Origin of the sequence: Paenibacillus sp. FSL K6-1318, from assembly GCF_037976905.1 — a bacterium.
Classification (GTDB): domain Bacteria; phylum Bacillota; class Bacilli; order Paenibacillales; family Paenibacillaceae; genus Paenibacillus; species Paenibacillus amylolyticus_A.
In genome coordinates, this window is sequence record NZ_CP150270.1 from 4,640,801 (window position 1) to 4,698,471 (window position 57,671).

A 57,671-nucleotide genomic window follows, 5' to 3' on the forward strand; every position below is an offset into this window, starting at 1 on the left:
CTCTTCCCTTGTCAAAGGCGGCGGAAGTGCCTCACTTCCCCCAATATAATAGATCTCTTCGCTTTTGAGTCCCAACAAAAATAACAGACGGTAATATTGCAGCTGCGCCACCAGTTTCCATTTCACAAGCATGTACGTTCCTCCTATACCACATTCAGCGGCTTTTCTGTTGCTCCCGTAGAGAGAGCCGTAGACTGCGCAGAAGCAGCGTCTTGCACAAGTTCAGGATGAATCACGGCCTGGTATTTCCCATCCGACGACAAAACACCTCCATCCAGCCCAATTAATACCCTTGTCGTCTCATAACATGTTTCCTCCATCGTTACCTTCACCCGGTCCGGCTTCATCGCCAGCATAAACGCAGTCCCTTTGTTAATGCCCCGATAGGGCACAAGCCGCAGTCGATCCTGCCACTGAAAACTTTCCTGATCAAGCTCCATAATAAGGTTGTCCGGCGCCTCATCCTTGAGTCTGCCCTTCCATGAAGCCGGCAGCATGTCTTGCCATAACGAAACCTCCATCACCATAACCGGCATGCGCGATAAGGGATCTGTGAGTTGATTGCCCGTATCCAGAAGGCCTGTACAAGAAATGACTACCTCATCAATGCAGACCTCAACTTTGCCCAAATAGGTCGTCATGCGATCCGTTTTCCGTTTCGAGCTTTGCACAGCTTTGAATAATAACAGGACAGCGAAAAATACGATAAACGTGAACCAGAAGGCAATCTTCAGATCAAATGACATGCCGCCTGAAGCTGTGAACCAAATGCCGTTAAACAGCTCTCCGGAGCTCTGAAGCATGTAATGCACACCCAGAATACCTCCGGCAGCGACAAAATTAATCACATAGAAGGTACCGAGCGTCCTCGCAAAAGCCTGCAGACCCTTAAAACCAAAAGCAATCGTAAGCATGACCAGCGAGAACCCGAACTTGATCAAAAAGGTGAACATAAAGTCAAACTCCGGTACAAACATCATGACCACGTATAATGCGCCCACAATGGCTGATAGCAACCATCTCCACCAGACCAGCTTTGTTTTGCGCATCCAGGCGGTCAGTCCGATGAGTGCACCGTCAATACACAGGTTTGTCAAAAAAATAAGATCCACATACACAACCAAACTCTTCACCTGCCTGCGCGCAACATATCGAAATATCAGTATCCCGGTATTCCGATATTCCTGAGCATATTCACAAGTATACGGAGCCCCCTGTTCAAAGTCTGTCTAATCATGGGGGTGTGTTTCCAACTTTTTTTGTCGGAATTGCTCAGGCCTGTTGTTCAGAATTTGTTCAATGCTGTATGCTATGATATCTAAAAAAACAGAAAAAACCCGGTCACTCCATCAGGAGAACCGGGTTTTCGATAAATCGATATGTGTATTAATCGTTGTTATTATTGCGTGAACGATTGCGTAAAAATGTCGGAATATCCAGCTGATCATTGCTCGGCTGATTTCCGAACGGACGCAGGTTCGGCGAACGCGTATCCGTTGTCTCCGCTGTTGCTGGAGCTGGCTTACGTCCTGGTGGTGGTGGAGCAGGTTTATCTTCAAAACCGGTTGCAATAACCGTAACCTTAATCTCCTCTTTAAGGTCTTCGTCAATGATGGCACCAAAGATCATATTCACTTCCGGGTCGGAAGCAGACGTTACGATCTCTGCCGCTTCGTTCACTTCATACAGGGACAGATTAACGCCACCCGTAATGTTCATGATTACGCCGCGAGCACCTTCAATAGAAGTTTCAAGCAAAGGACTCATAATGGCTTTCCGTGCTGCTTCTGCGGCACGATTCTCACCAGTTGATTCACCAATGCCCATAAGCGCAGAACCACGCTCATGCATAATCGTTTTGACGTCAGCAAAGTCAAGGTTGATCAGACCCGGTACAGCGATCAAATCAGAGATACCTTGTACAGCTTGACGCAGTACGTTATCCGCTTGACGGAATGCTTCAAGCATTGGAGTCTTTTTGTCTACGATTTCGAGCAAACGATCATTAGGAATCACGATCAGTGTGTCGACTTTTTCTTTGAGAGCTTCAATACCTTGCTCTGCATGGCTGGAACGCTTGCGTCCTTCGAATGTAAATGGACGAGTTACGACACCAACGGTAAGTGCACCACACTCTTTAGCGATTTCGGCAATAACGGGAGCCGCACCTGTACCTGTACCGCCGCCCATACCGGCTGTAACAAATACCATGTCTGCACCTTTCAACGTGTTCATGATCAGATCGCGAGACTCTTCCGCTGCTTTTTTACCTACATCCGGGTTGGCACCCGCACCAAGACCACGAGTCAATTTATCACCGATTTGCAATTTATGCTCGGATTTCGCCAGGTGTAACGCCTGAGCATCCGTATTCACCGTAATAAATTCAACACCTTGTACACCATTTTCAATCATACGGTTGACTGCATTGCTTCCGCCGCCGCCTACACCGATGACTTTAATTTGAGCCAAGCTCTCCATCTCGAAATCAAATTCCAACATATTATTCCATCTCCCCCTCAATGTGCATGGATGGCCCGTCCAATTTTTGATTTGAACCGAATCAATTTCATATATCGACGAACGAAAGCGTTTATTTTAGTACCGGCGCATTCAGACGGCTTCAAGAATGTATGAAATGGATCCAACCTGTTATATAAATTCACTGAACATATTCTTCAGCCGTTCGAACAGACCGGGTTTTTGCTCCGATTCCTGTGCCGCATTCGGCTTCGGACGGTTGGTCGGTTTCTTGTTGTTATTATTATTGTTGTTATTTCCACCGCCGTTATTGATCGAGGGACGAATACGCAAACTGCGAATTACACTGTGCAGTATGCCGACTCCGCTTGTGAAACCAGGGTCACGCACACCAATATAATCCGGAACTGCAACTCGTACCGAAGCAGCAAGCTCATGCTGAGCGACCTGCAGAACTCCCGGCATAGAGACCGTACCTCCCGTTAGTATATAACCTCCGGGAAGCTCGTTGTAACCAAGGCGTTTCACTTCTTGAGAGATCATCTGGAATATTTCCTGAACCCGAGGTTCAATAATAGCCGCCAGATCCTCCTGTGAAAACTCCTTGTCTACATTACTGCCGATTCGGGTTACTTTGAACATAACATCCGCAGCAGCATCATCCAACCAGGCGCAGCCATATTTCAGTTTCACTTTCTCCGCTTGATCCGTTAACGTGCGTAGGCCATAGGCGATATCATTCGTTACAAACTCCCCGCCAATCGGCAACGTTGATGTTGCGACAAGACTGTCTTCTTCAAAAATGGCGATGGTTGTTGCACCTGCTCCAATATCAACAAGCACGGAACCCATCGTTTTTTCATCTTTGGACAAAGCCAGTTGACCCGCTCCAAGCGACATGAGAACCAGATCGCTTACTTTCAGACCCGCTTTTTCCACGCAGCGCAAAAGATTATGTATCGCGGTTTTTGCACCCGTAATGATCGTTGCTTCAACTTCCAGACGAACACCAATCATACCACGGGGGTCCTGTATGCCCTCCAAGCCATCTACAACATATTGCTTGGCGACAACATCAATAATTTCCCGTTCCGGCGGAACTGCAATCACTTCGGCTGCTTTCAACACCCGCTCCATGTCTTCTTCTCCGATCTCACGATCCTCGTTAGACACAGCCACGACGCCGTGACTGCTCATCAGTCCGATATGATTTCCTGAGATTCCAACATACACTTCGGATATTTGAATACCTACCATACGTTCTGCATGATCCACTGCGTTGCGAATCGACTGCACCGTCTGATCGATATCTACGATTACACCTTTGCGAATTCCCTCCGAGTCGGCAGATCCAACTCCTATAATATTAAAGGTTCCATTATTAATTTCCCCAATAATAGCGCGAATTTTGGATGTACCGATGTCCAAACTAACAATGATGTCATTGTTGCTCAAGTCTGTGGCACCTCCTGACTCCAATAGTAAGATACGTTCGGGTTTAAACACTCTTAAAACATATTCAACACACTTCAGGCTTTCCCTCTTTTTTCTACAATGTTTTTGGGTGTCAAAATCTGGTTGCGAGACATAAAACCTTGAAGAAAAAAGAAGGAGGCAACTCATGTGCCATAAGTTCAAGTGTATCATTTTTTCTTCATCTCAGAAAGAACAAGTTTCATTGCTCTGAAGGGGCGAAACCCCGACCCGCCTAGGCTTTCATATTCAGTTCAGCCTCAATGATGGCAAAGATCATGGGGTTGCTCCCGGTTCAGCATCATCTTCCGGGTCATCCGGGATGAAAGGAACATAAGTATCTGCTTCAAGCATGGTGATTTTCCCAGGGCGTTCGGTCTCAATCACTTGATTCAGATACTCCACTTTATCCGATAAAAGAGAGACGGTTGTGATCACTTCAAACTGTGATTTGGTATACATCCGAATCTGATCCGGAAATGAAGGCGTAGGATTCGGAATAATCTCCGAAATATCCGTCGTCAATTCGTTTGGAATTTTAGCCAACGTCTCGCTCAGTTCGGCTTTGAGCGGATCATCCGCCTTCCATTGGGTCAATATCGGCTTCTCTACAGCAACACCGATCGTTGCCGGAACTGTCAAGCTTGTCCCGCTGGCCAATATCGCTTTTAACGTACCATCCGTCCCAAGTTCATACGCAACCGTGGCATATTCCTGAACTTTGATATGAATTATGCCTGGGAATTGCTTGTCCACGGTAACGGTTGAGATCGCCTTGATACTCTTAAGACGCTCGATAACCTCCGCAGCACTTGTCCCAAAAAATTGATCGCCTTCTTTCAGACCGCTTTTCTCCAGCAGTTCTGAAGTCGCTGTGTATACATTACCCGTAATTTCAACTGCCGAAATCCGACTCATGGAAGAACGAAAGAATAATACAGCGAGCAATACAATAAATAGTAATAAAAGAATAATTACAATTTTGCGGCTTGTGTTTCCTTTTGGCCGATTCTTCTTCAGAACCGGAATTTGACTTTTAGGCATAAGTAGCGCTCCACAAAGCCTCAGGTCCCCTCCCATCAAAGAAGGGGACGCCAAGGACGTTAATTGGCAAAATCCAACTCTTTCGAAACGGGCGACTGTCGCTCAACCGATGCTCCAAGACTCTGGAATAACTTCTCGATCTGATCGTATCCCCGGTCAATATGATGCACTTGCTCCACAACCGTTTTGCCTTGAGCAGCCAGACCTGCAATAACCAGAGCTGCACCTGCACGAAGATCGGTTGCTTCTACTGTAGCCCCGTACAGACGGGGAACACCACGGATAAATGCTGCGTTCAGATCGACTGAAATATCAGCCCCCATCACATTCAGCTCATCCACATGTTTGAATCGACCCTCGAATACCGTTTCCTTCATCACACTGAATCCGTCTGCCAGACTGAGCAACACCATGATTTGTGATTGCAGATCTGTCGGAAACGAAGGATACGGAGAAGTCACAATACGGTCTACTGATTTTGGACGGCTCATACAGCTCACCGTCATTATATCATTGCAGACTGTGATTTGAACACCAGTGCGCTTCAACACATGTATAAGTGAAGTAAGATGAGCAGGATTGCAATGTGTAAGCGTAACATTGCCACGCGTTGCTGCAGCTGCGATCATCACGGTCCCAGCAACGATTCGATCCGGTATAATCTCATACGAACAAGGCTTCAATTTCTCAACGCCATTAATCGTAATCGTATCCGTTCCTGCACCAATGATGCTTGCACCCATAGCATTCAGGAAGTGCTGCAGATCTTGTATTTCAGGTTCTCTTGCGGCGTTGCAAATGGTTGTCGTGCCTTTAGCCATAACGGCTGCCATCATGATATTCTCGGTCGCTCCCACACTCGGGAAATCCAAATGAATATCTGTACCCACCAGATTCTTCCCATGACAGATAATCTGTTGGTCCTGCTCCTCAATCAAAGCTCCGAGCGCTTCCAGGCCCCGGAGGTGAAGATCAATTTTGCGTTCTCCAATGGCACAGCCCCCTGGCTGGTACACTGACACTTGCCCAAACTTAGCCAGCAATGGTCCCATCAAAAAAATGGAAGAGCGCATCTGCTTCATTAGATCTTCTGGCACATCATATGACCGGATCGACGAGGTATTAATCGTCACTGTTCCCTGTTCATGCCGACACGTGCATCCAAGCCGTTCCAGGATATACAGCATCACTTCAATGTCCAGCAAGTGTGGAACGTTATGCAGTGTAACTTCTCCATCTGCCAACAAACTTGCGGCCATAATCGGTAAAGCGGCATTTTTTGCTCCATGGATGCGTATGGATCCTGAGAGGGGTTTCCCGCCTTCAATCACCAATTTGTCCAATGTATCACCTCCGGGGTTTACCGCTCACCCACTACGAAGACTTCCGGTACCAGGTTAATACCGTTTTGAGATGATATAGTGCTCTGAATCTGCTGCATTAGGGTGATAACGTCCTCTGCTGTTGCTTGCCCTGTATTGACAATGAAATTGGCATGCATGGTGGATACCTGTGCGCCTCCCTGAGTCAACCCTTTCAGCCCTGCTGCTTCAATCAGACGGGCTGCATGATTACCCGGGGGATTTCGGAACACACTGCCTGCACATGCCATCTGAAGTGGCTGTGTGCGGCGCCGGCGATCTTTATAAGCCGCCATGGCTTCCGAAATGACTTTGCGCTCTCCCTGCTGAAGTTCAAATGCAGCTTCCAGCACGATGCCTCTCCGGTCATGCAGAACAGAGTGGCGGTAGGCAAAATCCATGTCCTCCTTGCTGTAACGTACCAATTCTCCTGTCTCCAGTACAACCTCAGCGAATTTGAATATCCGTGACACATCCGATCCATGGGCACCCGCGTTCATGTATACGGCTCCACCGACAGTGCCGGGGATACCGCTGCCGAATTCCAGACCGGTCCATTCCTTTTTCGCAGCAACCACACTGAGTTTAACAAAAGAATGCGCTGCTCCGGCGGTTACGCCGCCTTCGTGAAACTCGGCATAATCAAAGCCTTCGCCCGGTTTCACAACAACACCACGTATTCCTTTGTCTGACACCAGCATGTTTGAACCCCGTCCAAGTTGCATCCACGGAACCTGATTCTTGTGAAGCAATTGAACGAGATGTATCATCTGCTCTTTATTCTCCGGAATGACCAGTGCATCCGCAGGACCGCCGATCTTCCATGTGGTGTATTTGGCTAGCGATTCGTTTTCAAGAACTCTGCCCACATTGTGCTGGGACAGTATCGATATCCACTGGTGCATGTGTGCATCCTCCTTTGCTTCAAAGCCGATGAACATGGTATGTTCTGTTGCTACAGACCGTGTTCTGGCGCCATGGAACGATGGTCACGATTTATACGGTATCTTATGTCAGTCCCGTCTTGTGTGTGACAATCGCCCACAAACACCCTTTATCGGCGTGCAGCAAGACGCTGAATTTCACGCACAAGCACTTCGGCTGCATCCGGTTTCCCCAGTTTCCGAGAGGCTTCAGCCATTCGTTTACGCCCGAGTTCATCATTCATAATCCCGGCGATGGCTTCATACAGCACTTTACCTGTAAGATCCTTCTCCAGCATCGTGAGCGACGCACCTCCACCTTCAAGCTTGCGTGCATTGGCTTCCTGATGATTGTTGGTCACGTTGGGTGATGGAATGAGGATCGAAGGAATGCCCAGTGATGTAATCTCCGCAAGGAATGATGCCCCGGCGCGATTTACAATCAAGGATGTACAAGCAAGTACCTCAGGCATATTGTGCACGTAAGGCAGAACATGCAGGTGGTTTGGCATTGTACCCAATGAACTGCGAATGGCTTCACGCGTTTCATCAAAATAGATATCCCCTGTCACGTAAACCACATGAACATCATCCAGTTGCTCCAGCATAGGAGCCATGTCCACCATCGCTTTATTGATTGCTTTCGCTCCACGACTGCCACCAACCACAAGAACAACACGGCTGTTCATTGGGACACCTAATGTGGCAAAACCACGATCACGGCTAGCCTGAGCTACCGTAGTCGCTCGCGGATTACCGGTGTAGATCACATTTTTCGCACCGGTAAACGATTTTTCAAGACCTTCAAAGCTAACGGCAACCGTGTCCACATAACGCATCAGAAATTTGTTAGTCAGACCCGGAATCGCGTTCTGTTCATGAATTATACTCGGAATCCCCAGTTTTGTTGCTGCATACACCACAGGTCCACACACATATCCACCCGTACCAATTACAACATCCGGTTTGAATTCCTTCAGCATTTTTTTGGACTTGCGTACACCTTGAATGAAACGCATGACCGTTTTCAGGTTGTCGATAGACAATTTACGTCGAAAACCGGTAATATCAATCGATTTAAAAGGAATATTTTCCTGGGGGACCAGTTTGCTTTCCAGCCCTCTGGTTCCGCCAATATATAGAAATGTCGAGTCCGGGTTCTCCGCCTCACATTGTCTTGCTATGGCAACAGCAGGATAGATATGTCCACCCGTACCGCCGCCGCTTAGAACGACTCGCATCGCATAGTCACCTCGCATAACGGGATAAGTTCACTAAAATGCCCAGTGCTGTGAGCATGAGGGTCAATGATGATCCGCCGTAACTGATCAGAGGTAAGGTAATACCCGTAACTGGCATCATTCCAATGACAACACCAATGTTAATAATGACCTGTACGGCGACCATACCTACGATACCAACACCAAGCAGGCTGCCGAAGGCATCCGGGACGGTCATCGCTACACGCATTCCTCTCCACACCAGCACCAGAAACAACAATAATACAATCATTCCACCTATAAAGCCGAGTTCTTCGGCCAAAATACTAAAAATAAAGTCCGTTTGCGGTTCAGGTACATAACTGTACTTCTGCCGGCTCATGCCCAGTCCCAATCCTGCCAGTCCACCAGGACCAATCGCGTATAACGATTGAATGATCTGATAACCGGCACCCAGTGGATCGGACCACGGGTCCAAAAACGCTGTGATACGCTGCAACCGATAGGGAGCTGCTGCGATCAACGCTGCAAATCCGACTACGCCGCCAAGAGCAAGCAAGCTTAGATGTTTCATTCGTGCTCCGGCTGTGAAAATAATAAGCATGGATGCTCCCATCATCACGGTGCCTGTCCCCAAATCAGGTTGCAGCATAATAATACCAAAAGCCAAACCGATCAATCCCAGCGGTGGCAGAAGCCCCGTTGTGAAGGTCTTGATTTTGCCTGGCTCCTTGCTCAGCCAGTGAGCGAGAAACAAAATCATGCCCAGCTTCATGAATTCTGAGGGCTGGATACCGAACGAACCTATACCCAGCCAACTTCGTGCGCCCCCGCGAACCACTCCAATTCCAGGAATGAGCACCGCAATAAGCATAATAAAACAAGCAATCAATATTGGCTTGGCATATTTCCTCCACACCCGGTAGTCTACATTAGCAGTTACGAACATGGCCACAAGCCCAAGCACCGCAAACAAGGCCTGTCTTTTTACAAAATAAAATGAATCGCCATAATCATGAAAGGCAAGCACCGAGCCTGCGCTATATACCATTATGATGCCGATGGCAAGCAATGCCAAAATACAAATCAGCAACCAAATATCTGGTGCCGGTCGCGTCTGTTTCATCAGGAGGCCACCCCTTGCATGGAAGTAGGGGCTTTTCCACCCCCCTACTTACAAGTTATGCGCCGCCTCTTTAAAAATGCGTCCCCGCTCTTCATAGGAAGCAAACATATCCCAACTTGCACATGCCGGGGATAACAAAACGACATCACCGGCAGTAGCAAGCTTCGATGCTTCCTGCACAGCAACGGTTAACGTCCGGGCAGCGTCCTCCTCATTATCGACGACCTTAATTTGCTTTAATCCGGCAAGTTCCGCGACCTTGGCAATTTTTGTCCGTGTCTCTCCAATTGCAACGACAGCTTTCACTCGTTCCTGGAACAAAGGTAACAACTCCATCATGTCTGATCCACGATCCAGCCCTCCGGCAATTAACACGACCGGTTCCTTGAACGAATTCAGGGCCATGACGGTAGCCTTCGAATTGGTCGCTTTGGAGTTATTGTAGTATGCAGAGCCATTATGCTCCAGAACATATTCAAGTCGGTGTTCAACCCCCTTGAAGTCTGCAAGCGGAGCTGCCAGCACCGCAGGATCAGCTCCTGCCGCAACGGCAATGGCCACAGCAGCCAGTGCATTTTCCACGTTGAATCGTCCAGGGAGGCCAATGTCCTCAACGTCGATTATGATGTGGTGGTCTCCGTTTTCATCCGCATAGATCACCTGACGCTTCACATCATCTTCTTCCCCATCCACATAAGGAGGATCTGCATACACACCTGTATCCAATTTCTCTGTCACTGAGAAGGGGAGCAATCTGCCTTTGATGTAAGGAACCAGACCACGACATACCGCATCATCCCAATTCAGGATAGCTACGTCGTCAGGCTGCTGATTGGCGAACAATTTGGCTTTGGAAGCCACATAATCATCCATGCCCCCATGATAGTCCAGATGCGTCTCTGCGACGTTAAGCAAGCTGGCAATACGCGGTCGGAAATCAGCCGTTCCTTTGAGCTGGAAACTACTAAGCTCGACAACCATCCAGTGATCTGGAGAAGCCTGCTCTGCGGCTTCACAGAGAGGTGTTCCAATATTACCGGCAACAATCGGCTTGAGGCCGGCATGTTCCAACATTTTACCCACCCAAGTGGTCGTTGTTGTTTTTCCATTGGAGCCGGTAATACCGATCATGGGTGCAGCACATAGATGATAAGCGACCTCTACCTCTGTCACCACTTCAATGCCTAACGCCAGAGCTTGCTGCACTGGAGCAGCATGGTATGGGATGCCGGGATTTTTGACGACCAGCTTCACATCACTGTGAATCAGATCATCCGGATGTCCTCCGCATACAACAGAAATTCCCAAAGCCTCCAATTCGGAAGCTTCGGGACACTGTTCTCTCTCTTTTTTATCATTTACTGTAACCTTCGCTCCGGCACGATCCAGCACTTTGGCGACTTGTACGCCGCTTTTGGCCAATCCGAGCACAACTACTTGTTGTCCGCGATATGATTCAGGATGGTTCATGATCTACAACCCCTTGTTGAGATAAAGTCCAAGAGCGGCCAAAATTGCGCCTACCGCCCAAAAGGTAATAACAACCCGCCATTCCGACCAGCCACTTAATTCAAAGTGATGGTGAATAGGGCTCATTTTGAATACACGCTTGCCGCGAGTCTTGAATGATACCACTTGAATGATGACAGACAGGATCTCGATGACAAAAATACCGCCAATGATGACAAATAGAAGCTCTGTTTTGGTTACAATCGCTACCGCACCAATTGCACCGCCAATCCCCAGAGAACCTGTGTCTCCCATAAACACTTTGGCCGGATGTGCGTTATATACCAGAAAACCAAGCACGGCTCCGATCATCGCTGCTGCACACACTGCAGCCGGCATCGACGTGGCTTGCATCGCTACAATGGCAAATGCCCCAAACGCAATTGCACTTACCCCGGACAGTAAACCATCCAAACCATCGGTAAAGTTAACCGCATTGGTAATGGCAAGCATCATGAATACGACGAACGGATAATAGAACCATCCGGTCCAGTCGAACGAGAATGACGTACCCGGAATAGAAATGGCTGTGCTATGTCCATTCTGGATCAGCAAGAAACACATCACTGCACTGAAGAACAATTGGCCCAGCATTTTTTGTCTGGCCGTCAGTCCGAGCGAACGTTTGAACACAATTTTGATGTAATCATCCAGGAAGCCAATCAGCCCGAATCCCAGCGTAGCCACGAGCAAGACATAAAAGTCTGTATTCTTGACTGCCGAAAATTTCAAAAAGGCCAATGTGAACGCAACTAAAATAACGACTCCACCCATTGTAGGTGTTCCGCTTTTTTTCAAATGGCTCTGAGGCCCATCTTCCCTAACCTGCTGTCCGAATTTCATGCGCCGTAACAGCGGAATCAGGAGCGGTGCGGCAATCACCGCCAGAATAAATGAAACGCCGATTGTTAACAGTAATACCTGAAAATCCATGGGTTCACCCCTCTAGTCTACTCGATTCTGTAATGGTGCTATTTGTAGTGCTTCGACCACGTCCTCCAGCTTCATGCCCCTTGAGGCTTTGAACAAGACAACGTCTCTGGGATGTAGTTTCTCCAGTAGATAACGGGTCATTTCTTCTTTATCTATAAAAGCATGCACAGCCTCTGCCGGCATTTGCTTTCTTGCTCCTTCAGCAATATTAGCTGATAGCGGACCATATACCAGAACCATGTCCATTTTGGCAGATGTGATATACTCTCCGATTCCATAATGCAGATCCTGCTCCTGAGGACCAAGTTCAAGCATATCACCAAGCACAGCCACTTTCATATGGTATCCTTTCAGACCTTCCAATACATCGATTGCGGCCTTCATGGAGGTTGGACTTGCATTGTATGCATCATTCAGCAGGGTCAGACCACTAACGCCTTGCGTAACCTCAATGCGCATGCCTGTCAGTTTCAAGCGGGACAATCCCGCAGCAATCTGTTCCGTAGTCACTCCAAAATGACGGGCTACAGCGAGGGCAGCCAGACAGTTAACGACATTATGCGTTCCCAGCAGGGGGAGCGTAAATGCATGATCTCCATACTGTTTGGTAGTGAAAACAACCCCGTTCTGCGCATTCATGAGTCCGGTAGGATAGTCATCATTATCGGTTTCCAGACCAAATGTAAACCGCTGCAATCCCTTTGGTTGTTTCGTTGCGGGTTCTTCAAGGACTTGTGCAATTAAAGGCTCGTCTCCGTTGTAGATCAGTAACCCGTCCGCTTTCATTCCCGCTGCAATCTCGGCTTTGGCTCTGGCAATCTCCAATCTCGACCCCAATTGCAGCAGATGAGATTCACCAATATTGGTGATGACCGCTACATCAGGCTGCGCAATAACCGACAAATCGTTAATTTCCCCGCGACCACTCATGCCCATCTCCAAAATGATAATCTCTGTATCCGGGGCCATGCTTAGTACAGTCAGTGGTAAACCAATATGGTTGTTGAAGTTTCCTTGTGTCTTATGCACTTTGAACGTCGTTGAGAGAATGGCATCCACGATGTCCTTCGTTGTCGTCTTGCCGTTGCTGCCTGTAATGCCAACAATAGCAGCTTTATTCTCTGTTAGATAAGCAGATGCGAGTGCTTGCAGTGCGACAAGTGTGTCGTCAACAACAATGACAGCGCCTTGTGGCGGAATACCATGATCCTTTTGCCAGATCGCCCCTGCAGCACCCTTCTCTAGACAGGCTTGCACAAATTCATGTCCGTCAAACCTTTCACCCACTAGCGGGATAAACAAACTGCCTTCCAGGGGTTTACGCGAATCGGTAAACACCCCTTCGACCATTACATTGCCATGAGCAGCAACGTCACTTACTGTTCCTCCACACATCTCGGCCAATTGTGCCAATGTTCTTTTTATCAATTGGATTTGCCCCTTATCGCTTCTTTGGCTATGATTCGGTCATCAAAATCGGTTTTGGTTGTGCCGATAATCTGATAGGTCTCGTGACCCTTGCCCGCAATCAATACTACATCGGCTGGGCTTGCCATTTCAATAGCTTCATGAATCGCCTGGCGCCGATCCACAATCATCGTATAACGTTCAGCAGGAACGGATTCTTCAATCAGGCCCTGTTCAATGTCTTTGAGAATCAGATCCGGATCTTCTGTCCGTGGATTATCAGAAGTGACGAGTACAAAATCGCTATACTTCGCAGCAATCTTACCCATGAGAGGTCGTTTGGTACGATCTCTGTCACCACCACAGCCAAACACACAGATCACACGTCCTTCAGCAAATTCCTTCACCGTCCGCAGTACATTCTCCAGTCCATCCGGTGTATGAGCATAGTCGACAATAACAGCAAATGGCTGCCCTTCGTCAACGCCTTCAACACGTCCATCCACACCCGGAACTGTCTCCAGACTGCGTTTGATCTCTTCCAATGGAACGCCTTCCACCAGCGCTGCAGAGATTGCTGCCATCGCATTGTACACATTGAATTTACCTACCATGCGCAAGCGAATATCCGTGCTGCCTGCAAATGTATCCACGTGGAAAGAAGTCCCTTGAGAGGTAATTGAGATTTGGGATGCGCGCACATCCGCCTCTTCACCCATGCCATATGTAATCACTTCAGCTGCAGTCACAGAGATGAAATAAGCCGCAGCCGGATCATCTGCATTGATGACAGCGAATTTGCGCTGTGAAGCATCTTCCGTATATCCGTTACCCAGTCGTGCAAAGAACAACCCTTTGGCCCCGCGATATTCCTCCATGGAATGGTGGTAGTCCAGATGATCCTGCGTCAGGTTAGTGAATACCGCAGTACGGAAATTCGTTCCCTTTACACGCCCTTGTTCCAATGCGTGAGAAGAAACTTCCATAACACAGCAGTCCGTCCCCTTCTGAACCATATCATGCAGACTACGCTGCAGATCAAGCGCCTCTGGTGTCGTTCCTGACATCGGGTAGGTACGACCGTCATACCGCATTTGAATGGTACCGATCAATCCCGTCTTACGTCCGTAATCGCTCATGATTTTTTCAATCAAATAGGTAGTGGTCGTTTTTCCGTTCGTGCCCGTTACACCAATCATATTCATCTTCTGGCTTGGCGAGTCAAAAAAGAAATCTGCCAGAACAGCCATCGCAAACCGGCTGTCCTTCACCAGCAATTGTGGTACAGGCAGATCCAGCTGACGTTCAACCACCAATGCGACTGCACCGGCATGGACAGCTTTTTCTGCATAATCATGACCATCTACCGTATGTCCTGGAAGACAGATAAACAGATCACCCGGTTTTACCTGCCGGGAATCTGTCTGAAGGTTTTGGCATTCTGTATTCGATTCGCCCACGAGGCGAGCGGTGGTCAGCATCGATGCAAATTGTTTTAAAAGCACATGAATAACCTCACTTTTCCAATTATACTTCTGTTTTAGCATATGTCTGTATTTATTAATATCGTCAATACAACCAAATAATGAAACGCGCTTGGATGAATTTTGTTGCGCTTGAAGCCGAAACTACCCCAAAGCTCCAGTTATTCATCCTTCGTATGATCATGCGCATCGTTCAGTACATCCCCCATGTAAATACGGATGGTAGAACCCTGATCTACCCTTGCCCCAGGCTTAGGTGCCTGATTAATCACGTATTTACCACTGCCGGACTTCGCCAGCATAAAATTCATGTTCAGGTCTTCGTACAGATCTTCGACTGTAGCACCTGTCAGATCTGGAACCGTCACGATTTTGGTCTCACCATATTTGTATTCTTTGGCAACCTGTTCCTTCCGAACAGGGACATTCATGTAATGCAGCGCATCTTCAAGGATGTTCTGTACAATCGGGGCGGCAACCACACCTCCGAACTGAATTCCTTTGGGATTATCCACTGCGGTATAGACCACAATCTGAGGGTCATCAGCGGGTGCAAATCCGATAAAGGATACGATATGCTCGGTAGAGGAATAACGTCCGTTGATGACTTTCTGGGCTGTACCTGTTTTGCCACCGACCCGGTATCCATCAATGAACGCTGGACGTCCGGTTCCTTTCGCAACAACACTCTCGAGTGCTTCACGTACTTGCTTGGATGTATTCTCCGAGATCACCTGACGAACCAGCTCCGGCTTGGCTTCTTCCATGACTTCTCCCGTTACTGGATGGACCCACGCTTTCGTAACATATGGCTTGTAAAGTTTACCCCCATTGATGGCCGCTGACACAGCCGCTACTTGCTGAATAGGTGTAACCGATACACCTTGACCAAAAGCAGTCGTTGCAAGCTCGACAGGTCCTACTCTGGACAGTTTGAACAGAATTCCACTGGCTTCTCCACTGAGGTCAATTCCCGTTTTGGTACCAAAGCCAAAGTCTTTAATATAGGAGAAGAGCGATTCTTTTCCAAGTCTCTGCCCCAGTGCCACAAATCCCGGGTTGCATGAGTTCTCCACCACTTGCAGGAAAGTCTGACTTCCGTGACCACCCTTTTTCCAGCAACGCAGACGGGCTCCACCCACCTCAACATATCCGGGATCAAAAAATTGATCCTGTTGCAGATTGACTTTTTTCTCTTCAAGCGCTGCTGCCAAGGTAATGATCTTGAACGTAGAACCCGGTTCGTACGTCATCCAGATCGGTAAATTCCGATTGTATATCTCCGCGGGATATTGTTGATAATCGGCCGGTTCGTATCCCGGTCTGCTCGACATACCCAAAATTTCACCCGTTTTGGGATTCATCGCTATAGCCAGTGCTGAGTTCGCCTGGAACTTCACCATGGCCTGATCGAGTTCCCTCTCCATGATGGACTGAATCGATTTATCAATGGTCAGCTTGAGGTTAAGGCCGTCCTTCGGTTCCACATACTTCTCGGATGAGCCCGGCATTAGCCTTCCGGCCGCATCGGACAAGTAGGACACACTGCCATTCAAACCATTCAGCTTATCATCATATTTCTTCTCGACGCCCGTTAAGCCCTGATTATCAATCCCCGTAAATCCGAGAATATGGGCAGCCAGATCATCATAGGGATAAAAACGTTTATTGTCCTCAGCAACAACGATACCCGGAAGCTTCAAATCACGGATGCGCTGAGCTTTCTCCATCGTAATTTTGCGGCCGCCGGGTTGTAATCGTACAATGAGTTCACGTTTCTTGATGGTTGCCAGCACTTTCTCTTCCGTCATCCCCAGTAATGGGGCGAGCGCTCTGGCTGTCGTTTCAGCTTCCTTGACTTGTGCCGGGATAGCCATAATGGTCGGTGTGGTCACATTATAGGCCAGAGAGGTTCCATTTCGATCCAGGATCTCCCCTCGCTTGGCAGAGTAAGGAATATTACGACGCCAGGATTCTTCTGCTTTTGCTGACAATTCAGGGCCTTGCCCGAGCTGTACATAAGCAAGCCTGATTACCAAGGCCGAAAATAACAAAACTAAAATCACTAAACTCCATAGCAACCTGCGACGCAGATTTACGCTTGATCCCTTCACGAAAAGATCCCCCCACTCGTCCCAAAATCATGATCTCGTTCCATTCATGAATATTCAGGACAACCGGGGGTTAGAACAAGCTGTCAGAGCTCCCTATGGTAGTGAAGCCCCGTTTGTTGCTGGATCATCAGAGGATTCGGATTCATTGGCAGGAGCCTTATTGTTATCCGTTTCGTCTTTTCCGTCGGTTTTACCTTCTGCTCCCGAAGTGTCTTGTTCCTTCCCTTCGGTTTCTGACGACGGATCAGAAGAGATTGGAGCCTCATCTGCTATGCCGGTAACTGCGGCTTTGGCAGTCTGCAAATTCAGCTGTACGGTTCTCTGCTCACCTGCTACCTGCTCAGTTTGCTTCACGACATACCCTTCACCCTTGACCGTAACTCCCACTTTCATGAGAGAAAGTACTTCCAGAGCATCCCGGAGGGATTCACCTGTTAGATCTGGAATCTTCATCTTGCTGCTTTCTTCCGTAAGCAGATAGATGCGTTGGCCTGGATTCATGGATGCCCCAGCAACCGGATACTGCCGAATTACATTATCCCCTTGACCAAGCGTCACATAAGCAATACCCGCGCTTAGAAGCTGGCTTCTGGCCTGTTTGGCTGTCTTACCACTCAGGTCCGGTGCCTTGGCTTGCACGACAGGAACTTCTTTTGACTTTTTGTCAGCGGTTTTGGCTGTATCCTTGGGAACTCCCATATACTGAAGCGTTTGGCTCACAATTTTTTTGAATACCGGGGCAGCTGCAGTTCCTCCCCCAATGTTGGTTCCATCCGGTTGGTCAATGACAACAAGTATAGCAATCTTCGGATTATTCACAGGTGCAAATCCAATAAACGATACAACGTCTTTCGACTTGCTGTATTCCCCGTTAACAACCTTTCTTGCTGTACCTGTCTTACCAGCTACACGGTAACCCTCGATATAAGCGTTACGACCGGTACCAATCGTTTGGTCTGCAACCACTTGTTCCAGATAACCGCTCACCAGTTTGGAAGATTCCTTGGAAATCACCTGACGAACCACTTTAGGTTTGATCACTTCCGTAGTTCCGTCATTCGGGTTCTTAATCTCCCTCACCAGATGTGGCTCCAGTAATTTGCCGCCATTAGCAATTGCCGAAATCGCTGCGACCTGTTGAATTGGTGTTACCTGTACGAGACCGTGACCGTAAGCAGCAGTAGCAATCTCGGATTTGTAAACCAACGGCTTGATCGGTGAAGCTGCCTCACTCGGCAGATCAATACCTGTCTTTTTACCAAAACCGAATTCGTCTATGTAATGACGCAGACGTTCACCACCAAGCATGTTGTAACCCAAGTTAACAAAGGCAATGTTACTTGACCGTTTGACACCTTCGAGATAAGAGATCCAACCATAGGAATGACCGTTATCGCTAATCGGGAATCCACCGATATACATGCGTTTGGATTCAAAACTTGCATTCGGATCGAAGAGTTTTTCTTCCACAGCCCCTGCAAGCGTAACGATTTTGAATGTAGAACCTGGCTCATAGATGGATTGCGTCGCATGATTAATAAAGTTCTTTTGATCAGGCGTACTGCCGTACGTATTAGGATTAAAGGTTGGCCAGTTCGCCATCCCCAGAATCTCCATTGTGCTCGGGTCTGCAGCAATGACCGTCATGCTCAGTGGGTTATACTTGGCAACGGCTTCTTTCATTGCATCCTCAATGTAGAACTGGATCGTATCATCGATCGTCAGCGTGAGGTTTTTCCCGTTCTGAGGTGGCAGATAGTTATCCTGTGAATCCGGAAGTTTGATGCCTTTGGCATCCTTCTGATAATTCAGATACCCGTCTGTACCTGTCAGTGCTTCATCATATGAGACTTCAAGTCCATTGACAGCCTTTCCGTCACGGCTCATATATCCCAAGAGGTGAGAAGCAAGTGTTTCTTCAGGGTAAAAACGCTTGGACTCTTGAGCCATTACGATTGCATTACGCGCCTTATATTCCTCTTGCAATTCTTCACGCAACTCATTGACTTTTGCGGCAAGCTCAGGACTGATCTTATATCCTTCACTGCGTACTTCCCGCTGCTGATAGAAATTTCCATCTTTATTTTTGGCTGTGACAAGAGCGCGCATCTCACTCTCATTTTTCCCTAGAAGGGTAGAGAGTTTCTCCGTGACAACATCCTGAATGCCCAGTTCATCGATCAAGAGGGGATTGACCGAAACCGTATACGCAGGCGCATCGGTAGCCAGAACGTTACCATTTCGATCTGTAATTGTTCCACGTGCAGCCTTAATGGTCTGTTCCCGCTCTACTAAACCGGCCGCCCGTTCCTGCCATACACCGCCATTCACAACTTGAATGAAAAAGATTCGGGTTACGAGTACAAGAAAAAAGAGGGTAATACATCCCCCTATTAGCAACGTGCGCATCTTTATTCTTTTTATCATCGGAACACCTCTTTACTTACTGCTTGTATTCGAGGACGATTCAGCACCTGTTGATTTCGTACTTGTGGAGCGAGGTACAAAAATGACATCCTTACCGGAAGCTTCAACATAACCAAGCTGTTTTGCATTATCGATGACCTGATTGTTCAATGTTTCTTTTTCCACTTGCAGGTCTGCAATCGTCTTCTCATACCCCTTGATATCCGAAATAGTGGACTGTGCCTGCTTGTTCAGATCATAGATATGAGCATAACGAGACATCAGGGCTCCTCCAACAAGGATCACTGCAACCAGGGTAATCAGATACAAAATCTTCTCGCGTGCCGGAAGACCCGTACGACGGGTCACCACTTTGGTGGTTTCTTTGTATCGTTGCTGGGTCACACGTTCCTGGGACGCTTTTTCTTTTACGGCGAGATTACCACGTGTATATGCCATACTCCGATTCTCTCCTCCACTCTTGATCTACAATTTCTCGGCTACGCGCAGCTTGGCTGAACGAGCACGTGAATTTTCAGCCAATTCCGTTTCCGTTGGAATCAGCGGTTTTCTGTTAATTAAACGCAGGGACCCCTTGCCCCCACATACACACAACGGAAAATCGGGTGGACATGTACATTTCTCCAGATAACTGCTTAAAATCTGTTTACATATCCGATCCTCAAGGGAGTGGAAGGTAATAACAGATACACGTCCTCCTGGTGCCAGACAACGAACAGCCTGATGTAGTCCTTCTTCAAACGCACCCAACTCATCGTTGACGGCAATCCGTAATGCCTGGAAGCTGCGTTTGGCAGGATGTCCACCGGTACGGCGAGCTGCCGCCGGAATGCCTTCCTTGATCAGTTCCACTAGTTCACCCGTGGTCTCAATGGTAGACTGAGCTCGTTTTCCGACGATAACACGGGCAATTCTTCTGGAAAACTTCTCTTCACCATAGCGATACAAAATTCGGGCAATCTCTTCTTCTGGCCATTCATTCACAATCTCTTTGGCCGTCAGCATTGCATCCTGGTCCATTCGCATATCGAGCGGAGCATCGTGATTGTAGCTGAATCCACGTTCTCCTTCATCAAATTGCGGAGATGACACACCCAAGTCGTACAAGATACCATCGACCTGTGGTAAGCCATCCTTCATTGGTACATCCAGATCCTTGAGCACCTGTTCCAGATCTCTAAAATTGGTTTTCACCAATGTTACACGTTCTCCATAGGCAGCGAGCTTCTCGCGAGCATTATCCAAAGCCCAATCATCCTGATCAAGTGCGATCAGACGTCCCCCTGGACCGAGCTTGGAAGCAATCACGGAGCTATGTCCGCCACCGCCTAAAGTGCAGTCCACGTATATACCGTCCTGCTTGATGTTTAATCCCTCTGTTGCCTCTTCTTTGAGTACGGTTATGTGGTGAAACAACCTGCACCCCTCCTGACTTTATAAATCAAAATTAAAATCGACCAGCTTTTCGGCAATGTCGTTGAATGCTTCTTCGGATTGATTGAAATAACTCTCCCATATGCCTTTGCTCCAAATCTCCACCCGGTTCGACACGCCAAGAACAACACAATCCTTGTCCAGCTTGGCATACTCTCTTAAATTGCCCGGCAGATTTACCCTGCCCTGTTTGTCCAGTTCACATTCGGTTGCACCCGAGAAAAAAAACCGGGTAAACGCACGTGCATCAGATTTCATCAATGGCAGTGCTTTGAGCTTCTGTTCCATGACCCCCCACTCCTCCATGGGGTACACGAAAAGACACTGGTCCAAACCCCGTGTGACAACGAAAGACGGTCCCAGAGATTCGCGGAATTTAGCCGGAATGATAACCCGACCCTTATCATCAATGCTATGTTGGAACTCCCCCATAAACATTGGCCCACTCACTCCTCACCCGTTTCTCCCACTTTGCCCCACTTTCCACCACCTAAGCATAATAGATTCGCACAAAAAAATCAAAACCCTTCTTGCAATACTTGATTTTTTGATTTTTCAACATAAAAAAAACGTCTTTGATCCTGTCACTCAGGATCAAAGACGTTTCCCGTAAACGGGCAATCGTATGTCTACCCGCACATGAGCCATATCATCAATAAACCATTCTATACCCTTTGAATCATTTCATCAGCTTGTAATTAATGGATAAAGATTAAAATTTCCAGCTATCCAGGTATTTTTCCTGTTCTGCTGACAAGGAGTCAATGCCAATATTCAGGCTTTCAAGTTTATAGCTGGCAACCTGTTGGTCGATATCGTAAGGTACGTTAACCACGTTTTTACCCAAGTTTTCATAATTCTCACTTACATAACGCAGACCAAGCGCTTGAAGAGCAAACGTTGTATCCATGATTTCGGCCGGGTGACCATCTGCTGCACCCAGGTTTACAAGACGACCTTCTGCAAGAAGGTACATTTTACGACCATCTTTGAAGCGATATTCCTCAATGTTACGGCGAACTGTACGAATCGATTCCGAACGTTTAGCTAGTTCAGGTTTATTCACTTCAACATCAAAGTGACCTGCATTGCTCAGGATTGCTCCGTCCTTCATCACATCGTAATGCTCACCTGTAATAACATCCTTATTGCCTGTAACTGCGATAAAGAAATCGCCCAATTTGGCAGCTTCCACCATCGTCATGACCCGGAATCCGTCCATGTGTGCTTCCACCGCTTTGATTGGATCAATCTCAGTTACGATCACATTCGCTCCAAGACCTTTGGCGCGCATCGCTACACCTTTACCACACCAGCCATATCCGGCTACGACTACATTCTTACCTGCTACAACCAGATTGGTTGTACGGATGATACCGTCAAATGCGGATTGACCTGTGCCATAACGATTATCAAACAGATATTTGCAGTATGCGTCATTAACTGCCACCATCGGGAATTTCAATTGGCCTTCTTTCGCCAATGCTTTCAAACGAATAATGCCCGTTGTCGTTTCTTCTGCTCCTCCGCGAATTGTCGCTGCAAGATCAGGACGCTCGGATGCAATAATAGTTGCGAAGTCTCCGCCATCATCAATAATGAGATCAGGTTTCACCTCAAGCGCACGAAGTTGCAGTGATTTGAATTCCGCAGGTTCCGGGTTGTACTTCGCATATACGGTAACGCCATCTTCTACCAATGCAGCGCAGACATCATCTTGTGTAGACAAAGGGTTGCTGTGCGTAATCGTTACTTCTGCGCCGCCGGCTTGGATCACTTTTGCCAAGTAAGCTGTTTTTGCTTCCAGATGAAGACAAATGGCAACCTTCAAACCTTTAAAAGGAAGATCCTGTTCAAACTGGCGACGAATACGGTTCAATACCGGCATGTGCGCCTCTACCCAATCAATTTTCAAATGACCCTCTGAAGCGAGTCCCATATCTTTAACAATACTGTTTTGCAATGCAGGTGTAGTCATTTCACGTCCTCCTCGTTTATGTGTTTCTTCTATTATAAAGGTCTCTACAGTGCAATAACCTTGTGCTCTCCAAGGAATTCGCTTGAAGCCTTAATCAGTTCATCGATCCACTCGGTGCCATAACGATTCAGGTAAAAGAGTGCATTATGTACTCGTTCCTGCGGTTTGCCCGCCGGGAAAAGAGAGTTTTGAATGCCGTCCCAATGCCTTAAACTTACATTATGTTTATCTTCAATGGCTTTGTGAGTCTGCTGCTTGAGATACTGCATTTGCTCGTTAATTTTACTCAAGTTGGTATCTCCAATTCGTTCCAGCCCAGGATGAATCTCCGCAATTTCATCTAACAAAGGACCATACAGATCCAAAAACGCTTCCTGGACCTTGTCAAATTGTTCATCTACCTGGAACGTCTCCTGCTGAGCGAGCCACTGTTCCTTCTTGTCTTCCATATGATATTGAACATCCTGAAAAGAAAGTCCATATTGTTTCATATGTTTGTGATGAATATCTTCCATAATAGTGAAGGACAACCGCGGCAATAAAATAGGCATTTGCAGTCCAAACTGGTGGAATGCTTCGCGAGTCAAACCCCAATATGCAATTTCACCTTGACCCAAAATAACAGCGGCTACAGGCAGAACCGAATCCTGCATTAATGGCCGAGTCAATACGTTATTACTGAAGCGCTCCGGATGCTCTTCCAGTTCCTGAAGCAAACGCTCCTCTGTGAAGGAAACCAGGCCTTTGCGATCACCATACAAGCCATCCTTAAGCATCAAAAGCAAACGTGTGCCTTCATGGATATAGAACAGATTGGCTCCATCCTCAGCCACTTCGGCAGGCATAGCATAACCTGCTTGTTGTACCGACGAAGCTCCTTGTGCATAAGCGTTACGCAACAATTCATTTCGTCGGATTAGCTGTTCAAACACGGGCCGTTCCAATCTGCGCAAGTCCGGATCTGATGCATCCATTAGTATAAGTCCAGTGCTGGCAAACAAAGCGGATATCATGCGGGCAAATGCATCACTCAGATTCGAACTGGATTGATGGATCTCAGTAATGCATTTCATCAATCCTGGTTTGTGTATCGTATCAGGTAACAGACGCTCCACCTGCTCGAGTACACTCATCCACTGTTCCGTATCCACATGAACATTACTCACAGAATCCCTTCCTGCGAATCGTCCCTGCAACTTGACTTTCTTCATGTCTCCCTGGTGATTAGGCAGGTAGGTATGGTTAACCTCATCCCAGTCATGGTCTTCACCAGCGATCCAAAATACTGGAACTACCGGGCGTTGAAGTCTTTCTTCGGCTTCACGGGCAGCTGCCACTACGCTAGCAGCTTTGTATATGACGAACAATGGTCCGGTGAGCAGACCGCTCTGCTGTCCTCCTGTAACCACCAATGCGCCTTGTTCTGCAAGACGTGTGATGGACGCATGAACCTCTCCATGGTCGTTCACCCGTTTATTATATATACGTAAATACTCTGCCAGGTCACGACGATCAATACGTGTGTTTTCCGATTGGTCCAACCACTCGGCACGCGTCTGAAGTCCTGATTCCCAGCGAATGTCATACTCGTAAAGGACACGCGCAGCATCTCTTGAACAGATATAATCTTCTGCAAGTCTTGATCCGCTGCGGAGTGCCTCGGTAATACCGTTCATGAGGTCTGCCTCCTATTCTGCTTCAAAGAGCCTTTCTTGATTGTACCGAATTCAGGGCCGCTTCGTCAAAAGAAAGTCATTAAAATACGAAAAAAACCGCCGAACGAGTCGGCGGCACATAATACATCAATAATAGCATATCACTTTAATATTTCTATTATACGTAAGGCTCTGCAACCCAGTGACCTTTGGAAACCTCAATCAATTGAGCATTTTCCAGGTTGTACGGGTCATTTGCAGGACCGCCAGATCCATTTTGAATCGGGCTCATATGCTCTTCCGGCAGCAAGATGCGACGTTTGTTCGCTTCCACTTCCGGATCAGGCACAGGGATCGCGGAGAGCAATGTTTTGGTATAAGGGTGGACAGGGTTCGCATACAGTTCTTCACTTTCTGCGAGTTCAACCACTTTACCCATGTACATTACAGCTACACGGTCACTGATATGTTTAACCATGGACAAGTCATGCGCAATAAACAGGTATGTCAAGCCGAGACGTTGCTGAAGTTCTTCAAGCAATTTAACGACCTGAGCCTGAATGGATACATCCAGTGCAGACAATGGCTCATCACAGATGATGAATTTAGGGTCTACAGCAAGTGCACGCGCAATCCCGATCCGTTGTCTTTGACCACCAGAGAATTCATGTGGATAACGAAGGGCATGACTTGGATTCAAACCTACCAGATCAAGCAACTCTTCCACTCGTCTCTTACGCTCTTTAGAGCTGGAAGCCAGACCATGAATATCAAGGGACTCTCCGATAATATCCATAACGTTGAAACGCGGGTTAAGGGATGCATATGGATCTTGGAAGATCATCTGCATATCTTTACGCATTTCTTTCATTTTACGCGGGGACAACTTGTAGATATCTGTTCCGTTAAAGTTAACACTTCCGCCCGTTGGCTCATAAAGACGCAAAATGGTACGACCTGTTGTGGATTTACCACAGCCGGACTCACCTACAACGCCAAGTGTTTCTCCTTCAAAGATATCAAAGCTTACGTCATTAACCGCTTTAAGAATGTTACCTTTACCCAGATTAAAGTACTGTTTCAAGTTTTTCACTTGTACCAGAGGCTTGTTGCTGCCTTTGATAATACCAGCCGGAGTTGGTTTTTCCTTTTTGGGCTCGTCCAGACGAGGCAAAGCATTCAGCAATTTAATCGTATATGGATGTTGAGGGTTACTAAAGATTTCAGCAGTTGTTCCTGTTTCAACAACTTCGCCTTCTTTCATAACAACAACACGGTCACACATACCCGCTACTACACCAAGGTCATGCGTAATCAGCATGATCGATGTTCCAAGCTTTTGCTGCATGTCTTTCATTACATCCAGGATTTGAGCCTGGATTGTAACGTCAAGTGCAGTTGTCGGCTCATCCGCAATCAGAAGGGATGGACGACAAGCAAGCGCAATCGCGATCATGGCACGCTGACGCATACCACCAGAGAATTGGTGAGGGTAATGATTCATGCGAACAGCCGCATTTTTGATACCTACAAGTTCCAGCATTTCCAAAGCAGCTTTATCCGCCGCTTGTTTGGACATGTTCTGATGCTTGCGCAATACTTCGGTAATTTGTTTACCAATTTTAATGGTAGGATTCAAAGAAGTCATTGGATCTTGGAAGATCATACCGATATCTTTACCACGAATCGCTTCCATTTGTTTGTCTGTCTTATTCAGCAGGTCTTGCCCGTGAAAAGTAATTTCTCCGCTTTTGACCTTCGAAGGCGGGGAGGGAATCAATTTCATGATGGTTTGGGCGGTAACACTCTTACCACTACCGGATTCACCTACGATCCCCAGCGTCTCTCCTTTGCCAATTTCAAAACTCACATTTTTAACGGCATCAAATTCACCAGAGCGCGTTGAGAATGACACGCTCAAGTCCTTGACTGTTAAAATCGGCTCCATAATCCCACCTCCTATTTCTATTTACGTAATTTCGGATCGAGCGCGTCGCGCAGACCGTCACCGAGCAAGTTAAATGCAAGCATAGTCAGAACCATCAGACCTGCCGGGAACCACATCCGCCAAGGATACAGCGTCCAACCTGTGAGTGCGTCATTGATCATGGATCCCAGGGATGATCTCGGTGCAGATACACCAAGTCCGAGGAAGCTCAGAAACGCCTCTGCAAAGATTGCGTTAGGAATAGACAATGTCAAAGTTACGATAATCGGACCAACTGCATTTGGCAACAAGTGACGGAACAATTGACGTCCTGTACTTGCACCCATGGAGCGAGCCGCGAGAATGAAGTCTCTGTTTTTGAGTTGCATAATCTCACCACGTACAATCCACGACATGCTGATCCAGCCTGTAATGGTGAGGGCAATGATGATGGTTGTCAGACTTGGTTCCAATACAACCAGCAACAAGATAACAACGAGCATGTAAGGCAGGGAATACAGGATTTCGGAGAACTTGTTCATGATACCATCAACACGTCCGCCATAGTAACCCATAATTGCACCATAGATTACACCAATAACAAGGTCAATCAGAGCTGCTGCCAAACCTACTGTAAGGGATACACGGGCACCAACCCATGTTCTTGTCCATACATCACGACCGAGTTCATCCGTACCGAACCAATGCTCGGCACTAGGCGCTGCATTGGCATTCATCAAATCATTTGAATAATAATTATAACTTGTAAACAAAGAAGTTGGACCAATCAAAGAGAAAATCACGACAAGAACCAATACACCCAGACTTATCATAGCAGCCTTATTGGTTGCAAGTCTGTACATGGCATCTTTAAAGAGGGAAACACTTTCTTGCGGTTTAACCGCTGCCTGACTAGTCAGGTTAGTGTTCGCCGTTTCATTCTTTTTATTATTCGTGCCAGACAACGTTATGCCCCCTTCCGGCTTTCCAGCTTAATTCTAGGATCGATCAGCACGTAAGCAATATCTGTCAGGAAACGTGCCAACATGAGGAGAATACCATAGAAAATCGTGATTCCCATAATCATGGTGTAATCCCGGTTTGTGATACTTTCTACGAATACTTTACCAATTCCCCCGATGTTAAAGATCTGTTCAATTACAACGGAACCTGTGATGATATTCGCTGTCATTGGACCAACATAAGTTACTACCGGTAGAATACCGTTTCTTACAACGTGTTTAAACATAATAGCTGGCCACTTCAAACCTTTGGCTTTAGCTGTTTTGATATAATCTGCATGTAAAACTTCAAGCATGCTGGAACGCGTCAAACGTGCGATAAAGGCAATTGGTGATGCAGACAATGCTGCAACTGGGAGTACATAGTCAAGCGGTCCGTCGAAGCCCATAACGTTGAACCATCCCAATTTGAAAGCAAATAGATACTGTAGTAATGATGCGAGCAAGAAGCTCGGAACAGCAATACCTATGACAGCTATGACCATTGTGACATCATCAATCAATTTGCGGTGATAAACAGCTGCCAGAAGACCCAGCAAGACACCAACAATAATGGAGATAATGATCGCAAAGATTCCAAGCTTCAGTGAAGCGGTGAATGTCTCAGCAATCATACTAGATACATCGCGATTCAAATATTTCATTGATACCCCGAAATCTCCTTTGACAATTCCACCCATATACTTCAGGTATTGTTCATACATCGGCTTGTCCAGTCCATACTTGGTTTCCAAGAGTGCACGGATCTCAGGTGATACTTTTTTCTCGGATGTAAAAGGGTCACCAGGAATGGCCTTCATCAGGAAGAAAGTCATCGATGCGAGTATGAAAAGCGATAGCAGCATAAATAGTAGTTTTTTCAAAACGTACTTAACCAACCCTTGCACACCTCCACAAACAATATTTTGTATACAAATCGATTGTAGAATTAGACAGAAATAAAGTCCAATCCATTTATCGGAAATTTCAAGAATTATAAGGAAAATCGGTGCACATACAAAAAAATCGGGATATATATGGAATTCCACATATATATCCCGAAGTAATCATATTAGACTTCAGAACAACTTATTTCTCTTCCAGATATGCACGAGTGAAGTCAATAGCTCCACTGAAATCAAGTTGTACGCCTTTCAGGTAAGGCTTAGTCAAAGATACGTTAGTGTAGTAATAGATTGGCATTACGCCCATTTCATCTTGAATCAGGATTTTCTCAGCGTCAGCAAATGCAGCCATACGTGCAGCTGGATCAGCAGATTTTACAGTGTCTTTAACATCTTTGTCATACTGTTCGTTGCTGAATTTGGAATCATTGTTTGTGTTTCCAGTAGTCCACATTTCCAAGAAGTTGTATGGATCGTTGTAGTCAGCAGACCAGCCTGCACGAGCAACTTGGAAGTTTTGGTTTTGACGGTTCTCAAGGAATACGCCCCACTCTTGGTTTTCCGTTTTCACGTCAACACCAAGGTTTTTCTTCCACATATCAGCAATCGCCAAAGCGATTTTCGCGTGACTATCACTAGTGTTGTAGATCAAAGTAACTGCTGGCAATGTTGTGTAACCTTCTTCTTTCATACCTTCGGCAAGCAATGCTTTAGCTTCTTCAACATTTTCAGTGAAGTAATCGTCTTTGTGCTCATCACGGAATTCGCCGTTTTCACCACGGATACCTGGAGGTACAAAGCCGTAAGCTGGAATTTGTCCACCTTGTGTTACTTTGTCAACGATTGGTTGACGCTCAATTGACATTGCAAAAGCCTTACGGATTTTAGCGTTGTTAAATGGAGCTTCATTTACGTTGAACTGGTAGTAGTAAGTACTTGCAATACCAGTAGCTTTGAACTCGTCCGGCAATTCCGCTTTTACAGAAGGAATTTGGTCGGATGGAATTTCACCGTTAGGTGCACCAGTGTAGTCCAATTGTCCTGATTTGTAAGCTTGCAGTTCGGAAGCACTGCTGTTAGTCAGGGACATATCGATTTGAGTCAATTTAATGTCAGAAGCTGCATGGTAACCATCGTTTTTCTTCACAACAATTTTTTGACCTTTAGCGTATGAATCCATTACAAATGGTCCGTTAACGATCATGTTTTTGTAGTCTGTGAAGAATTTGTCATTGGTGTCAGCAGACGGGTGTACTGGGTAGTACGTGTAGAATGCTGTCAGACCCAAGAAGTAAGGTGTTGGGTTTTCCAACGTTACTTCCAAAGTGTGCTCATCAGTAGCTTTAACACCTACTTGAGAGAAATCTGTGATTTTAGTACCAGTGTATGTTTCGTCTTTGCTGAGGTTGTAACCTTCAGCGCCTTTGATGTAGTACAATTGGTATGCATATGGAGAAGCTGTTTCCGGTTTCAAAGCACGTTCCCAAGAACGAACAAAGTCTTCGGAAGTGATTGCATCACCGTTGCTCCATTTAGCTTCCGGGTTCAGGTTGAAAACATATTTCAAACCATCTTCGGAGATTGTCCAGTCTGTAGCTACGCCTGGTTGTTCTTTACCATCAGCATCGATGCGTACAAGACCTTCATACAAGAATTTCAGAACTGTGTTGGTTTGGCTGTCTTTTGCTTGAGCCGGGTCCAACGTAGGAGGTTCAGCTGACAGGTTGATTTTCAGGATTTGATCTTTAGCAAGACCATTTCCTTCGTTTGCAGAACCAGTATCGGTGTTACCTGTGCCTTCGTTTTTCGATCCGCACGCTGCAAGTACGGTACCGAACGCCAAAATCAGCGTCAAAAGGACTAATAGACTTTTCCTTTTCATCTAACACGTTCCCCCTAAATTGATATGGTTTATATGTTTATAGATTATACAACCACCGGTCAAAAAAATCTACATTACTTTTTCAGAAAGTAATGTTTTTTTCAGTTTTCGACAAAATCGACACATTTTTTAGCCCTTTTGCGTTATGTATCCTCACATCTGTTGCATGAAGTATCTAAATAATCCAAATAAAGTAAACAAAACATACCCGAAACTCATGATTACGAAAGCCATGCGCCATACGGCCCGGAACATTCTACCCCTATCGACCTTCCCTTTTAGTCGATTTTGCGCACCCCCAATGAATCCAAGTGCTACTAGTATGAGTATTAATGTCAGATAAAAACCAAAATTCGAGTCAAATGTTAAGTTGAATAACGCTGAAACTGAAAATACGAGAAAAAAAGTGGTTACATCCATTGCCATTCGCAATGCTGAGCGTTTGTCTTTTTTCCAAATGTACATTCCCCAATACACAAGAAAGAACGGAAAAAAAGGTAGTATGCTCAATACAATAAAAAGTGCCATTAACTCACTCCTTCCGGTTGCATTCCTTCAATCAGATGAAGCAGTATTTCATGTGTAGGTGCAGCAAGGCCTGACTTTTGTGCCATCCTTACAATATGTCCGTTGATTGATCCGACTTCTGTGCCACGTCCTTGAAGAACATCTGCAAGCATGGAGGAAGTATTCGTGGCTGTGGAACGACAGACATCGATCAGTTGCTCCCACATATCCTGATCTAGCCTTATTCCACTGGTTGAGTAGATTACCAATGTTTCATCATATAACTGGCGCATAAGCTTCTTGCGATCTTCCTTGGTGATCAATTCACCATTGGGAATTCGCCATAATGCCGTAAGCGGGTTAATGACCGCGTTGATCAACAGTTTTCTGTATATCAGCTTATCGATTTCATTCGACACTGTACAGTCAAATCCTGCCTTCTGCAGGAGTTTCGATAGAGTAAATGTTCTCTTCACCTCTATTGAGGTAGGAGCTTCTATATGTATATTACGTTTTCCCAGTCTGGTTTCACCTGTACCCGCACGAGTGACCTCACACTGGGCCCGCTTCGCACCCTCTGTTGTAATCGCGCTACATAGAAGTGATTGCGGCAAAGCAGCTTGTAATTTTTCCAGATGGCCCATCCCATTTTGAAAACACGCGATGTTCAGTACATGATCCTTCAACGGACTAATCTCATGAATGAAATCGTCAATGCTTGTCTGCTTAACCATGAGCAGCAACCATTCTCCAGGAGCGTGCTCCCATGTGTCCGACAGCTCGTTGATCGGTTTTGCCTGTATATGATCCGGAAGAATATGTATCTTCCCTTCTCGCTCCACGATCGTTACTCCATCACGGCTTAGTAGCTCTGCATGAGCGGGTGTTCTGGTCCAAAATCGAACCTGGTTACCTGCCGCCAGCAGTTTTCCGCCATATAATAAACCCAGTGACCCTGCTCCTACAATGTCAATAATCATATGATGCACTCCTCTCCGCTTCAGTAGTTACTCTTCTCTTATCTATAATAGAACAAAAACACCAAACTAAAAACCCGTCATACCTGCCGTTATGTAACGGAGGTGTGGCGGGTTTATATCTGACTTTCGCAAATCAAAGGCCTGTTCTTGCTATTCAATTCGTTCCAGGTTCCCGTTGGCATCCATCTTGAAACGTGTTTTGAGTTCCTCTTCTTCTTCAGACAAAAATGCGAGTCTGCGAGCCCGATCCATAATCTGAATCAAAGCTTTGTAATCGTCATTTACCACACGGTAATCCGTCTGCACCTCATTCACTTCTTTGGAAAGACGGTCATTCTCGCAGCGCAGTTCCAGCAATTCATCTTCTTTCTCCCGAAGCTCCTTCTCGAGCATCTTGAGCTGACGACTGCTCTCCTGCACTGTTCCTTTCCATTGTCGCAGGAAGCGGATTACTGCATCCATTGATAATGAATCGTCCGAGATCCCATCTGATTTGTACAGATGTTCTTCGGTATCCAGTGTAGACAGAGCTGCAACCTGCGGTCCCAGCATAGCCGGCTGCTTTCTGAGATAACTGCGTTTTTGCCGTTGTGCCTTGGCGTTACTGATGGCAGACTCATACTTTTTACGTACACAGCTGTTCCAGCGAAAACCGCATGCGGCAGAAGTTCTGCCTATTTTTTCGCCTACCTCTTCAAAAGCGGCCAGTTGTGTACTACCTTCCCGAATATGACGCAAAGTAACCTCAGCCAATATCAAATCGTCCTCTGTACTCCAAGCATCCTGTCTCACTGCAGTCATGCTATAATACCCTCCTAACAACATCCTAAAATAACCGTCCGCATTACCGGAAGCCCGGTATGTGAATTAGGTATAAAAGCTGCTTCATTCATTCTTATGCCTCTCATAGAGTTCATAGAATTGATTTCATACTAAAATGTATTTCCACATTTAGCCTTGCTCATACGTAACATATGTAAAACTACTCCCTCTTTACTTGCTACAAGGCAAAAAAAGAATTCGCTTTCATATCCAATTTTGTTTACACGTTTTTCCTTTCCCGGTATAATGTTGTGTAGACAATCTATGATCGCACTTAGGAGAGGAGGATTTACCGTGGCACGCATGTTTCGGGTACTCGGGTTCTTCACGCTTGCGATTGGCCTGATGGCTTTTGCGGGAGATCTGGTCGAAATGGCTTTGCTTTTTTTCCTGCAGACTGCGTTTTTTGTCATTTTGGGATACTTGAAATTCACTGAAAGAACGTACATATTGCTCTTCTGGGGTTATATGATCGTGACATTCTCGGGGTTCAGCTACTGGACCGTATTCCAAATGGGGTTGCCGCTCTAATCCACCTGCAGCATCAAAGTGATCCGGCATCAGTCGGGTTGCTTTTTTGTTGTGTTCAGATTAAATGATTGTTCGTGGTGTTATGTAACCACTAAGGATATTTCACGTATTTGTTTCATATATTGTCTGGAAGACAACAGGCCTGTACTATTGTCATTTAAGAAGTGGAAAGGAGAATGATCGGTGAAACGTCAATACGGCATTACCGCCTTTATATTATGCATCATTGTATTCCTACAGCTACCATCAACCTATGCCTATGGAGAGTCTTCACCCGAGGATACACGTGAAATCTTGCAAAAAAGTCTATCCATCGTTGAAATCGATCATGAAATCGAACGCATCGCAGAAAGGCAGAAACAGCTGGCTCAACAATACGAGACATTAATCGTCCAGCTTCAGGAACAAGAACAGCAGATACATATTCAGCAAGATCGGGCCGGCGCTGTAGTTAGATCCTACTACACGGGAGAACGCGACAGTCTTCTCATGACGGTTCTGGGGGCCAGGTCATTCAAAGACCTGTTTGTACTGTATGATTATTACCAGATTATCATAGGACGGGATCAGGCTGTGCTGGACAAGTATCAAGACCGTTATCACGACCTACAACAGACTTCCACTCAGATTCGTCAGACTACAGCAGAATTATCTGAAATGAAGACTAATCTTCAAAACCAGCGAGAACGTGTTGTCGCCTTGCAAAAAGAAGTGGACGACCAAATAGCCACCAGCGGAGATGCGGCAGCGATTCAAAAACTGATGGATGAACTGACTCTCTATTGGGAGAACATCGGCATCTATGAGGTGAAACGATATTTTAAAGCTTTGGCATCTGCGATGCAGAACCTTCCAGACTTTATTCAAGAGCAAAACGGAGGCATATCTACAACCGGAACAACGTATACAATTCGAATTGGCCAGGATGAGCTTAATGCGTTTCTTCGTTCTCAGAATTCCATCTTTGAAGACTTTGCCTTTAAGTTCAATCAGGATAAGATTACAGCTTCCGGTCAGCGGGATCAGTTGCAATTAAGCATTGAAGGACATTATACGGTAGAAAATGAACCTCAAAATTCCATTCGTTTTCATGTGGACAAACTTGTATTCAATCAGCTTGAATTACCAGACACCACTCGCCGAATGCTGGAAAGAGAGTTTGACCTTGGCTTCTATCCGCAGAAAATTCTGTCCTTCGTCAAAGCCACCGATGTTTCAACAAGTGAAGGTGTACTGGAAGTAAAACTGGCTATATCTTTTTAAAGAGGTTGTTCAAAAAGTCCACTTTTGATTACGAAGGATGCCTTGTGGCATCATCAGCGTCGAATATGAAATTCAGCCGAAATAAGCGCGGGCTTACGAAGTATGTTTCCTTCGCAAACATTGTGGTTGCTCACGTAGTTTTTCCTACGCTCCGCTACTCCATTTCTAGCTTCATTCCATCTTCTCGGTACTGAAAACCAGACTTTTTGAACATGAACTTAAAGTTAATTTGTCGCTCTAATACTATCTACGTATTGATTGGCCGTGATTTCTCCCTTTAAGAATTGCTGCACTTTTTTATGAAAATGGGTTATCACAGCGTGCCTTTCGGCCGTTACAGCGGGGACATCTTCGGTTGAAAACCAGGATTGTCCCTTTGTCATGTCATAATGCCCAGCGAGCTTTTCAGACTCCAAATCTAATTCCTGTTGCTTCGCAGGCAACCGATTAGTCTGGTGGTACCATTTCAACTGTGTCGTAGCAGACGTCATGCCTTCAATCCATCTGCTTGCTTCCTCTGCTTCAATCGAACCTGCAGTAATGACAAGACTTCTGGACTTCACAGTTTCCAAAGTTTCGAAAGAAATCCGCTCTAAAGAATCTTGATCAACTGTACTCACTTGCTCTGCACTTAATAATTGCGATAACAATGATACAACCATGGGGGTTCCGTTCTGGTCAGCAGTTGGAGAGAACTCCGGATTGGTAGACTGGACCTTAATATGGGGCTGAAGCTGGTCCATTAACTGAATTCCCTGCTCAAGATCACCCGTTTGCGAAGAAATTTGCGATCGTTTAACTAGATCAGGTGCCATCCCCGGTTCAAAATGATTCAACCACGCACTCGTCCCGTACATATCATTCATGTTCATTCCAATTAACGGCATTCCTTCCGCTATGGATTGTTGAGTGAGTTTGGTCCACTGATCTTTACTGTGAGGTAACGTCTCCAGACCGGCTTTTTTCAGAAATGAAGATTGTGCCGCTAGAATATAAGGGTCAAAATCAAAAGGCATCCCCCATTGATAACCATTCCACTCCGTCATCCCACGCAGCTCGGCAACGGTTTCCCCAAGCGACTTTGATAATGTTGTGCCGTTCAATGGATACAAATGCCCTTTTTTGGCATAGTATTGCACTTCCTCACTATCAAGCAGAACCACATCCCCGTTCTCTCCTAGTGAAAACTCAAGATCCAAAACATGCTTATATGTATCCGGCTTCTCATTCCGAAGATTAATCTCTACTAACTGTGAAGCAGCAACTTCTTTGGCTATCTTTTGAAAGGCTTGAAACTCTTCATCCGACATAGCGACCACTATCTCCAGCGGGGCTTGAGCATCTTCATTACGCGAAGAAGAACCCGGGAAGGCATCCTTTTCCTGGTCACGTTCCTGATTGAGCTGTGAACCTCTGAAGTCAAAACTCGGAGACAGGATCGTTAACGAAAGCAGCAATACCGCGAACAAAACAACCTGATGTCTACGCTTCATTAACGTCCCTCCTTGTTCACCTAGTTTTTTCCTGCAGCAATTATTGTAACAAATAAGTAGTGCTCTTGTCCTACCCTGCCGAAAAACACTTTTTCGGATTTTTGCATAATAAGAGCATATCGAGTTCTGTGCAATAACGCTTACTTATTTTTTCAGCAAAAAGCCGGCTCCAAGAGCCGGCTTCAATAACAACATTTTCCGGGAAATAAATCCCCTGAATTTTACAATAAATCAGCTGCAAGCTGTGCCAGCTTGGAGCGTTCTCCTTTTTCGAGCATGATGTGTCCGCTAATCCCCTCTTGCTTGAAGCGTTCCACGATATACGTCAGGCCGTTACTGGCCGAATCGAGATACGGATGGTCTATTTGTTCAGGGTCTCCCATCAAAATAATTTTACTGCCTTCACCGACCCTTGATACAATTGTCTTCACTTCATGACGGGACAGGTTCTGGGCTTCATCAATAATGATAAACTGTCCGGGTATGGATCTTCCACGAATATACGTTAAAGCCTCCACCTGAATACTGCCAAGCCCCATTAGAATTTTATCGATATCTCCGGCTTTTTTGGTATCAAACAGGAATTCCAGATTATCATAAATCGGTTGCATCCATGGACGGAGCTTTTCTTCCTTCTCACCAGGCAAGTAACCGATATCTTTCCCCATCGGAACGACAGGACGAGCGATCAACAATTTCTTGTATTTATGATCATCCTCTACCTTAAGCAAACCTGCTGCAAGTGCCAGTAAGGTTTTCCCTGTTCCAGCTTTACCGGTGATGGTAACAAGCGGGATGTCATCATTTAAAAGTAGTTCCAATGCCATGCGTTGTTGCGCGTTACGCGCACTAATGCCCCAGACATTATCATTACTGAGGAAAAGCGGCTCCAGCTTCGTTCCCTCTGTATTCACTTTAAGCAAAGCCGATTTATTGGTTCCCATCTCATCCTTGAGAATGACGAATTCATTCGGATACAGCGAATAAGACAACTGTAAAGGTTTGATCGGTAGAAAACGATATGTGTAAAACTCATCAATCACTGACGGGTGAACTTTTAGGGCCGTATAACCTGGATATAACTCACTGAGTCCTGCCGTCCGATCTGATAAGTAATCCTGTGTAAACAGACCAAGTACATCCGCTTTGATACGCACCAGCACATCTTTACTGACCAGCACCACCTGACGTTCGACTACTTCCTTTTCATTCTCTTCAATCTGATAATTCAGTGCGACAGCCAAAATACGATTATCGTTGGACACTTCACCAAACATTTCCTGAACTTTCACGAAACTCCGATGATTCAGTTCTACTTTCAGATTACCTCCATTAGCCAAAGGCACCCCACTGTGCAGGTGACCCAGTTCACGTAATCCATCCAACAGTCTGGATACATTGCGGGCATTACGCCCAATTTCATCGGCATTTCTTTTTTTGGAGTCGATCTCCTCCAGTACAACCGCGGGAATGATTACCTCATGTTCCTCAAAGGCAAATATGGCATTGGGGTCATGCAGAAGCACGTTGGTATCCAATACAAAAATCTTTTTCATTCAATCCCCTCCAAAGCGGCGTCGTTAAAGGCATGGGCTAGAACGTGAACTCGGGAATGCCGGATTAAAAAATGATAATTCGCTGCATAGATAGTCCTTTTTTTCTCATTCCCGAGTTCATCTTGAATAGTGTGATCTTTCAGCAGCGGCATGGACAATCATGATCCCATACATAAATGTATTCGACTAGGGCAAAATAATTGTCAACCATTCTGAAAAACTCCAAGAAAGGATGAACATTTATGAAAATATGGGTATGCACGCTGCTTCTGATCTTTATACTTACAGGTTGCAACAGTTCCACACGCAACGCTTCGCCGAATCAGGGTACACATGCGAAAGGTTACGGAGGAAATGTAACAACTCAGCAAGATCAAAGGAAAGGATCTCACATGCTCAATGCACAGGAAGATCGGATGAACCCTTCACGTCTGGACCGTCTCAATGAAAATACGGGTGAAGTCCATGATACCAACATTGCAGATGATGCAGAAAGTGGCCGGATGCCAAATGAAAAACGGATTAATCACCTTAAAGCCCTTGCCAAGCAAGTAGAAGGTGTTGAAGATGCGAACTGCGTCATACTCGGTAATACAGCTGTAGTTGGCATTGATGTAGATGGTGAACTGGAACGTGCTCGGGTAGGTACCATTAAGTACTCTGTTGCCGAAGCGCTTCGCAAAGACCCCGAAGGTGTAGATTCCATCGTTACTGCAGATGCCGATGTCACTGAACGAATTAAAGAAATTGGTGAACATATTCGTCAAGGACATCCGATATCCGGTTTTGCTTCAGAACTCGCTGACATGGTGGGACGCATCATTCCCCAACTACCGAAGGACGTCAAAGTCCGTCAAAATCCGGATGAACCTGAGAATCAAGAACAACAAATGCAGCAGCTGCATTCATCGGACAAAAGACAACAAAAAGCCCAGTGATCTCTCACTAGGCTTTTTTCATGGCAGCAAAAACCTGCTCATCTAATTTCTCAGCAGCACGCTGATCATATATTTTGACATATTGAGGCACAGAAGACAGTTGAGCGCCGTAAAACAGAGCATTCCTCACCGCTTCAATCGTAATGTCGAAACAGCACATATTAAATGGAACATCCTGCAGCGGATCTTGTCGTACCGCGGCACGTCCGTTCACTGCGTAAACCGTCTCTTCTCCAAAAACAGTAACCGTAATGAGCGGATTCGTAATCATGTTGTTTACTAAGCGTGAACGATGATCAATCGCTACACGAAAAGTAGAAGCATTCTCCGCATAAATCCAGGAGATGGCTGTTGAAGTCGGACCTCCGGATTCTGCATCCACTGTGCTCAGAAGCACAAAGGTCTCATTCTTGAATTGCTGTAAAAGAGATTCAGTTAATTGTGTGACGGCTTCGGACATTCAACCAGCCCCCTAACCTTCTTTATGCAATTCTTAAACTTGGTTTATGTTATTATAGCATACCAATTAACGTGCTTCCAATCCCAAAAGAATGGAGGTTATTCGGCTGAAGGTGAAGTTGTTACTTTACCTGAAAGTGTATCTTGCAAAGCCTGCTTCGCATTGGCGAGTTCCGTCTCATTAATATACACATATGGACTTCTCCACTCTCCGGTAACCGGAGTATAATGTACATCCGAGGTAGAAATGTTCCAATACGTCGAGATAAAGTTTTTCATTTGTTCCGATTCCACATCTGTCGTCATGTTATCGTCAACTGCACCAATCACTTTGCTAATCTTCGTAATGCCCCCAAGAGATTTCATCTGATCCAGCATGGAGTTCAACACTTGGTTTTGGCGTTTATTACGATCAAAGTCGTTGGATTCAGCAGTCTTTGGATTACAATTGGATTTGCGGTAACGAACAAAATCCAGTGCCGCTTTACCATCGAGATGTTGTGGGCCAGCGACCAGATTGATATCCGTACCGTCGGCTGTATCTCTGTAACACATATTTTTATCCACAGTCACATCCACGCCACCTACGGCATTGACAGCATCACGGAATGCCTGGAAATTCAGGACGGTTGTATAATTAATGTCTACATCCAAATACTTGCCCATCATTTCTTTCATCTGATCCTCTGCATTTTTGCCAGAGGTCTTTTCCTGTGCTTTGAACCTTGGATAATAGGAGTTTAGCTTGTTGGATTTGTAGCCATCCAATTGAATACGCGTGTCTCGGGGCAATGATACAATGGTTGCCGTCTTGGTCTCCGGATTCAACGAAGCTACCATAACGACATCCGAGAGATATGTGCCCGTTTCCGGACGGTTATCTGTTCCAAGCAACAGCATCGTGATCGGTTTGGTTGTGGCTGACATCCCCGGAGGTACCGGTTTGTCGATGCCTGTATCCACGACTTGATTGTATACCCAATATGCATATCCGCCGCCTACCACAATAGCAATAACCAATAGACTTAAGAAGATTCTGCCAAAAGCATTCATTCTCTTTTTCTTCTTAGGCTTCTTACCCTTGCCATTCTTCGATCCAGAAGCGCCGGATTGCGTCGGTGCCTGTCTCCGTGGAGGCAGTCCGTTCGAATTCGAGTTCATATCTTCAACACCTTTATCACATCTGTTTTTGTCTAAATAAAAGACAACCGCTTTCCCTAAGGAAAACGGATGGTCTGTACAAGACAGGATTTATGAGTTTCGAGCGGCAGCTTCCGCTTTTTTCTTTTGACGACCTTCAATAAAATAACGCACTCTCACTAATAACATCAAACCAACCGCCACCAACAAACATTGAATGATGGGAAGCTTGTCGATTTGAAAAATAAGAAGCATGAATGTACCCATCGCCATCAAAATATAGAGAACGATTTCCTTACCAAGCGGTAATTTCTGACGTACCCGAAACACCTTGTTATATACGTAAGTAATCAATACAAAGATGACGATGTAGGCTACGATCGGGTGTGATGCGAACCATGCTTGCATGCACAGTCAGCTCCTTTCGTGTTCATGCTAGGATATAAGTTAGCTGGTTGATGGAAAAACACCAACAACATTAATTACAAAGCTCTGCAATGTGACCGTTTCGGATTCGGATCGTTCTTTTGGTCGCTGTTATCCCCAGATTTTTTTGATCCATTTTTCAATGGTAAAATCCGGGATAAAGGCGAACGCTTCGCTCCTAAAGAATCGATTCCGTATCCTCCACTACTTTAGTGGGTTGTAATTAACGCCGATGGTGCATATGTGTTCCATCAAACGTTAACTTATATATTTTATTTTGTTGTTATTAGGCTTTTGAAGCCATTTTGCGTTGTTTTTCTGCACGCTCACGCTCGGATTTGTTCAGAATCTTCTTACGAAGACGAATAGATTTTGGTGTAATCTCACAATATTCATCTTCATTCAGATATTCAAGCGCCTGTTCCAACGAGAAGATAATCGGAGTTTTAATTTTAACCGTATCATCTTTACCAGAAGAACGAACGTTAGTCAGTTGTTTTTCTTTGCAGATGTTAACAACGATATCATTGTCACGTGTATGTTCACCAACAATCATACCTTCGTAGATCTCAGTACCCGGCTCCAAGAAGAGCGTACCGCGATCCTCAACGCCCATCATGCCATAGAACGTAGATGTACCCGTTTCAGTAGAGATCAGTACACCTTGATGACGTCCACCCACTTGACCGGATACTACTGGAGCGTAGCTGTCAAATGCATGGTTCATTACACCGTAACCACGAGTCAATGTCAGGAAGTTTGTGCTATATCCGATCAAACCACGTGCTGGAATCAGGAACTCCAGACGAACTTGACCACTACCTGTGTTAACCATGTTAACCATCTCTGCTTTACGTGCACCCAGGCTCTCCATTACGGAACCCATGCTCTCTTCAGGGATATCGATCAACAAGCGCTCAACAGGTTCCATTTTCTTACCGTCAACTTCTTTAATGATAACTTCTGGCTTGGATACTTGAAGCTCATATCCTTCACGACGCATATTTTCAATCAGGATACCCAAGTGAAGCTCACCACGACCGGAAACGATGAATGCATCAGGGCTTTCCGTTTCATCAACACGAAGGGAAACGTCTGTTTCCAATTCTTTCAACAAACGCTCACGAAGTTTACGGGAAGTTACCCATTTACCTTCACGACCTGCGAATGGACTGTTGTTCACGAGGAACGTCATTTGCAGTGTAGGCTCATCAATTTTCAATACTGGAAGCGCTTCTGGATTGTTCGGATCGGCGATGGTTTCACCAATGTTGATGTCCTTGATTCCTGCAATCGCAACGATGTCGCCTGCTCCTGCTTCTTCTGTCTCAACACGCTTGAGACCTTGGAAACCAAACAGTTTTTCGATACGTGCAGTTTTGCTCTTACCATCACGCATAATAACCGTTACCGATTGTCCTTGACGGATCACACCGCGGTTAACACGACCAATGGCAATACGGCCAAGGTATTCATTGTAGTCCATCAAAGTAACGAGGAATTGAAGTGGCTCTTCAACATTCTCTGTTGGGTGAGGGATATGACTAACGATCGTATCGTAGATCGCCATCATGTTGTCGTCCTGTTTTGCAGGATCATTATCCATGCTGGATGTTCCGTTCAATGCGGAAGCATATACAACAGGGAATTCAAGTTGTTCATCGTTGGCACCCAGTTCAATGAACAGGTCCAGTACTTCATCAATAACCTCAGTCGGACGAGCCGCTGGACGGTCAATTTTGTTTACAACAACGATTGGTGTCAGGTTGTGCTCCAGAGCTTTACGAAGTACAAACTTCGTTTGTGGCATACAGCCTTCATATGCATCAACAACGAGCAATACGCCGTCAACCATTTTCATGATACGTTCCACTTCACCACCGAAGTCGGCGTGTCCTGGTGTATCCACAATGTTGATCAGGTAATCTTTATAAGTTATAGCCGTGTTTTTGGCCAAAATCGTAATACCGCGTTCACGCTCCAAATCGTTGGAGTCCATTGCGCGCTCCTGTACCGTTTCGTGATCACGGAAAGTACCGGATTGCTGGAGCAACTTGTCGACGAGCGTAGTTTTCCCGTGGTCGACGTGGGCAATAATCGCAATATTGCGAATGTGTTCTCTTGAATGCATGGTTTGTATCCATATCCTTTCCAATTTCAATTCTTATCTACTAAACTTCCCGCAATTTCGCAGGTTACTCACAAAATAAGCGTCGGTGATATCCCGACGCATGTCTATATCCCTTATATTATAGTTTATTATAGGCAAAAATCAAGATATTTCGCACGAAAAGACCACTGGGAATGTTACCAGCCTCTCCCTTGACGTCCTCGTCCAAGCAATAACCAGACTCCGCCCAAGATCAAAAGGACAGCAAGTACATAGATTATTCCCGTTTGCAGCAAGGTAAATCCGAATAATATGATCGATACCGCACCAAGGATCAAAGCTGCAGGTAACACATATTCCGGTCTTCGACGCTCAGCCATTCCATATTCGAGTAATCCTATGGCGATCCCCAGCAAAAATGCTGGCCAGAGCCTGCTCATAAGTCCAGCGCCCCATGTATTCGTTATACTGAATAAAACACCATACACCGTTAGTATGCCTGCAGGAACAAGTGACCAGGATGGTGAAATACGCGCATAATATAACGCATGAAGGACGATGCCTGGCAGCAAGAGCAGCAAAGGCCAGAAATTACGACCAATGAAGCCAAACACACCAAACTTGCCAAGCAGAATAATAATTCCCGCAGCTACAATAAATAGTCCAATCGCTTTTTCATTTCTCATCCTCATCTGCAATCACCTCTTATACCCATGGCTATGTATTTTATTTCTTAATGAACGATACGCATTCCATGCTGACTGTTGATTTCCAAACCTGTAATCCTGCTTCTAGTGTATCCGATGTTTCTGCAAAAAACTATACTTTATGTCGCACTTTGCATGTGTCCTTTACCTGTATTACCCTAAAATGCGCAACTTATGACTAACCCAATGGGAGTTGCATTGACAAGAAGATTTCTCTCCACACAAAACCGCCTAAACCGGACGGTTCAGACGGCCATATGTCCAAGCTTTTACTTGAAACTAAACTATGCGTTCTTCCGCACAAATTTATGTGCGCCTCCAACCGCGATCACAAGACAAGCCATTGCTGCAGGTAGCAGCGTATGCACCTCTGATGCCATTCCTCCTAGCCATTCCCCTAACTTGGGATCTTTCATCACCATCTCACCTGCTGTGAAGGCCAGAATGCCTGAGCCGACGAATACCAGAATCGGAAATCGCTTCAACAAACCAACAATTAAGCCACTCCCCCATACGACAATAGGGATACTGATTGCAATTCCGATGACGATCAGAGCCAGGTCTCCATCCGCCAATGCCGCTATGGCCAAGACATTGTCCAGACTCATTACAAAATCGGCAATCAGAATCGTTTGAATGGCTTTCCAGGTTGTGGAAGCTTCTCGAATATGTACTTCATCCTCATTTTGAAGCAGTAGCTTCACTGCAATCCATAGTAACAGTAACCCACCTGCGGCCTGAATAAACGGAATTCCCAGCAATAATACTGCTACGAAGGTTAGTACGCAGCGTAACACTACCGCACCAAAAGCCCCCCACCATACTGCTTTTTTACGTTGTATCGGTGGCAGATCCTTGCTGGCAAGCGCAATAACAACCGCATTATCTCCACTCAATACCAGATTGATCATTAAAATTTCAGTTAACAGCCATAGTGTATCCATGTCCTCATCCCCCCACATTAACTTGTATGTCAGAGTTGTCCATGCTATTCTTAATGATTGAACCGTATATAAGGAGTGACATATCACATGGAGCTATTTAGTCCCACTTTCTGGCTGGCTTTGCTGAACGTTGTCTTTATTGATCTCATTCTGGCTGGAGATAATGCCATCGTCATTGGCCTTGCAGCTCGAAATTTGCACCCTTCCGTGCAGAAAAAGGCGATTCTATACGGAACGGGCGGCGCATTACTGATTCGAATTTTGGCAACGGTTGTTGTTTTATGGCTGCTTAAGGTGCCTTGGCTCTTGCTTGTTGGGGGCATACTTCTGATCTGGATTGCCTATAAATTATTGGCGGATCAGGGAGATGAACACAATGATATCCAGGCAGGTACTTCCCTGTGGACCGCTATTCGAACCATTGTAATCGCGGATGCAGCCATGGGATTAGATAACGTGATTGCAGTCGCCGGAGCTGCGCAGCAGCATCTTGTGCTTGTCATTCTCGGACTCCTGATCAGCGTACCGATAATCGTGTGGGGCAGCACCTTGTTTATCAAGCTGATCAATCATTTCCCTTGGATCATCTATGTCGGAGCCATCGTTCTAGGGTATACAGCTTCCAATATGATCACTGAGGAGCAGCGACTCTTGCCTTACTTTACTGAACATCCGGCATTGCGCATTCTCTTCATCGTTGTCGTTATTGCAGGCGTAGTCTTTGCGGGTTATCGCAAACGCGCCAGTAGCTCCAGCAACAAGGGATCTGGCGGGGAGCAGCAGCGCTCCTACTCATAGGAAAATCTAATCTTAAAATGGCTTCTGAATACAGCAAAGGACTGAACGATATTTCATCGTACAGTCCTTTTTTGCAGTTTACATAGCCCTTATTATGTCAGTCGTGCTAATTTTTATTGAGTTAGAACCAATCATCCTTCAACCCATTATCACCTGTCTGATTGGATACCATGGAAGTTTCACCGGCATGCAGTGTGATCGTTTCTGTCTGCTCTACCGCCTGATCCAGCCATTCCGGCAACAGGCTCATTGTCGATTCAATTTTATCCACAATCCGAAGATTTGGATTGGTTGAAGGCGACTTTGGCACGAAGAGAGTACAGCAATCCTCATATGGCAAAATAGATATGTCATACGTTCCGATCTGTTTGGACAGGGTAATGATCTCCTGTTTGTCCATCATAACCAGTGGCCGTAGCAGCGGCAGATCCGTCGCACGACCAATGACATTCATACTTGGAAGCGTCTGACTCGCTACTTGACCCAGGCTATCTCCAGTGATCAGTGCAAGTGCACGTTCACGCTCGGCAAGTTTGGAGGCAATTCGCAGCATTGAACGTCTCATCAGCGTAATAATCAGGTTATCCTGACCCAGTTGGGTAAATGCCGTTTGAATCTCTGTAAATGGAACCAGATGCAGCTTGATTGTTCCAGCATGATCAGCAAGGGCACGCGCCAAATCAATGACTTTCTCTTTGGCACGCTCGCTTGTGAACGGGTAACTGTAAAAATGCACACATTCCACTTCAAGTCCACGGCGCATGGAAGACCAGGCTGCAACGGGACTATCTATTCCACCTGACAGCAGTACCATTGCTTTTCCATTCGTACCCAGCGGAAATCCACCTACTGCCGGAATGGTTTCGTTGAAAATATAGGTGCCCTGATCCCGAATTTCCACTCGCAGTTCAATATCAGGTTGACGAACATCAACACTTAATTGCTGAAACTTCCGTAGGATTGGGGAACCAACCAGATGATTCATTTCATGGGAGGAGTTCGGGAACTCCTTCCATACCCGTCTTACATTTACCTTGAATGTGGTGCCTTCCTTGAATTCGTCTTGCCTTTCGTCCATAAAGGCAACTGCTGTTTTCACAATCTCATCAAGCTCGGATGGGGTGACTTTAACCGGGCTGATTGACATCACACCGAATACCCGCTTCAGTACATTAATCAGTTCAGTATGTGATTCACCGCCAAGATCCACATAGACACGGCCATATTCTTTGCGAAGGCTCGCTCCTGGATAAGGTTTAAGCAAAGCTTTCACCTGTGTAATGATCGTTTTTTCAAATCGTGCACGATTCTTGCCTTTTAACATAAACTCTCCGAAACGGAGAAGCAGCATATCATATTTCATATCCATTCACATCCGCCTTTCAAGGGGTCGCAACTGCGCCACCATCTGATGTAAAGCCTGCTCAAGCAAGGCTACATCTTCTTCTCTGTGTTCATCTCCAAAACTAATACGCAATCCACCAGCAGCACAAGCTGCATCTCTGCCCATCACAAGTAAAGTCCGACTCGGTTCAGCCGAACGCGAAGAACAGGCAGATTGGGTGGATATGGTTACACCAAGTTGCTCCAAGGTGTGCAGCGCCACTTCTGCCTTCATCCCAGGATAGGAGAAGTGCACAATATGAGGCGCCCCCTCTTTGCGACTGTTCAATTCAAATTCAGGAATGGAATGTATCGTTTCCATTAATCGATCACGGAGCACCGTTGTACGTCGAGCAAAATCAACCTGATCCTCTGCAGCCATTCGCATGGCCTTTGCCATGCCTACCAGCAAGGCCACGTTCTCTGTACCTGCTCTTAGGCCCTGCTCCTGTGACCCCCCTGACAATAGTGGTGTAAGCTCCACTCCACTTCGCACATACAGGAGACCTGCTCCCTTCGGTCCACGGATCTTGTGAGCAGACAGACTGTACAGATCTGCACTCCAAGCGGCAGGTGTAGCCTTCATTTTCCCAAAGCCCTGAACACCATCCACATGGAAAAGCACGCGTGGTGCTTTCTTTTTGAGCTGTTTGCCGATCTCTGCAATCGGATGGATGGCACCTGTTTCATTGTTTACATGCATCAGGCTCACAAGCACCGTATCCGGTCTGATCGCGTCTACAACCTGCTGAGCGTCTACCACACCATCAGAATTGACAGGAATTAGCGTCACGTCCCATCCCCACTGCTGCAATTGCATAAAACTTTCATACACCGAAGCATGCTCGGTAGCCGTTGTTATGATGTGTCTGCCTCGTGACTGATAACGTAATGCCGCACCTTTTATTGCGAGATTGTTACTCTCGGTCGCACCGGAAGTAAATACAATCTCTTCAGGCTTGACGCCGATTGCCGCAGCACATCCGGATCGAGCACGACGCAACAATTGATCGGCACGCTCTCCATACCCGTGAATGGAAGACGGATTTCCGAATTGTTTCTCCATAATTTCGGCCATCGTACGAATCACATCAGGATGGGGAGGTGTGGTTGCAGCATAATCAAAATATTTCAAATGAGGTTAGACCTCCCTTATCTCTTCGTTCATAAACCTACAGTGAGCATTGTAACACGATACCCATACAACACAAAAAGACCAACCGGGAACAGGCGTTTCAAGCGCTACTGCTCCCACATTTGATCTCATTCTGCAATGATGTGTTATCACAAATGTCTTTCTGTGAGTCTAGATCACATATTTCAACTGTGCCTTCTCTACTTTGGAGATATAATTCTGAGTTTCTGAAGGCAGACGATTAAGTGCACTCATCAGTTCACTATCACTCGACACGCCCAGACGTGAGACACGACCCGGTCCTGCATTATATGCAGCAAGTGCCATCTTCACTTCTCCACCGAAACGCTGGAGCTGAAGGGAAAGATACTTCGTACCAGCATCAATGTTCTGGGCAGGATCAAATGAATTACTCACACCCAGCCCTGCAGCCGTGCCATCCATTAATTGCATAAGCCCCTTGGCACCTGCGGAGGACACTACATTCGGGTTGAAGTTGGATTCTGTGTCAATAACGGCCTTGATCAATGATTCAGGAACACCGTACTTCGCACTTGCCTCGGCAATCAAAGATTCATAATCCGTAGGTACAGATGCACCGGAATCCACGATTCCTGTATTGGTTGAAGATAATAAAAACTCAACGATGTTATTGGAGACAGAGGACGATCCTGCCGTATTTATATCCGGATTGTACGTGCTTCCGAGTTGCAGCCACAACAGACCATCACTGGATCTTTTGGAGACCGTAGCGGTGGAATCTGTATTGCTTGTCGAATTGGCACCCGTACCTAACAGCCCGTCCATCACATTGGCGAAATCCACTGTTGAACCAGCATCTGGGTCTGATCCATTGGTTTGGTTGTTCACATTGGACAATTGCAGCTCCAACAACTGCCGCGATCCACTTGGATCAATCTGCATGAGTTATACCCACTCCCGTATAATAAGCGTATTATGACCTTATTCTACATCGTTTTACAGCAAGGTTCCATTGTTTTCAAAAAAATATATGAATCTCCCCATCTAACCTGCGCATATACGAAAAAAACCTTCTGTCATTCACCGCATTTGGGTGAGAACAGAAGGTTTTTGAATGAATATTTTATACTTTAGCGAGCGAATGGAATCATGAAAAAATAACTCAGCGTGGCTACAACACCCAGTCCAATGGACCAAGCTCCCGCTGTCTTCCGACCATTCACATATGCATAGTAACCCAGTACGGCTGCGGCCGGTCCAAGTACAATTGACCACATGAACAAAGACGCGATACCGAAGGCAAGTCCCATGTAACCCGCGACCTTACCTGTTGATTCCATCACCCGGTCTGCCTCATGCTTCTCAGGTACAGGCTCTGCCCGTTCGGTACCTCCAGTTTTTACGACAGTCGGAGGAGCGACCTCTGCCCCGTATTCTTCCCGATGTGCTTTTCTGGGATAATCGACACGCATACGCTGTTTTTCACCGTCAACATTGATTTTAGGACGATCTTGAAAATTAAACTTATTATCGTCATTTTTCATTTGGAAGCACCTCCGTTATGAATAGGGATGACTGCTCACTTGGGTTTGAACGTGTGACAGCATGTTGCAGAGGATGTGCGTGCATGATCATGGTGATCGGAGTCAAATGTCTCACCGGCAAATTCCTCATGCAGACGACGGGTGGCATGTTGGTCAATGTCAATCATGATGGCATCAGCTTGGCAGAAGTTGTTTTCTCCCCAGAAGTTGCAGTTGGAGACGCTGCACTTGACTATTGGTTTGTCTTGGCTCATTTTTATCACCTCGACTACTATTGTCTCCCCGCCACAAACCCGATATTCCCCGCACAAATGCCAGATGATGACATGATCGCGCCTTGTCTGATTCTCACCTGAAGACACAAAAAAAACCGCCACAAGGGCGGTTTCGTCCAATTTCATATTAAGGTTTAAACGTTCATTAAGCGTGATTACGTTGATTTTGCATACGGCGCTGAGTCAAGTAGTCACTTTCATAATATGCCAGATCATCGCGCAATTCTTCGTACGTTTTGGAAACCTCAAGAATGACATCCCGTACTGCACGGATTGGCTTGTCACGGAAACGAATGGCATCTTGTCCTGTGTAAGCGTATCTTCCGTCTTCGGAATAACATTCATTTTTGGGATAGAAAAAGCTGTTTACGCATTGGTGATACGTATTATAAAGAGCCTTTTCGGCAAAATCGACATCAAAGTTGGCACGACGCAGCACAACGCCAAGTTTTTCGTAAGAAACTTCAGAAAAAACGAGCAAATGACGGAGATCTGAAAGAAATCCTTTGTAGAAGGCTGTTGATTCTTCCGTCTGATTCTGATCCAGTTCAGGCAAGGCATTTTCATTCAAAAATTTTTCAATCCGATCGATAGCCGGTTTTAACTTTTCCCTAGTTGACTCACATGTTTTCTGTACATTGGCTGCTGACATAAAGGTAGCTCCCCCTTAAATAAGTCCTTACATATAGGTCGGCCAACGGTGGTTTTCCCCTGACCTTTGAATTCTCAGCTATAATCCTACCATAAAAAGATGACGAGCGGTATCCCTTAATCATGCTTTCCGTTTCTGTCATTAAACATGCCTATTATACGCAGTTGGACTCGAACTCGCCTGCATAAAAATATCCGCTTTTTCTAACGATAGATATAACCAGTGACAACGATGAAGCACTGTTAATGATTGTCCAAAATGAACGAAGGAGGTTCCATCCACCATGTCCAGACCGAAATGGATTAACTGGGCCCTTGCAGCTGGTGCGGGAGCACTCGCCCTGACGCTCCTGCTTCCAACATCCAATCGTCCCGAACCTAAGCCAAGTGCCCTATCCGATTCTGCTCATGAAGAGCACACGAACAAGCAGCGTCTGAAAGTGGAGGATGTTAAAGCAACAGATCTCCTGACTCGCATGGATGCCAAGCAACATCTCAGTATCATGCTGGAGAAAACCTCAACAATGAATGCCGCACAGGTTAGTCGATACGTGAATGATCTCCAAAGTTCACATGAACATATCAGATCCATTCATCTCATGGGTGCCAATGGCTCATTGGGCAAGCCATTTGATCAGGCATCCCAGCAAGGCAGCAAGCTAGAGAGACAGAAGCTTGATCATGCGCTGAATCTTGCCAAAAAAGCGGTAAACAAACGTCAAAGCTTCGAATCCTCTTCTTTCCCTTTGGGAAAAGAAAAATATTTTGTTATGGGGCAACCCTCAAAAGACGGCAAAAGAGCTGTGATTGCCTTGTTCAGTCAGAACGTCTTAAATGCTGTTGAACAACATCAGCGCAAAAACCTGCGTATGATCCCTTATCCGCGTGAAGGCAAGTTCAAAATTGAATCTGTTCACCCGGATACGTTGAATGAAATCACAGTGAAAACCGGGCATGATAATGCCAATGCCAGTCATTTCTACGAAAATGAAATCGTCATCCGTTTTCGGCAGGATCCCGGTGAACGGGATATGCGTATCATTAAATCTGATCTAAGAGCGCAATCTGCGCGTAAGCTGGGATACACGTATGTTTTTCGGTCAGAACACATGAATTACAAGCAATTGCATAGCTATTTCGAAAGTAAATGGAATCCACTCTATATGGAACCCCACTACATGTATTTAACCAATGACACCGTAACTGAACAAACCGATGTAACGATACCCAACGACATTTTGTTCTCCGATTATCAGTGGAACTTGCCTGCGATTGAGACGAACAGAGGTTGGAATATTACCAAAGGAAACAAAGATGTTATCGTTGCAGTGGTCGACACAGGTGTGGATATGAATCACCCTGACCTGAAGGGCAAGCTCCTTGAGGGCTATAATGTGGTCGAGCCGGGAAGCCAGCCGATGGACGATGTGGGACATGGCACACACGTCGCAGGCATTATCGGTGCTATTGTCAACAATAATGAAGGCGTAGCAGGCATGAGCTGGTATAACAAGGTACTCCCGGTGAAGGTGCTGGACAACTCGGGGTCTGGAACCACATATGCCGTTGCCGAAGGCATCATCTGGGCAGCGGATCATGGAGCCAAAGTCATCAACATGAGTCTCGGCAATTATGCTGATGCGCAATTTCTTCATGATGCCATTAAATACGCTTTTGACCGCGATATCGTGCTGATTGCAGCCACAGGGAATGATAATACGGAGCGTCCAGGCTACCCTGCTGCCTATCCGGAAGTATTCGCCGTATCTGCTACGGACCCGGATATGAGCAAAGCGTCCTATTCCAACTACGGGGATTATGTGGATGTGATGGCCCCAGGATCCAGTATCGCAAGTACGTATCCGGACAATCAGTACGCAGCTTTGTCTGGTACATCCATGGCTAGTCCGCATGTAGCCGCACTTGCAGGTTTGATTCGTTCCTTGAACCCGGATTTAACGAACACGGAAGTGATGGATCTGATGCGCCAAAGTGTCATTGACCTCGGTGATCCGGGTCACGATAAGTATTTCGGCTATGGGCAGATCGATGTCTATAAAGCACTGCAAGCCGCATCAGGCAACAGCGCACCCTTACAGTTCTGGCCCCAGCATGTCAGACAACAAATGGATAATACGATGAAAAAGTATACCAAGTAGTCGTCATGACTCAATTCTGTAAAAACACAAAAGCAGCTGCGCCCCGGGGCGTACGCTGCTCTTTGGTTTATATCCAAATTCCAAATTCCCCGGGGCACCCGCTGCGATTAACGTTTACGAGAAGTTGTGCGGGCTTTGCTTGATTTTTTCACGGATTTTTTCTTCGGATTATGGCTGGATACATAGCAAGGGTCTTCTTCTTTAACAACAACAGGGTACATGTGGTGGTGAATCGGAACACAGTGATGTTTTTTGATTACTTCAATCGGGTGGATTACAGGTACGATTTGCGGGATGTAGTAATCCTCAACAACCTGGATCGGGTCACAGACAATCGGGCAAAGCGGTGGACAGTAATGGTTCATTTAAAACCAACTCCCTTTCTGGTGATACTATAACCTATTGCATCAGGTCGAAAGTGGATTGGATGTATGTCCATACTCCGAAAAATTATATGAGCGGTAGCCTGTCCGCCACTGCCCCACCCTGCCCAGGTGTTACTCTGTTAATAACCCCGCAGAGGACACGAAGCCCTTCACACAAAAGCTCAACGCTCGTGACCGTGAAGCAGATACGCAGACTTGAAGTATCCGTCTCCCCCACATAACAGGCGGAACCCGGCAGGAATGAGACCCCTGCGGCAAGTGACTGATGATGCAGCTCACGCATATCCAGACTACTCGGAAGTTGAAGCCATAGATTAAGTCCTCCCTCTGGCAAGCGCCAGTGTATATCCTTAGTAGCATGCTCTTCCAGCACTTCAGATGCCGCACACAAGCGAGAATACAATTCATCCCTCAAGCGGGATACATAGGCCCCATACTGATTCTGAATAAAGGATTGCAGTGCCTTCTGTGTAAGCAGTGGGCTCCCCAAATCTGCCGTAGATTTCGCAGCCACAAGCCGGGTCAGTACGCTTCCGTCTGCAATGGCGCAGGCTATACGGCAACCGGGAGACAGCACCTTGCTGAAGCTTTTGATATACACCACATGACCTGTCCCATCCATGGATTTAATGGAAGCCGGGGGAGGATCACGAAAATAAAGATCTGCAAACGGATCATCCTCCAGAATGAGGCAGTGATAGCTTTGCGCGAGATTCAGGAGCTGTGCTCGCCTTCTTGCACTCATCGTAATACCAGTCGGATTGTGATAGGTCGGGATTGTATAGATCAGCTTGGGCGGATAAGTGTCACATAAGCGGGTTAACAGATCAATACGCATACCTTCGTCGTCCATCGGAACCGTAATGATCTTCGCACCTCTGCTTGTAAACACATCAATGGCTCCGGTATAGCTTGGCGCCTCCATATACACTACATCCCCGGGTCCGACAAAAGTCCGTGCCACAAGATCAATCCCCTGCTGAGCACCGCTTGTAATTAACATGCGTTCAGGTGTCACCTGTAGTCCACGCTCGGCAAAATGTTCCGCAAAGATCTGTCTGAGTTCCCGATCTCCCTGAAAAGATCCATACGCCGCCATACGCTCTGCATGATCAGAGGAAAGCCGATAGGCACTGTCGATAATCTCGCGTGTAGGTAACAGTTCAGGCTGAATCGCTGACATATGAAGTTCATACCGTACTTGAGGTGACGTATCAAAATGTCTCCAGAGCTGTGCTCGCGGTAAATAATCCACCAGTGCCATTTGCCAATTCCATGGCGTACTGGATTCACTATTGCTATTTTTCCGCTGCGCTCGGTCCACATCCTCCCTCTGATCCGTGTGTAATGCCCCTCTGACATAACAACCTTTACCCTGGGAGCAGGTAATCAATTGAATCGCTTCGAGTTCAGCATAGGCCTTCGATACGGTGACCAGGCTGACACCCAGATCCGTGGTCATTTTACGAACAGAAGGAAGTCGGGTTCCGGGTTCAATCAGTCCTGACCGGATGCGATCCGCAATCGTTAGCGCTATTTGCACGTACAATTTGGTACTGCTTCCCCTTTTTAATTCAATATGCATGTGTGCTCCCCCCAACTGTTATGATCTTCATTTTACTGTTATAGTGCAGTCCGTCTATTATAGTTTATAATATCAGTATAACAGTGAATAACAGGAGATGAGAATAACATGAGTATCCCTTGGTCCAAAATGGCACAAAACACCCCGTCCTCTGTCGTTCGCGACATGCTCCAGGCCGCTCAGGCACCTGGAATGATCTCATTAGCCGGTGGATTACCAGCGCAGACTTCATTCCCGCTGGAAGCTATCCGCGTTGCATATGAAAAAGTATTTATGAGCGGAGCAGCCGCTCTTCAATATGCGGAGACTGAAGGTTACCGTCCTCTCCGCGCCAAAATCGCCGAGCGTCTTGAATCCAAAGGCATTCCCGCTTCACCCGACCATATGCTCCTCACGACGGGTTCACAGCAATCCATTGACTTGGTCTGTCGCATCCTTCTTGATCCGGGTGACCGCGTACTGGTTGAATCACCTACCTACCTCGCTGCCCTACAAGTTATTCATTCCTATCAGGCTGAATCTCACGGCGTAGCCTGTGATGATCACGGCATGTTGCCTGAATCTCTGGAGGAACAGCTCCAGCTGCATCGTCCAAAGCTCGTCTACATCAACCCAACATTCTCCAATCCTACGGGTAAAGTATGGTCACGAGAAAGACGTCAGCAGGCTGTAGACCTATGCCGCAAGTATGGTGTACTCATCCTCGAAGATGATCCCTATGGCGAAATTCGGTTCAATCCGGAGCAATTGGATGTCCCTGCTCTCGCAGAATTGGATGCAGCATCCTATGAAGGCCCCTCTAATGTCATTTACACCAGTACGTTCTCCAAAACAGTAGCACCAGGTCTTCGTACGGGCTGGATTCTGGCAGCTCCCGATATTGTCAAAATGGCAGCACGGGCTAAACAGGGTGCCGACTTGCATTCCAGCAGCATCGACCAAAGAGCTCTTCACGCACTGCTTGAATCTTTCGATCTGGATGCGCATATCCGCCAGATTTCAGAGGATTACGAAAAACGCATGAAAACATTGACGACTCTTATGGCAGCCAAAGCATGGGAAGGCATCTCGTGGAATTCACCACAAGGTGGCATGTTCTTGTGGCTGCAATTGCCTGAAGGCATGCTTGCAAGCAATTTGTTCACTTACGGTATTCAGGAGAAAGTGTGCATTGTCCCGGGTGATTCCTTCTATGCGGGTACACCGGAGCTGAACCGCATGCGGATCAACTTCACGCATACGGATCCCGAGCTACTCCCGGAAGCTGTAGAACGAATGGATCGCGCCATTCAACGCTGGCATGCTTCGTTAACATCGGACAGTGTGGTTACACTGTAATGAACTGTCATAAACGTTTCGCTATTTATTAACGTATGAAGGTTAAATAACTTGATATAAGAAACAAAAATAAGGCGGCAGGCCCGAGAATCTCGGAACTGCCGCCTTATTTTTATAGAACCTGTTATCAACAGGAGTTATGTTTTTTCAGATGTTCATGGGTCCTTCTGATCAGTCAGGCCATCGAATTGATTCATACGAGTTGTCCTCGACTGATAGGTGGACTACATTGTGTTGCTATAGTGTTGTTGTTGCAGTTAGGAAAGCTTACCGTAAGCCGGGTTCTGTGCTCTTCGTGGTTCATACGGGAACTACCCTCCCACCAGAAGCGACAATCATCTATCTAGGCCATACATTGCTGCACAGCTCAAGCGACCAACCTAGACACACCTCGGGCTAAGGTTGCCTCCTCCGAAAAGGCGGCTGTGTCCCATTAGGTCTTGCTCCAGATGGGGTTTACCAGGAACGAAGTCACCAGCGTTCCTCGGGGTCTCTTACACCTCGGTTCCATCCTTGCCTGTGCCGGAAAATCCGGCCATCGGCGGTCCATTTCTGTGGCACTATCCTTCAACTCGCGCTGACTGGACGTTATCCAGCATCCTGCCCTGTGGAGCCCGGACTTTCCTCTCGTGGCAACAAAGGCCACCAGCGATTGTCTGTCAAACTTTCCGAACAACATTACATAGTATACAGGCAATTGGGTTCCCAGACAAGCTTAATATTACTGGGAATCGCACAGCAACTGTCTTTTTAGATAAACTGGAATACTTCCGTATTTACCTCTGAAGCTGTAACTTGCGTATCATGTCGTTTATCTTGCAAACGGGAACGAAGCCAATCGGCTGTTTTCGGTTTCATAATCTTTTCGGAATTATGTCCCGGGTCGATGATACACATGCCTGCCATCAACGCATCATGAGCCGTGTGATAATCGATATCCCCGGTCACAATAACATCCGCGCCTTTGAAGCGAGCCGTGAGCGCGTAACGGCTGCCAGAGCCGCCAAGAACCGCTGCTTTTTTGATCTGTTTGTTCATATCCCCTACTACACGCACATGAGGAACATTAAATTGGGTCTTCACGACCTCCACGAGCTCACCTAATGTCTTAGGCTCCCTAAGGGGTCCCAAGCGTCCCAGACCGAGCGTACGGCCTTTTAAATCCATTGCATAGAGGTCATAGGCCACTTCTTCATACGGGTGAGCCTTAAGCATCGCCTGAACAACCTTACTCCGCAGGCTTTGAGGCACAATGGTCTCAATCCGCATTTCTTCCACACGTTCCATCTGCCCCTGGGTACCAATAAACGGCTGTGTCCCTTCACCTGGTACAAATGTTCCTGTACCTTCTGTGTTGAAGCTGCACTTGTTGTATTGACCGATACTCCCTGCTCCGGCTTCCAGAATGGCTTGAAGAACCTGTTCATGATGCGTGCGAGGCACAAATACAGCGAGTTTGTACAGATGATCTGTATGTACATCCTCCAGCGATTCTTTACTCTCGATGCCGAGTGCCTCGGCCATCCAGTCATTCATGCCACCTTCGGCTACGTCCAGGTTCGTATGACTGATATAGACAGCGATATCATGCTTAATCAGTTTTTCATACAATTTACCCGTAGGGGTATCCGTACTAAGTGACTTAACCGGTCGGAAAATGATGGCATGATGAGCGATAATCAGATTGGCTCCGATGCGAATTGCTTCGTCCACCACTTCATCTGTCACATCCAAAGCAACAAGAACGTGACTAATTTCTTTTTGCAAACTGCCCAGCTGTAGACCAATGCGGTCGTCCGGCACAGCCAGATGTTTCGGAGCGAGCTGCTCCATCAGTTGAATTACAGTTTGACCTTTGGCAAACATGCCAAAACCTCCTTCAAGTTTGCGATCAGACGCTCTACCTCAGCCGCCTTGTCCCGGGAAGAATCCTGATCGGATTTGGAGATGGAGTTAACAACCCCTTGCAGTTTGACGATCTCACTTTCCCATTTGGCAAAGAATACATCTGTTGGACGATCCACCAAATAAGGTCCCATCCGCAGTAGCAAATCTTCCGTCAATTCTACCCCGCCTTGAAGCGGACGTGCACGATACACCTCAACATTTGCAATCGGGCTTACGGATTGTGGCATCGCCGTGATAATTTCATAGAGCTTACCGTCTTCTTCGAGCAACTGTTCTGCTACAACTACCCAATTATGCTCCAACAACCAGCGTCTGAGGATATCCTCTCCCACATTCGGTTGCAAAATAAGGAGCTGGACCCCTTCCA

The 57,671-nt window shown here is 46.4% G+C and carries 51 protein-coding genes and 1 other RNA gene (2 of these 52 running past the window's edge); 6 read left to right on the top strand and 46 right to left on the bottom strand.

Features of this window, described 5'->3' with window-relative positions; translation table 11 throughout:
* From sigE to NYE45_RS20680, 27 genes are all read right to left on the bottom strand, one after another.
* A protein-coding gene (gene sigE / locus NYE45_RS20550) for an RNA polymerase sporulation sigma factor SigE (protein WP_017687308.1) crosses the window boundary here: on the bottom strand, window positions 1–132 show its 5' end (the start). Its footprint begins 591 nt before the window's first position; only the first 132 of its 723 coding nucleotides appear in the window; its start codon is at window positions 130–132; its stop codon lies off the left edge, out of view.
* An 11-nt stretch (window positions 133–143) separates the two neighbouring features.
* Entirely contained in the window at window positions 144–1,124 is a 981-nt protein-coding gene (gene spoIIGA, locus NYE45_RS20555) for a sigma-E processing peptidase SpoIIGA (RefSeq protein ID WP_340017410.1), read from the bottom strand.
* A 262-nt stretch (window positions 1,125–1,386) separates the two neighbouring features.
* The gene (gene ftsZ / locus NYE45_RS20560; protein WP_017687306.1) at window positions 1,387–2,502 is read right to left on the bottom strand and encodes a cell division protein FtsZ; all 1,116 of its coding nucleotides are present in this window, start codon (window positions 2,500–2,502) and stop codon (window positions 1,387–1,389) included.
* Between the two features lie 150 nt (window positions 2,503–2,652).
* On the bottom strand, window positions 2,653–3,936 hold the full coding sequence (gene ftsA / locus NYE45_RS20565; RefSeq protein ID WP_062835452.1) for a cell division protein FtsA: 1,284 nt from the start codon (window positions 3,934–3,936) through the stop codon (window positions 2,653–2,655).
* A gap of 294 nt (window positions 3,937–4,230) precedes the next feature.
* The gene (locus tag NYE45_RS20570; RefSeq protein ID WP_062835453.1) at window positions 4,231–4,998 is read right to left on the bottom strand and encodes an FtsQ-type POTRA domain-containing protein; all 768 of its coding nucleotides are present in this window, start codon (window positions 4,996–4,998) and stop codon (window positions 4,231–4,233) included.
* Window positions 4,999–5,057: 59 nt separating this feature from the next.
* Window positions 5,058–6,341: a UDP-N-acetylglucosamine 1-carboxyvinyltransferase gene (gene murA, locus NYE45_RS20575; RefSeq protein ID WP_062835454.1), complete on the bottom strand. Its 1,284-nt coding sequence runs from the start codon at window positions 6,339–6,341 to the stop codon at window positions 5,058–5,060.
* 17 nt (window positions 6,342–6,358) lie between these two features.
* Entirely contained in the window at window positions 6,359–7,264 is a 906-nt protein-coding gene (murB, locus tag NYE45_RS20580) for a UDP-N-acetylmuramate dehydrogenase (RefSeq protein WP_340013791.1), read from the bottom strand.
* Window positions 7,265–7,413: 149 nt separating this feature from the next.
* Window positions 7,414–8,523: an undecaprenyldiphospho-muramoylpentapeptide beta-N-acetylglucosaminyltransferase gene (gene murG, locus NYE45_RS20585; protein ID WP_340013792.1), complete on the bottom strand. Its 1,110-nt coding sequence runs from the start codon at window positions 8,521–8,523 to the stop codon at window positions 7,414–7,416.
* A gap of 7 nt (window positions 8,524–8,530) precedes the next feature.
* A complete protein-coding gene (gene spoVE, locus NYE45_RS20590; RefSeq protein ID WP_340013793.1) occupies window positions 8,531–9,628 on the bottom strand; it encodes a stage V sporulation protein E in 1,098 nt (365 codons plus the stop codon).
* A gap of 48 nt (window positions 9,629–9,676) precedes the next feature.
* Window positions 9,677–11,098, bottom strand: a complete 1,422-nt coding sequence (murD, locus tag NYE45_RS20595) for a UDP-N-acetylmuramoyl-L-alanine--D-glutamate ligase (protein WP_340013794.1) — start codon at window positions 11,096–11,098, stop codon at window positions 9,677–9,679.
* Window positions 11,099–11,101: 3 nt separating this feature from the next.
* Entirely contained in the window at window positions 11,102–12,070 is a 969-nt protein-coding gene (mraY, locus tag NYE45_RS20600; protein ID WP_047843751.1) for a phospho-N-acetylmuramoyl-pentapeptide-transferase, read from the bottom strand.
* A gap of 12 nt (window positions 12,071–12,082) precedes the next feature.
* Complete coding sequence (gene murF, locus NYE45_RS20605; protein ID WP_340017411.1) at window positions 12,083–13,495, bottom strand: UDP-N-acetylmuramoyl-tripeptide--D-alanyl-D-alanine ligase; 1,413 nt, start codon at window positions 13,493–13,495, stop codon at window positions 12,083–12,085.
* The gene (locus NYE45_RS20610; protein ID WP_340013795.1) at window positions 13,495–14,982 is read right to left on the bottom strand and encodes a UDP-N-acetylmuramoyl-L-alanyl-D-glutamate--2,6-diaminopimelate ligase; all 1,488 of its coding nucleotides are present in this window, start codon (window positions 14,980–14,982) and stop codon (window positions 13,495–13,497) included. The genes murF and NYE45_RS20610 overlap by 1 nt, the downstream gene beginning before the upstream one ends.
* A gap of 140 nt (window positions 14,983–15,122) precedes the next feature.
* Window positions 15,123–17,075, bottom strand: coding sequence for a stage V sporulation protein D (locus tag NYE45_RS20615; RefSeq protein WP_340013796.1), 1,953 nt, complete (start codon window positions 17,073–17,075; stop codon window positions 15,123–15,125).
* 93 nt (window positions 17,076–17,168) lie between these two features.
* Window positions 17,169–19,502 carry a penicillin-binding transpeptidase domain-containing protein gene (locus tag NYE45_RS20620; RefSeq protein ID WP_339166560.1) on the bottom strand — a complete coding sequence of 778 codons (2,334 nt, stop codon included), beginning with the start codon at window positions 19,500–19,502 and terminating at the stop codon, window positions 17,169–17,171.
* Between the two features lie 12 nt (window positions 19,503–19,514).
* Complete coding sequence (locus NYE45_RS20625) at window positions 19,515–19,940, bottom strand: hypothetical protein (protein ID WP_076332335.1); 426 nt, start codon at window positions 19,938–19,940, stop codon at window positions 19,515–19,517.
* Between the two features lie 27 nt (window positions 19,941–19,967).
* Window positions 19,968–20,918, bottom strand: a complete 951-nt coding sequence (gene rsmH / locus NYE45_RS20630) for a 16S rRNA (cytosine(1402)-N(4))-methyltransferase RsmH (protein ID WP_340013797.1) — start codon at window positions 20,916–20,918, stop codon at window positions 19,968–19,970.
* An 18-nt stretch (window positions 20,919–20,936) separates the two neighbouring features.
* Window positions 20,937–21,374, bottom strand: a complete 438-nt coding sequence (gene mraZ, locus NYE45_RS20635) for a division/cell wall cluster transcriptional repressor MraZ (RefSeq protein ID WP_017687291.1) — start codon at window positions 21,372–21,374, stop codon at window positions 20,937–20,939.
* A gap of 274 nt (window positions 21,375–21,648) precedes the next feature.
* On the bottom strand, window positions 21,649–22,914 hold the full coding sequence (locus NYE45_RS20640; RefSeq protein WP_062835463.1) for an adenosylhomocysteinase: 1,266 nt from the start codon (window positions 22,912–22,914) through the stop codon (window positions 21,649–21,651).
* Between the two features lie 44 nt (window positions 22,915–22,958).
* A complete protein-coding gene (gene bshC, locus NYE45_RS20645; protein WP_340013798.1) occupies window positions 22,959–24,590 on the bottom strand; it encodes a bacillithiol biosynthesis cysteine-adding enzyme BshC in 1,632 nt (543 codons plus the stop codon).
* A 157-nt stretch (window positions 24,591–24,747) separates the two neighbouring features.
* A complete protein-coding gene (locus NYE45_RS20650) occupies window positions 24,748–26,517 on the bottom strand; it encodes an ABC transporter ATP-binding protein (protein WP_340013799.1) in 1,770 nt (589 codons plus the stop codon).
* A gap of 17 nt (window positions 26,518–26,534) precedes the next feature.
* Window positions 26,535–27,461, bottom strand: a complete 927-nt coding sequence (locus tag NYE45_RS20655; protein WP_340013800.1) for an ABC transporter permease — start codon at window positions 27,459–27,461, stop codon at window positions 26,535–26,537.
* Between the two features lie 2 nt (window positions 27,462–27,463).
* A complete protein-coding gene (locus NYE45_RS20660; protein ID WP_062835467.1) occupies window positions 27,464–28,396 on the bottom strand; it encodes an ABC transporter permease in 933 nt (310 codons plus the stop codon).
* 190 nt (window positions 28,397–28,586) lie between these two features.
* Window positions 28,587–30,284, bottom strand: coding sequence for a peptide ABC transporter substrate-binding protein (locus NYE45_RS20665; RefSeq protein ID WP_340013801.1), 1,698 nt, complete (start codon window positions 30,282–30,284; stop codon window positions 28,587–28,589).
* A gap of 153 nt (window positions 30,285–30,437) precedes the next feature.
* The gene (locus NYE45_RS20670; protein WP_062835469.1) at window positions 30,438–30,812 is read right to left on the bottom strand and encodes a DUF3397 domain-containing protein; all 375 of its coding nucleotides are present in this window, start codon (window positions 30,810–30,812) and stop codon (window positions 30,438–30,440) included.
* Complete coding sequence (locus NYE45_RS20675) at window positions 30,812–31,771, bottom strand: 2-dehydropantoate 2-reductase (protein ID WP_340013802.1); 960 nt, start codon at window positions 31,769–31,771, stop codon at window positions 30,812–30,814. Before NYE45_RS20675 ends, NYE45_RS20670 begins: the two co-directional genes overlap by 1 nt.
* Before the next feature lie 150 nt (window positions 31,772–31,921).
* Entirely contained in the window at window positions 31,922–32,572 is a 651-nt protein-coding gene (locus NYE45_RS20680) for an RsfA family transcriptional regulator (RefSeq protein WP_017687282.1), read from the bottom strand.
* A gap of 315 nt (window positions 32,573–32,887) precedes the next feature.
* On the opposite strand from NYE45_RS20680, the gene NYE45_RS20685 reads away from it, so the two are divergent.
* Window positions 32,888–33,124 carry a DUF2626 domain-containing protein gene (locus NYE45_RS20685; protein ID WP_169481632.1) on the top strand — a complete coding sequence of 79 codons (237 nt, stop codon included), beginning with the start codon at window positions 32,888–32,890 and terminating at the stop codon, window positions 33,122–33,124.
* Window positions 33,125–33,307: 183 nt separating this feature from the next.
* The gene (locus tag NYE45_RS20690) at window positions 33,308–34,387 is read left to right on the top strand and encodes a hypothetical protein (RefSeq protein WP_340013803.1); all 1,080 of its coding nucleotides are present in this window, start codon (window positions 33,308–33,310) and stop codon (window positions 34,385–34,387) included.
* Window positions 34,388–34,611: 224 nt separating this feature from the next.
* On the opposite strand, the gene NYE45_RS20695 is transcribed toward NYE45_RS20690, so the two are convergent.
* Window positions 34,612–35,880 carry an extracellular solute-binding protein gene (locus NYE45_RS20695; RefSeq protein ID WP_340013804.1) on the bottom strand — a complete coding sequence of 423 codons (1,269 nt, stop codon included), beginning with the start codon at window positions 35,878–35,880 and terminating at the stop codon, window positions 34,612–34,614.
* 221 nt (window positions 35,881–36,101) lie between these two features.
* Entirely contained in the window at window positions 36,102–37,436 is a 1,335-nt protein-coding gene (locus NYE45_RS20700; protein ID WP_024628438.1) for a PhoH family protein, read from the bottom strand.
* A 242-nt stretch (window positions 37,437–37,678) separates the two neighbouring features.
* Between NYE45_RS20700 and NYE45_RS20705 the strand changes: the two genes are divergently transcribed.
* On the top strand, window positions 37,679–38,374 hold the full coding sequence (locus NYE45_RS20705) for a YhcN/YlaJ family sporulation lipoprotein (protein WP_340013805.1): 696 nt from the start codon (window positions 37,679–37,681) through the stop codon (window positions 38,372–38,374).
* Window positions 38,375–38,381: 7 nt separating this feature from the next.
* Here the strand turns inward: NYE45_RS20705 and NYE45_RS20710 are convergent, their stop codons facing one another.
* The 6 genes from NYE45_RS20710 to NYE45_RS20735 all read right to left on the bottom strand — a co-directional run bounded on the left by NYE45_RS20710 (window position 38,382) and on the right by NYE45_RS20735 (window position 44,160).
* Entirely contained in the window at window positions 38,382–38,834 is a 453-nt protein-coding gene (locus NYE45_RS20710) for a pyridoxamine 5'-phosphate oxidase family protein (RefSeq protein ID WP_340013806.1), read from the bottom strand.
* A 98-nt stretch (window positions 38,835–38,932) separates the two neighbouring features.
* Entirely contained in the window at window positions 38,933–39,994 is a 1,062-nt protein-coding gene (locus NYE45_RS20715) for an LCP family protein (protein WP_340013807.1), read from the bottom strand.
* A gap of 90 nt (window positions 39,995–40,084) precedes the next feature.
* The gene (locus NYE45_RS20720; protein ID WP_036614990.1) at window positions 40,085–40,381 is read right to left on the bottom strand and encodes a YlaH-like family protein; all 297 of its coding nucleotides are present in this window, start codon (window positions 40,379–40,381) and stop codon (window positions 40,085–40,087) included.
* 304 nt (window positions 40,382–40,685) lie between these two features.
* Window positions 40,686–42,530, bottom strand: a complete 1,845-nt coding sequence (gene typA / locus NYE45_RS20725) for a translational GTPase TypA (protein WP_062835476.1) — start codon at window positions 42,528–42,530, stop codon at window positions 40,686–40,688.
* A 176-nt stretch (window positions 42,531–42,706) separates the two neighbouring features.
* Window positions 42,707–43,201, bottom strand: a complete 495-nt coding sequence (locus NYE45_RS20730; protein ID WP_340013808.1) for a hypothetical protein — start codon at window positions 43,199–43,201, stop codon at window positions 42,707–42,709.
* A 299-nt stretch (window positions 43,202–43,500) separates the two neighbouring features.
* Window positions 43,501–44,160 (bottom strand): TerC family protein, encoded by a 660-nt coding sequence (locus NYE45_RS20735; protein ID WP_076332323.1) that lies wholly within the window; start codon window positions 44,158–44,160, stop codon window positions 43,501–43,503.
* Between the two features lie 87 nt (window positions 44,161–44,247).
* Between NYE45_RS20735 and NYE45_RS20740 the strand changes: the two genes are divergently transcribed.
* Window positions 44,248–44,958, top strand: coding sequence for a TerC family protein (locus tag NYE45_RS20740; protein WP_340013809.1), 711 nt, complete (start codon window positions 44,248–44,250; stop codon window positions 44,956–44,958).
* Window positions 44,959–45,079: 121 nt separating this feature from the next.
* Here NYE45_RS20740 and thiI read toward each other — a convergent pair whose 3' ends face one another.
* The 6 genes from thiI to NYE45_RS20770 form a co-directional block, all read right to left on the bottom strand.
* Window positions 45,080–46,321 (bottom strand): tRNA uracil 4-sulfurtransferase ThiI, encoded by a 1,242-nt coding sequence (thiI, locus tag NYE45_RS20745; RefSeq protein WP_340017412.1) that lies wholly within the window; start codon window positions 46,319–46,321, stop codon window positions 45,080–45,082.
* 6 nt (window positions 46,322–46,327) lie between these two features.
* Window positions 46,328–47,476: a cysteine desulfurase family protein gene (locus tag NYE45_RS20750; RefSeq protein ID WP_340013810.1), complete on the bottom strand. Its 1,149-nt coding sequence runs from the start codon at window positions 47,474–47,476 to the stop codon at window positions 46,328–46,330.
* A gap of 171 nt (window positions 47,477–47,647) precedes the next feature.
* On the bottom strand, window positions 47,648–48,400 hold the full coding sequence (locus NYE45_RS20755; protein WP_340013811.1) for a lytic transglycosylase domain-containing protein: 753 nt from the start codon (window positions 48,398–48,400) through the stop codon (window positions 47,648–47,650).
* A 188-nt stretch (window positions 48,401–48,588) separates the two neighbouring features.
* Window positions 48,589–48,930, bottom strand: a complete 342-nt coding sequence (locus tag NYE45_RS20760; RefSeq protein WP_340017413.1) for a hypothetical protein — start codon at window positions 48,928–48,930, stop codon at window positions 48,589–48,591.
* 107 nt (window positions 48,931–49,037) lie between these two features.
* Window positions 49,038–49,403: a DUF1540 domain-containing protein gene (locus NYE45_RS20765; protein WP_340013812.1), complete on the bottom strand. Its 366-nt coding sequence runs from the start codon at window positions 49,401–49,403 to the stop codon at window positions 49,038–49,040.
* A gap of 19 nt (window positions 49,404–49,422) precedes the next feature.
* Window positions 49,423–49,929, bottom strand: a complete 507-nt coding sequence (locus NYE45_RS20770) for a YpuI family protein (RefSeq protein ID WP_062835484.1) — start codon at window positions 49,927–49,929, stop codon at window positions 49,423–49,425.
* A gap of 283 nt (window positions 49,930–50,212) precedes the next feature.
* Here NYE45_RS20770 and NYE45_RS20775 point away from each other — a divergent pair, with 283 nt between their 5' ends.
* Window positions 50,213–52,087 carry a S8 family peptidase gene (locus tag NYE45_RS20775; protein ID WP_340013814.1) on the top strand — a complete coding sequence of 625 codons (1,875 nt, stop codon included), beginning with the start codon at window positions 50,213–50,215 and terminating at the stop codon, window positions 52,085–52,087.
* Window positions 52,088–52,194: 107 nt separating this feature from the next.
* Here the strand turns inward: NYE45_RS20775 and NYE45_RS20780 are convergent, their stop codons facing one another.
* A complete protein-coding gene (locus NYE45_RS20780; protein ID WP_036615016.1) occupies window positions 52,195–52,452 on the bottom strand; it encodes a hypothetical protein in 258 nt (85 codons plus the stop codon).
* Window positions 52,453–52,537: 85 nt separating this feature from the next.
* Window positions 52,538–54,058 (bottom strand): PLP-dependent aminotransferase family protein, encoded by a 1,521-nt coding sequence (locus NYE45_RS20785; RefSeq protein WP_340013815.1) that lies wholly within the window; start codon window positions 54,056–54,058, stop codon window positions 52,538–52,540.
* A 108-nt stretch (window positions 54,059–54,166) separates the two neighbouring features.
* On the opposite strand from NYE45_RS20785, the gene NYE45_RS20790 reads away from it, so the two are divergent.
* Complete coding sequence (locus NYE45_RS20790) at window positions 54,167–55,396, top strand: PLP-dependent aminotransferase family protein (protein ID WP_340013816.1); 1,230 nt, start codon at window positions 54,167–54,169, stop codon at window positions 55,394–55,396.
* Between the two features lie 258 nt (window positions 55,397–55,654).
* Here NYE45_RS20790 and rnpB read toward each other — a convergent pair.
* The 3 genes from rnpB to NYE45_RS20805 form a co-directional block, all read right to left on the bottom strand.
* Window positions 55,655–56,064: RNase P RNA component class A (gene rnpB / locus NYE45_RS20795), an RNA gene on the bottom strand.
* 82 nt (window positions 56,065–56,146) lie between these two features.
* Window positions 56,147–57,262, bottom strand: a complete 1,116-nt coding sequence (locus tag NYE45_RS20800; RefSeq protein ID WP_340013817.1) for a Nif3-like dinuclear metal center hexameric protein — start codon at window positions 57,260–57,262, stop codon at window positions 56,147–56,149.
* A protein-coding gene (locus tag NYE45_RS20805; RefSeq protein ID WP_145151060.1) for a class I SAM-dependent methyltransferase crosses the window boundary here: on the bottom strand, window positions 57,238–57,671 show its 3' portion. The gene runs 325 nt beyond the window's last position; the window shows 434 of its 759 coding nt (coding positions 326–759); its start codon lies off the right edge, out of view — the gene reads right to left on this strand; the stop codon is at window positions 57,238–57,240. The genes NYE45_RS20800 and NYE45_RS20805 overlap by 25 nt, the downstream gene beginning before the upstream one ends.

What these genes read in the sequence shown, in the direction of transcription:
- ftsZ (WP_017687306.1), bottom strand. Translation starts at nt 2,502, where the DNA reads ATGTTGGAATTTGATTTCGAGATGGAGAGCTTGGCTCAAATTAAAGTC.
- NYE45_RS20570 (WP_062835453.1), bottom strand. Translation starts at nt 4,998, where the DNA reads ATGCCTAAAAGTCAAATTCCGGTTCTGAAGAAGAATCGGCCAAAAGGA.
- murB (WP_340013791.1), bottom strand. Translation starts at nt 7,264, where the DNA reads ATGCACCAGTGGATATCGATACTGTCCCAGCACAATGTGGGCAGAGTT.
- murG (WP_340013792.1), bottom strand. Translation starts at nt 8,523, where the DNA reads ATGCGAGTCGTTCTAAGCGGCGGCGGTACGGGTGGACATATCTATCCT.
- spoVE (WP_340013793.1), bottom strand. Translation starts at nt 9,628, where the DNA reads ATGAAACAGACGCGACCGGCACCAGATATTTGGTTGCTGATTTGTATT.
- murD (WP_340013794.1), bottom strand. Translation starts at nt 11,098, where the DNA reads ATGAACCATCCTGAATCATATCGCGGACAACAAGTAGTTGTGCTCGGA.
- mraY (WP_047843751.1), bottom strand. Translation starts at nt 12,070, where the DNA reads ATGGATTTTCAGGTATTACTGTTAACAATCGGCGTTTCATTTATTCTG.
- NYE45_RS20620 (WP_339166560.1), bottom strand. Translation starts at nt 19,502, where the DNA reads ATGATAAAAAGAATAAAGATGCGCACGTTGCTAATAGGGGGATGTATT.
- NYE45_RS20625 (WP_076332335.1), bottom strand. Translation starts at nt 19,940, where the DNA reads ATGGCATATACACGTGGTAATCTCGCCGTAAAAGAAAAAGCGTCCCAG.
- mraZ (WP_017687291.1), bottom strand. Translation starts at nt 21,374, where the DNA reads ATGTTTATGGGGGAGTTCCAACATAGCATTGATGATAAGGGTCGGGTT.
- NYE45_RS20640 (WP_062835463.1), bottom strand. Translation starts at nt 22,914, where the DNA reads ATGACTACACCTGCATTGCAAAACAGTATTGTTAAAGATATGGGACTC.
- bshC (WP_340013798.1), bottom strand. Translation starts at nt 24,590, where the DNA reads ATGAACGGTATTACCGAGGCACTCCGCAGCGGATCAAGACTTGCAGAA.
- NYE45_RS20650 (WP_340013799.1), bottom strand. Translation starts at nt 26,517, where the DNA reads ATGGAGCCGATTTTAACAGTCAAGGACTTGAGCGTGTCATTCTCAACG.
- NYE45_RS20665 (WP_340013801.1), bottom strand. Translation starts at nt 30,284, where the DNA reads ATGAAAAGGAAAAGTCTATTAGTCCTTTTGACGCTGATTTTGGCGTTC.
- NYE45_RS20670 (WP_062835469.1), bottom strand. Translation starts at nt 30,812, where the DNA reads ATGGCACTTTTTATTGTATTGAGCATACTACCTTTTTTTCCGTTCTTT.
- NYE45_RS20675 (WP_340013802.1), bottom strand. Translation starts at nt 31,771, where the DNA reads ATGATTATTGACATTGTAGGAGCAGGGTCACTGGGTTTATTATATGGC.
- NYE45_RS20680 (WP_017687282.1), bottom strand. Translation starts at nt 32,572, where the DNA reads ATGACTGCAGTGAGACAGGATGCTTGGAGTACAGAGGACGATTTGATA.
- NYE45_RS20695 (WP_340013804.1), bottom strand. Translation starts at nt 35,880, where the DNA reads ATGAAGCGTAGACATCAGGTTGTTTTGTTCGCGGTATTGCTGCTTTCG.
- NYE45_RS20700 (WP_024628438.1), bottom strand. Translation starts at nt 37,436, where the DNA reads ATGAAAAAGATTTTTGTATTGGATACCAACGTGCTTCTGCATGACCCC.
- NYE45_RS20705 (WP_340013805.1), top strand. Translation starts at nt 37,679, where the DNA reads ATGAAAATATGGGTATGCACGCTGCTTCTGATCTTTATACTTACAGGT.
- NYE45_RS20710 (WP_340013806.1), bottom strand. Translation starts at nt 38,834, where the DNA reads ATGTCCGAAGCCGTCACACAATTAACTGAATCTCTTTTACAGCAATTC.
- NYE45_RS20715 (WP_340013807.1), bottom strand. Translation starts at nt 39,994, where the DNA reads ATGAACTCGAATTCGAACGGACTGCCTCCACGGAGACAGGCACCGACG.
- NYE45_RS20720 (WP_036614990.1), bottom strand. Translation starts at nt 40,381, where the DNA reads ATGCAAGCATGGTTCGCATCACACCCGATCGTAGCCTACATCGTCATC.
- typA (WP_062835476.1), bottom strand. Translation starts at nt 42,530, where the DNA reads ATGCATTCAAGAGAACACATTCGCAATATTGCGATTATTGCCCACGTC.
- NYE45_RS20730 (WP_340013808.1), bottom strand. Translation starts at nt 43,201, where the DNA reads ATGAGGATGAGAAATGAAAAAGCGATTGGACTATTTATTGTAGCTGCG.
- NYE45_RS20735 (WP_076332323.1), bottom strand. Translation starts at nt 44,160, where the DNA reads ATGGATACACTATGGCTGTTAACTGAAATTTTAATGATCAATCTGGTA.
- NYE45_RS20740 (WP_340013809.1), top strand. Translation starts at nt 44,248, where the DNA reads ATGGAGCTATTTAGTCCCACTTTCTGGCTGGCTTTGCTGAACGTTGTC.
- thiI (WP_340017412.1), bottom strand. Translation starts at nt 46,321, where the DNA reads ATGAAATATGATATGCTGCTTCTCCGTTTCGGAGAGTTTATGTTAAAA.
- NYE45_RS20755 (WP_340013811.1), bottom strand. Translation starts at nt 48,400, where the DNA reads ATGCAGATTGATCCAAGTGGATCGCGGCAGTTGTTGGAGCTGCAATTG.
- NYE45_RS20760 (WP_340017413.1), bottom strand. Translation starts at nt 48,930, where the DNA reads ATGCGTGTCGATTATCCCAGAAAAGCACATCGGGAAGAATACGGGGCA.
- NYE45_RS20765 (WP_340013812.1), bottom strand. Translation starts at nt 49,403, where the DNA reads ATGAAATTGGACGAAACCGCCCTTGTGGCGGTTTTTTTTGTGTCTTCA.
- NYE45_RS20770 (WP_062835484.1), bottom strand. Translation starts at nt 49,929, where the DNA reads ATGTCAGCAGCCAATGTACAGAAAACATGTGAGTCAACTAGGGAAAAG.
- NYE45_RS20775 (WP_340013814.1), top strand. Translation starts at nt 50,213, where the DNA reads ATGTCCAGACCGAAATGGATTAACTGGGCCCTTGCAGCTGGTGCGGGA.
- NYE45_RS20780 (WP_036615016.1), bottom strand. Translation starts at nt 52,452, where the DNA reads ATGAACCATTACTGTCCACCGCTTTGCCCGATTGTCTGTGACCCGATC.
- NYE45_RS20785 (WP_340013815.1), bottom strand. Translation starts at nt 54,058, where the DNA reads ATGCATATTGAATTAAAAAGGGGAAGCAGTACCAAATTGTACGTGCAA.
- NYE45_RS20790 (WP_340013816.1), top strand. Translation starts at nt 54,167, where the DNA reads ATGAGTATCCCTTGGTCCAAAATGGCACAAAACACCCCGTCCTCTGTC.
- NYE45_RS20800 (WP_340013817.1), bottom strand. Translation starts at nt 57,262, where the DNA reads ATGTTTGCCAAAGGTCAAACTGTAATTCAACTGATGGAGCAGCTCGCT.